Source organism: Aeromonas sp. QDB30, assembly GCF_027707645.1.
Classification (GTDB): domain Bacteria; phylum Pseudomonadota; class Gammaproteobacteria; order Enterobacterales; family Aeromonadaceae; genus Aeromonas; species Aeromonas caviae.
On the sequence record NZ_JAPCIY010000006.1, the window covers coordinates 57,672 to 98,477 of the forward strand.

General features: G+C 64.1%; 33 protein-coding genes, 3 tRNA genes and 1 other RNA gene (1 of these 37 cut by a window edge). 22 read left to right on the forward strand and 15 right to left on the reverse strand.

All coding sequences use genetic code 11. The annotated features are described in order from the left end of the window. The 8 genes from PG896_RS03120 to PG896_RS03155 form a co-directional block, all read left to right on the forward strand. Positions 1–277, forward strand: partial view of an enoyl-CoA hydratase gene (locus PG896_RS03120; protein ID WP_010674596.1) — the 3' portion only. The gene continues 515 nt to the left of window position 1, outside the view; the window shows 277 of its 792 coding nt (coding positions 516–792); its start codon lies beyond the left edge, outside the window; the stop codon is at positions 275–277. A 78-nt stretch (positions 278–355) separates the two neighbouring features. Continuing rightward, positions 356–1,456, forward strand: coding sequence for an enoyl-CoA hydratase/isomerase family protein (locus PG896_RS03125; protein ID WP_270835367.1), 1,101 nt, complete (start codon positions 356–358; stop codon positions 1,454–1,456). Positions 1,457–1,483: 27 nt separating this feature from the next. Continuing rightward, positions 1,484–2,404 (forward strand): 3-hydroxyisobutyrate dehydrogenase, encoded by a 921-nt coding sequence (gene mmsB, locus PG896_RS03130; protein WP_201871953.1) that lies wholly within the window; start codon positions 1,484–1,486, stop codon positions 2,402–2,404. A gap of 71 nt (positions 2,405–2,475) precedes the next feature. After that, positions 2,476–3,237 carry an SDR family oxidoreductase gene (locus tag PG896_RS03135; protein ID WP_113725435.1) on the forward strand — a complete coding sequence of 254 codons (762 nt, stop codon included), beginning with the start codon at positions 2,476–2,478 and terminating at the stop codon, positions 3,235–3,237. A 365-nt stretch (positions 3,238–3,602) separates the two neighbouring features. Further along, a complete protein-coding gene (arcD, locus tag PG896_RS03140) occupies positions 3,603–5,039 on the forward strand; it encodes an arginine-ornithine antiporter (protein ID WP_010674600.1) in 1,437 nt (478 codons plus the stop codon). Between the two features lie 91 nt (positions 5,040–5,130). Then, a complete protein-coding gene (locus PG896_RS03145; RefSeq protein ID WP_042014760.1) occupies positions 5,131–5,919 on the forward strand; it encodes a sulfite exporter TauE/SafE family protein in 789 nt (262 codons plus the stop codon). Positions 5,920–6,021: 102 nt separating this feature from the next. Then, positions 6,022–6,118: signal recognition particle sRNA small type (gene ffs, locus PG896_RS03150), an RNA gene on the forward strand. Positions 6,119–6,756: 638 nt separating this feature from the next. After that, positions 6,757–7,785 carry an MBL fold metallo-hydrolase gene (locus PG896_RS03155; protein ID WP_104452898.1) on the forward strand — a complete coding sequence of 343 codons (1,029 nt, stop codon included), beginning with the start codon at positions 6,757–6,759 and terminating at the stop codon, positions 7,783–7,785. A gap of 182 nt (positions 7,786–7,967) precedes the next feature. On the opposite strand, the gene yjfF is transcribed toward PG896_RS03155, so the two are convergent. The 5 genes from yjfF to PG896_RS03180 form a co-directional block, all read right to left on the reverse strand. After that, on the reverse strand, positions 7,968–8,975 hold the full coding sequence (gene yjfF / locus PG896_RS03160; protein WP_010674604.1) for a galactofuranose ABC transporter, permease protein YjfF: 1,008 nt from the start codon (positions 8,973–8,975) through the stop codon (positions 7,968–7,970). Then, the gene (locus PG896_RS03165; protein ID WP_270835368.1) at positions 8,951–9,988 is read right to left on the reverse strand and encodes an ABC transporter permease; all 1,038 of its coding nucleotides are present in this window, start codon (positions 9,986–9,988) and stop codon (positions 8,951–8,953) included. The genes yjfF and PG896_RS03165 overlap by 25 nt, the downstream gene beginning before the upstream one ends. 1 nt (position 9,989) lies before the next feature. Beyond that, complete coding sequence (gene ytfR, locus PG896_RS03170; RefSeq protein WP_010674606.1) at positions 9,990–11,498, reverse strand: galactofuranose ABC transporter, ATP-binding protein YtfR; 1,509 nt, start codon at positions 11,496–11,498, stop codon at positions 9,990–9,992. 85 nt (positions 11,499–11,583) lie between these two features. Continuing rightward, positions 11,584–12,543: a galactofuranose ABC transporter, galactofuranose-binding protein YtfQ gene (gene ytfQ, locus PG896_RS03175; RefSeq protein ID WP_010674607.1), complete on the reverse strand. Its 960-nt coding sequence runs from the start codon at positions 12,541–12,543 to the stop codon at positions 11,584–11,586. Positions 12,544–12,826: 283 nt separating this feature from the next. Then, positions 12,827–13,792 carry a LysR family transcriptional regulator gene (locus tag PG896_RS03180; RefSeq protein ID WP_270835369.1) on the reverse strand — a complete coding sequence of 322 codons (966 nt, stop codon included), beginning with the start codon at positions 13,790–13,792 and terminating at the stop codon, positions 12,827–12,829. A 117-nt stretch (positions 13,793–13,909) separates the two neighbouring features. Here PG896_RS03180 and PG896_RS03185 point away from each other — a divergent pair, with 117 nt between their 5' ends. Next, a complete protein-coding gene (locus tag PG896_RS03185) occupies positions 13,910–14,761 on the forward strand; it encodes a type 1 glutamine amidotransferase domain-containing protein (RefSeq protein ID WP_270835370.1) in 852 nt (283 codons plus the stop codon). A gap of 62 nt (positions 14,762–14,823) precedes the next feature. Here the strand turns inward: PG896_RS03185 and PG896_RS03190 are convergent, their stop codons facing one another. Beyond that, the gene (locus PG896_RS03190; RefSeq protein WP_270835376.1) at positions 14,824–15,702 is read right to left on the reverse strand and encodes a LysR family transcriptional regulator; all 879 of its coding nucleotides are present in this window, start codon (positions 15,700–15,702) and stop codon (positions 14,824–14,826) included. Between the two features lie 160 nt (positions 15,703–15,862). Between PG896_RS03190 and fdhD the strand changes: the two genes are divergently transcribed. Beyond that, on the forward strand, positions 15,863–16,648 hold the full coding sequence (gene fdhD / locus PG896_RS03195; RefSeq protein ID WP_045524794.1) for a formate dehydrogenase accessory sulfurtransferase FdhD: 786 nt from the start codon (positions 15,863–15,865) through the stop codon (positions 16,646–16,648). Next, the gene (locus PG896_RS03200) at positions 16,632–18,929 is read left to right on the forward strand and encodes an FdhF/YdeP family oxidoreductase (protein ID WP_270835371.1); all 2,298 of its coding nucleotides are present in this window, start codon (positions 16,632–16,634) and stop codon (positions 18,927–18,929) included. Before fdhD ends, PG896_RS03200 begins: the two co-directional genes overlap by 17 nt. Before the next feature lie 81 nt (positions 18,930–19,010). Here the strand turns inward: PG896_RS03200 and PG896_RS03205 are convergent, their stop codons facing one another. Continuing rightward, positions 19,011–20,585, reverse strand: a complete 1,575-nt coding sequence (locus PG896_RS03205) for a sensor domain-containing diguanylate cyclase (protein ID WP_270835372.1) — start codon at positions 20,583–20,585, stop codon at positions 19,011–19,013. A 101-nt stretch (positions 20,586–20,686) separates the two neighbouring features. Continuing rightward, positions 20,687–21,604: a LysR family transcriptional regulator gene (locus PG896_RS03210; protein ID WP_043156115.1), complete on the reverse strand. Its 918-nt coding sequence runs from the start codon at positions 21,602–21,604 to the stop codon at positions 20,687–20,689. A 163-nt stretch (positions 21,605–21,767) separates the two neighbouring features. On the opposite strand from PG896_RS03210, the gene PG896_RS03215 reads away from it, so the two are divergent. Beyond that, positions 21,768–23,201: a glycoside hydrolase family 1 protein gene (locus PG896_RS03215; protein ID WP_221366498.1), complete on the forward strand. Its 1,434-nt coding sequence runs from the start codon at positions 21,768–21,770 to the stop codon at positions 23,199–23,201. Between the two features lie 95 nt (positions 23,202–23,296). On the opposite strand, the gene PG896_RS03220 is transcribed toward PG896_RS03215, so the two are convergent. Beyond that, on the reverse strand, positions 23,297–24,055 hold the full coding sequence (locus PG896_RS03220) for an SDR family NAD(P)-dependent oxidoreductase (RefSeq protein WP_010674615.1): 759 nt from the start codon (positions 24,053–24,055) through the stop codon (positions 23,297–23,299). 130 nt (positions 24,056–24,185) lie between these two features. On the opposite strand from PG896_RS03220, the gene PG896_RS03225 reads away from it, so the two are divergent. Beyond that, complete coding sequence (locus tag PG896_RS03225; protein ID WP_010674616.1) at positions 24,186–25,121, forward strand: LysR family transcriptional regulator; 936 nt, start codon at positions 24,186–24,188, stop codon at positions 25,119–25,121. On the opposite strand, the gene PG896_RS03230 is transcribed toward PG896_RS03225, so the two are convergent. Continuing rightward, the gene (locus PG896_RS03230; protein WP_010674617.1) at positions 25,101–26,111 is read right to left on the reverse strand and encodes a helix-turn-helix transcriptional regulator; all 1,011 of its coding nucleotides are present in this window, start codon (positions 26,109–26,111) and stop codon (positions 25,101–25,103) included. The genes PG896_RS03225 and PG896_RS03230 overlap by 21 nt on opposite strands. A gap of 231 nt (positions 26,112–26,342) precedes the next feature. Here PG896_RS03230 and PG896_RS03235 point away from each other — a divergent pair, with 231 nt between their 5' ends. The 3 genes from PG896_RS03235 to PG896_RS03245 all read left to right on the forward strand — a co-directional run bounded on the left by PG896_RS03235 (position 26,343) and on the right by PG896_RS03245 (position 30,419). Beyond that, positions 26,343–28,379 carry a glycoside hydrolase family 3 protein gene (locus tag PG896_RS03235; RefSeq protein ID WP_010674618.1) on the forward strand — a complete coding sequence of 679 codons (2,037 nt, stop codon included), beginning with the start codon at positions 26,343–26,345 and terminating at the stop codon, positions 28,377–28,379. 169 nt (positions 28,380–28,548) lie between these two features. After that, entirely contained in the window at positions 28,549–29,406 is an 858-nt protein-coding gene (nfo, locus tag PG896_RS03240; RefSeq protein ID WP_010674619.1) for a deoxyribonuclease IV, read from the forward strand. A 35-nt stretch (positions 29,407–29,441) separates the two neighbouring features. Next, a complete protein-coding gene (locus PG896_RS03245; RefSeq protein WP_010674620.1) occupies positions 29,442–30,419 on the forward strand; it encodes a Gfo/Idh/MocA family protein in 978 nt (325 codons plus the stop codon). Between the two features lie 85 nt (positions 30,420–30,504). Here the strand turns inward: PG896_RS03245 and PG896_RS03250 are convergent, their stop codons facing one another. Further along, positions 30,505–31,389 (reverse strand): LysR substrate-binding domain-containing protein, encoded by an 885-nt coding sequence (locus PG896_RS03250; protein ID WP_201872781.1) that lies wholly within the window; start codon positions 31,387–31,389, stop codon positions 30,505–30,507. Positions 31,390–31,492: 103 nt separating this feature from the next. Between PG896_RS03250 and PG896_RS03255 the strand changes: the two genes are divergently transcribed. The 4 genes from PG896_RS03255 to PG896_RS03270 all read left to right on the forward strand — a co-directional run bounded on the left by PG896_RS03255 (position 31,493) and on the right by PG896_RS03270 (position 35,790). Next, positions 31,493–32,473 (forward strand): TDT family transporter, encoded by a 981-nt coding sequence (locus PG896_RS03255; RefSeq protein WP_049636403.1) that lies wholly within the window; start codon positions 31,493–31,495, stop codon positions 32,471–32,473. Positions 32,474–32,693: 220 nt separating this feature from the next. Continuing rightward, positions 32,694–33,683: a lipid A biosynthesis (KDO)2-(lauroyl)-lipid IVA acyltransferase gene (locus PG896_RS03260; protein WP_045524804.1), complete on the forward strand. Its 990-nt coding sequence runs from the start codon at positions 32,694–32,696 to the stop codon at positions 33,681–33,683. A gap of 154 nt (positions 33,684–33,837) precedes the next feature. Then, on the forward strand, positions 33,838–34,833 hold the full coding sequence (locus PG896_RS03265) for an LpxL/LpxP family acyltransferase (protein ID WP_049636402.1): 996 nt from the start codon (positions 33,838–33,840) through the stop codon (positions 34,831–34,833). A gap of 96 nt (positions 34,834–34,929) precedes the next feature. Next, on the forward strand, positions 34,930–35,790 hold the full coding sequence (locus PG896_RS03270; RefSeq protein ID WP_029314478.1) for a PA4780 family RIO1-like protein kinase: 861 nt from the start codon (positions 34,930–34,932) through the stop codon (positions 35,788–35,790). Positions 35,791–35,850: 60 nt separating this feature from the next. Here PG896_RS03270 and PG896_RS03275 read toward each other — a convergent pair whose 3' ends face one another. Beyond that, a complete protein-coding gene (locus PG896_RS03275; RefSeq protein WP_201872779.1) occupies positions 35,851–36,729 on the reverse strand; it encodes a pirin family protein in 879 nt (292 codons plus the stop codon). A 239-nt stretch (positions 36,730–36,968) separates the two neighbouring features. On the opposite strand from PG896_RS03275, the gene PG896_RS03280 reads away from it, so the two are divergent. Next, complete coding sequence (locus tag PG896_RS03280) at positions 36,969–39,371, forward strand: DNA polymerase II (RefSeq protein ID WP_270835374.1); 2,403 nt, start codon at positions 36,969–36,971, stop codon at positions 39,369–39,371. A 140-nt stretch (positions 39,372–39,511) separates the two neighbouring features. On the opposite strand, the gene PG896_RS03285 is transcribed toward PG896_RS03280, so the two are convergent. The 3 genes from PG896_RS03285 to PG896_RS03295 form a co-directional block, all read right to left on the reverse strand. Continuing rightward, positions 39,512–39,588: transfer RNA gene (locus tag PG896_RS03285), tRNA-Val, on the reverse strand. 39 nt (positions 39,589–39,627) lie between these two features. Then, a tRNA-Val gene (locus PG896_RS03290) sits at positions 39,628–39,704 on the reverse strand. Positions 39,705–39,825: 121 nt separating this feature from the next. Continuing rightward, positions 39,826–39,902, reverse strand: a tRNA-Val gene (locus PG896_RS03295). Between the two features lie 446 nt (positions 39,903–40,348). Between PG896_RS03295 and PG896_RS03300 the strand changes: the two genes are divergently transcribed. Further along, a complete protein-coding gene (locus PG896_RS03300) occupies positions 40,349–40,762 on the forward strand; it encodes a hypothetical protein (protein WP_270835375.1) in 414 nt (137 codons plus the stop codon). Positions 40,763–40,806: the final 44 nt, after the last annotated feature.

Below are 40,806 nucleotides of genomic sequence, written 5' to 3' on the forward strand. Positions count from 1 at the left end.
GATGGGGCTGGTGGAGGAGGTGGTGACCGAGGGGCACGCCTGGGAGGCGGCGCAGCAGATGGCCCAGCTGGTGGAGCGCCAGAGCCCGAGCGCCCTGCGTGCCTGCAAACAGCTCATCAATCAGGGGCGAAGCACCCACAGGGACGCGGCGCTGCCACTCGAGCGCAGCCTCTTTCTCGCCCTGTTTGACGATGCCAACCAGCGCGAAGGGGTGGCGGCCTTCCTGGAGAAGCGGGCCCCGCGCTGGCGTTACGACCAATCCAAACCGAAAGAGTGAGGGAGTGAAGGATGAATGAGGTAATGATGGCGACCCGCCATGTCGCAGGGGCAGATACCCGGTCTGCGGGGGCTGCCCATGAGTGAGCCCGTGCGCATCGAGACCCGCCCCACGGCGGATGGCCGCCACATCGGCATGCTGACTCTGGACAGCCCCGCCTCCCTCAATGCCCTGAGCCTTGAGATGATCCAGTTGTTGCAGGGGGCGTTGACCCGCTGGGAGCAGGATCCGGCCATCGTCTGCGTGCTGTTGCAGGGGGCCGGCGAGAAGGCATTCTGCGCCGGTGGCGACATCCGCTCCTTTTATTACCGCAAGCAGGAGGGGAGCGAGTCGGCACTGTTTGGCTATGCCCGCGACTTCTTCGAACAGGAGTACCGGCTCGATCACCACATCCACTGCTACGGCAAGCCCCTTGTCTGCGTGGCGGACGGCATCTGCATGGGGGGCGGCATCGGTCTCTTTGCCGGGGCCGGGTTCCGGGTGGTGACCGAAAAGAGTCTGTTCGCCATGCCGGAGGTGACCATAGGCCTCTATCCGGACGTGGGGGCCAGCTGGTTTTTGAGCCGGATGCCGGGGCGGCTCGGACTCTGGCTTGGCCTCACCGGTGCCCGCTTCAACGGGGCGGATGCCATCGGCCTGGGGCTCGCGGATCATGCCATGGGGAGCCGCGAGCGGGTGGAACTGCCGGTGCGCCTCGCCGCCCTCGACTGGTCTGCAGGCGACCCCTGCGAGCAGATCGAGGTGCTGCTCACCGATTTGCAGGAAGCCCCTGGTCAGGCATTGCCGCCTCCCGTACTGCTGCCCCACCAGGCCCGCATCGATGCGCTGTTGGCTGGCCGCTCTCTGCAAGGGGTGCTGGCACGCCTCGAGGGCGCCGAGCTGGACGAACCGGCGCTGACTCAGGGGCGGGAGACCTGCCTTCGCGGCAGCCCCATCAGCCGCGCCATTCTCTGGCGCCAGTTCTGGCAGGCACGGCGCCAGTCCCTGGCCGAGGTGTTTGCCGACGAGTTGGCCCTCTCGGTCAACTGCGTACTCAAAGGGGATTTTGTGGAAGGGGTACGGGCCCTGCTCATCGACAAGGACAAGTCCCCTCGCTGGCAGGCCCCGCAGGCAGGGGAGGCCTGGCTGGATGCCTTCTATCGCTGGCCCGAGGGTGACAACCCCTTGCGCCCCCGCTGACATGCGATCACACACAAGGAGCACACCATGACAAGGATTGGGTTTATCGGGCTTGGCAACATGGGGGGCCCCATGGCCGCCAACCTGGCCAGGGCGGGGCACAGGGTGCAGGTGTTTGATCTGGTGCCCGAGAGCCTGACCCGCGCCATCGAGGCCGGCTGCCTCGCCACCGGCAATGCCCGGGAAGCGGTGAGCGGCTGCGAGCTGGTCATCAGCATGCTGCCAGCGGGCGAGCACGTGCGCAGCCTCTGGCTGGGGGAGAGTGCCGGTGAGCGGGGCGGCCAGGATCTGCTGACGGCCCTGTCGCCCGGCGCCCTGGTCATCGACTGCTCCACCATAGACGTGGCCTCGGCCCGTCAGGTGGGGGCGGCGGCGAAGGCGCGCGGCATCCGTTTTCTCGATGCACCCGTCTCGGGAGGCGTGGCCGGTGCGGCGGCGGGCACCCTCACCTTCATCGTCGGCGGCGAACAAGCGGATTTTGAAGCGGCCAGACCCGTGCTCGCCTGCATGGGGCAGAACCTGTTTCACGCCGGGGCCCTTGGCGCCGGCCAGATCGCCAAGATGTGCAACAACATGCTGCTCGCCATCCACATGGCGGGCACCGCCGAGGCGCTGGCGCTCGGGGTCAAGGAGGGGCTGGATCCCGCCGTGCTCTCCACCATCATGGGCAAGAGTTCGGGCAACAACTGGAGCCTGGAGCGCTACAACCCCTGGCCCGGGGTGATGGAGAACGTGCCGGCGTCGCGTGGCTATCAGGGGGGCTTCATGACCCGGCTGATGGTCAAAGATTTGGGGCTCGCCATGGCGTTGGCGGAACATGCCCACAGCGCCGTGCCCATGGGGGCCCTGGCCCGCAACCTCTTCAACCTGCACGGGAGCCAGGGCCAGGAGAACAAGGATTTCTCCAGTATCCTCGAGCTCTATCGGGATAAAACTGCGCCGGGTTAAGGGCCGTTATCTACCTATTTACCCGATAGTCTTTGACTCGACAGTCACCGGCCATCTCACCAGGAGCATTTATGGATATCACACGGAAAGTCATCGCCATCACGGGGGCGGGCAGGGGGCTAGGCCGCGCCATCGCCCTGAGTCTGGCGGAGCAGGGGGCCGTGCTGGCCCTCATCGACGTCAACCGCACCGATCTGGAGGTGACCGAGGCGGAGGTGCGCAGCCGTGACGGCCGCTGCGCCCTGTTCGTCTGCAACGTGGCAAGCGAGCCGGAGGTCGAGGCGACCTTCGCCGCCATCAAGGATCAGTTCGGGGCCTTGCACGGCCTCGTCAACTGTGCCGGCATCCTGCGCGACGGCATGCTGATCAAGGTGAAGGAGGGGGCACTGACGGAGAAGATGAGCCTGGCCCAGTGGCAGAGCGTCATCGACGTCAATCTCACCGGCACTTTCCTGTGCGGGCGCGAGGGGGCGGCGCTGATGGCCATCGGCGGGGAGGGGGGCGTCATCATCAACATCTCCTCCATCGCCCGGGCTGGCAACATGGGCCAGAGCAACTATGCCGCCAGCAAGGCGGGAGTGGCCTCTCTGGTGGTCACCTGGGGGAAGGAGCTGGCCCGTCACGGCATCCGGGTGATGGGCATCGCCCCCGGCGTCTTTGCCACCGACATGACGGCGGCGATGAAACCCGAAGCCATGGCCCGCATGCAGCAGGCCATCCCGGTGGGCACCCTGGGGCAGGCGGCGCAGCTGGCCCAGACGGTGCAGTTCATCCTTGCCAACGACTATCTGTCGGGGCGGATGATCGAGCTGGACGGCGGCTTGAGGCTCTAGCCCCCCCTGTATATACCCTCTCTGACGCCCCTCCTGCAGGGGCGTTTTTGCAGGGGGAAGGCCCCAGTGCAAGGGTGCATAGCCATGCAGGTCCGGCTTTTGAAAAGCGGGGCGGCATCATGAAAAGTCGTGAAATATCAACGGGTCTTTCTTAATTTGAACCAGCTCACAGGCACCCCGGGTCAGTGCTGTAAAATTGCGCGCGGTCAAGGCGGCTCATGATTGACGGCAAGAGGGATTGCGGCCGGAATAGTCATGCAATATAGTTGCCGCCTTTTTCACGGGGTACGGATTTCTAGCCCCTCCCATGTCGCGCGCTGTATGAATACGGATGCTCAGCCGCCGCCTAATAAAACAGGTTTGAGATGGACAAGAAACTGGGGCTGGGTGCCCTCATTTCGCTGGTGATCGGCTCCATGGTCGGTGCCGGGGTTTTCAGTCTGCCGCAAAACATCGCAGCGCACGCCAGTGCCGGGGCCGTCGCCCTGGGATGGGCCATCACGGGGATCGGCATGATCTGCCTCGCCCTGGTCTACCAGAATCTCTCCATGCGTAGACCGGATCTCGATGGCGGCATCTTCAGCTACGCCAAGGCCGGGTTCGGGGATTTCGTCGGCTTCAACGCCGCCTGGGGTTACTGGCTGTGCCAGCTGCTGGCCAACGTCTCCTACGCCATCGTGGTGTTCAGTGCGCTGAGCTACTTCTTCGACACGCCGGACAATGTCATCTTCGGTGACGGCAACACTCCGGTCGCCATCACGCTCGCTTCCCTGCTCATCTGGTCGGTGCATGCCCTGGTGCTGCGCGGCATCCAGGTGGCGGCGCTGGTGAACATCGTCACCACCATCGCCAAGATGGTGCCCCTCATCGTCTTCTGCGTAGCCATCCTGCTCGCTTTCAACATGGAGACCTTCACCCTGGATCTCTGGGGGCAGGGGAGTCCCGAGCTCGGCTCCGTGATGGATCAGGTGAAGTCCACCATGAAGGTGACCCTCTGGGTCTTCATCGGCATCGAGGGGGCCGTGGTGGTCTCCGCCCGTGCCCGCCATCGCAAGGACGTGGGCCGCGCCACCGTGCTGGCGCTGCTCGGCGCCCTGGCGCTCTACGTCATGGTGACCCTGTTCTCCCTGGGGGTCATGAACCAGCCGCAACTGGCGGCCCTCAAGAACCCCTCCACCGCCATGATCCTGGAAGCCGTGGTCGGCCCCTGGGGCGCCTGGCTCATCAACATCGGCCTGGTGATCTCGGTGATGGGGGCCCTGCTGAGCTGGACCGTGCTGGCGGCGGAAGTGCCCTACATCGCGGGCAAGACCGGGGTCTTCCCGGCCTGGTTCGCCAAGGAGAACAAGAACGGCTCCCCCAAGGTGTCGCTCTGGTGCTCCACCTGCCTGGTGCAGATCTTCCTCATCATCATCTACTTCCAGAACAGCACCTATCTGGCGTTGGTGAACATCGCCACCTCGGCGGCCCTGGTGCCCTATGTCTTCTCTGGTGCTTACGGCCTCAAGCTGGCGTTGAAAGGGGAGACCTACGCGGGCCAGCCCCATCAGCGCAAGCGCGACCTGCTGCTGGCCCTGGTGGCCACCGTCTATGGCTGCTGGCTGGTCTATGCCGCCGGGGTGGAGTACCTCTTGCTGGTGGCGCTGCTCTACAGCCCGGGGATCTTCATCTACTGGAAGGCGCGTCAGCACCACGGCCTGCGCAGCCTCAACCGGCTGGAGCAGGGGATGACGGCAGCCCTGCTCGGTTGCGCCGTGCTGGCGTTCTACAAGGTGATGGACGGTACCATTCCCCTGCATTAATCGGCACAATAAAGAGATGGCAAGATGCCATCTCTTTTTTATGGATAATGGCGGTCAAGTTGACCGCTGTTTCGTTATTGAAGGAATGTTTATGCTGTTTGTGGGCTATCTGGTGTTGGGCGCCTTCGCGGGCATGCTGGCCGGGCTGTTCGGTATCGGCGGCGGCCTCATCATCGTCCCCGTGCTGGTCCTGAGTTTTCACGCACAGGGCGTGGCGCCGGAGATCATCACCCATCTGGCCCTCGGCACCTCGCTGCCCACCATGATCTTCACCGGTTTCAGCTCCCTGCGTGCACACCAGGAGGCCGGGGCGGTGGACTGGGGAATGATTCGGCGCCTGGGCGCCGGCATGCTGGTCGGTGCCTGGCTCGGCGGCATGACCGCCAACCTGCTCAGCGCCAGCACCCTCAACATCATCATCGGCTGCTTCGCCTGGACCATGGCCCTGCAGATGGGGCTCAATTTGAGGCCAAAAGCGGAGCGACACATGCCGGGCCCCCTTGGTACCGGGATCGCGGGCACCGTCATCGGCTGGATGTCGGCCTTGTTCGGCATCGGTGGCGGCTCGCTGACCGTGCCTTACCTCACCTGGAATTCGGTGCCCATGCGCAACGCCGTGGCCGCCTCCGCCGCCTGCAGCATGCCCATCGCCCTGGCAGGCAGCCTCAGCTACCTCTATGCCGGTTGGGGAGACGCCGATCTGCCCGAGTGGAGCGTCGGATTCATCTATCTGCCAGCCCTGCTTGGCATCGTGCTCACCAGCACCCAGTTTGCCCGTCTGGGCGCCAGACTGGCACACCGAATGTCACCCCGGCGGCTCAAGCAGGCCTTTGCCCTGCTCATGTTGCTGGTGGGTGCCAAATTCATGCTCTTTAGCTGAACCCTTGGCCAGATTGTTGAAAAATAAGGCGAACGGCTCGTGATGCGGTAGAAAGCCATTGCATTGAGGGGCCAGTTTGCCTATTCTCCTCGCCGGTGGTCCTATTGGTCCTCTCGCATTGATAACCCGTCGACCTGGTCAGGACCGGAAGGTAGCAGCCAAGGCGGGGGACTCGAGTGCCGGGATGTGGCTGGTAGGGCCACCACCTGTTTCTGCCATTCAACAAGTTACAGCTAATACCCCCTTCAGACCTCTTGGTAATCCACTTCATGTGGATGAATCAGGAGTCTTCAAAGTGCATTTTCAGCTCTCTTCACATGCTATTTGCTCTACCGCAAGGTGAGCCTGTGCCCTATGGGCGTTCATCAGGCTTCAGACCGCGCCTGGCTCAAACTTCCTCTTGATCTTCAGCACTGTCCTCTTGAGATCATGCTTTCCCTCAGTCACCTCCCGTGGCCTCTATGGCCCAGCCATCTTCTGACTTTCAGCACTGCAAGCTCTTGCAGTACGCCATCTGACGCCTCCTTTTGTTGGCGCCGGCAGAGCAGGTGAGGCCATGCGCTTGATGCGACACCATGCCGGGGCCACGCGGCAACGCGAACCCCTCTGGTGGCGGGAGCCCGGGCAGGCTATCTTGCCGTTACTGGAGACGCCGGGAACCGGTTTCATACCGTGCGACTCTCCCGTTCTGTTTTATGGATGGTGAGGCCCCGTGCAGGGGCTGCTCTCGACTCACCAGAGACCAGGCTGACAGGCGTGGCATGAATGCAGACCCCGTCAGCCTCTTTTCGCGCCCCTGAGGGGCGCCGTTTTCTGTGGTTGCTCAAAGGAGCCCTGATGATTGGCATGATCGCATCTCTACTCAAACCGGGCCTGCCCGAACACCCGGACTCCTCGCAATATCATGGGGGCCGGTTCAACAATGCCGTGACACCCCAGGCGCGAAGTCTGTGGGAAGGGGCCAGGCTCTGGTGGGACTTTCTGTTCGCCAAGCCTGAGGGCACGGTGCCGGATCGCGCCATTCCGGTACAGGTCATGACCCGGGAGGGGCTCATCGCGGCGCCGGACAACAGCGTGTGGCGCCTCGGCCACTCCACTCTGCTGCTGAAGTTGCAGGGCACGTTCTGGCTGACGGATCCCGTGTTCAGCGAGCGGGCCTCGCCGGTGCAGTGGTTCGGCCCCAAGCGCTGGCATCAACCGCCCATCACCCTGGAGGCGCTGCCCCCCATCGAGGGGGTGATCCTCTCCCACGATCACTACGACCATCTCGATCACGGGGCCATACTGGCGCTGCAGGAGAAGGTCGACCACTTCATCACGCCCCTCGGGGTGGGGGCGCGCCTCATGGCCTGGGGGATTGCGAAGGAGAAGATCCGCGAACTGGACTGGTGGCAGCAGACCCGGGTGGGCGGTGTCACCCTGGTAGCGACCCCGGCCCAGCATTTCTCCGGCCGTGGCCTCGGGGACGGCAACCAGACCCTCTGGGCCTCCTGGGTCATTCGCGGCGAGGGGGTCAACCTCTTCTTCAGCGGTGACAGCGGCTACTTCGACGGTTTCAAGGAGATTGGCAGGCGCTACGGTCCGTTCGACGTGACCTTCCTCGAGACCGGGGCCTACGACAAGCGCTGGGAGCTGGTGCACATGCTCCCGGCGCAGACGGCGCAGGCGTTTCACGATCTCGGGGGGAAATGGCTCTATCCGGTGCACAACGGCACCTTCGATCTGGCCATGCACCGCTGGAACGACCCGCTTGAGCAGATTGCCCGACTGGCTGCCGAGCAACAGATCCCCCTGACCACGCCTGTCATGGGGGAGCCTCTGGAGGTGCTGAGCCCCCATGAGGGTAGCCCCTGGTGGCGCGATTGACCTGAGTGCCTTCCAAAGACGGTGTCACCCCTCAAAGGGGCGTGCGGGAGGTTGGGGCCGGGCCCTGTGAGCGCCCCCGCTGCCTCCCCATCCTCTGCGCCGGACCCGCGACGGCCAGGCGGGGAGGGCGCACGGGAGCGCCTTGCCGCGTTATCTTCTGCCACCAGAGTCTTGCTGATACCTCACTCGGGCTGGGCGGCAACCTGGCGCTTGAAGGGACCTGGCTTGTTGGCCTTGCGGTGTTCCGAAACCAGGATCAGCAGGCGCTGCAGGGCGATGAAGCTGAACAGCAGCAGGCCGATGATGATCTTGGTCCACCAGGAGCTGAGGGTGCCGTCGAAGTTGATGTAGGTCTGGATCAACCCCTGGATCAGCACCCCGAACAGGGAGCCGAAGACGGTGCCCACCCCGCCGCTCAGCAGGGTGCCGCCGATGACAACGGCGGCGATGGCATCGAGCTCGACCCCGACGGCGGCGAGCGGGTAGCCCGCCGAGGTATAGAGCGCGAACACGATGCCTGCCAGGGTCGCCAGGGTGGTGGAGAGCAGGTAGATGCGAATGGTGGTGTGGCGCACCGAGATCCCCATCAGGGCTGCCGAGGTGGCGTTGCCGCCGATGGCGTAAACGTTGTTGCCAAAGCGGGTGCGGTTGGCGAGCAGGATGCCGAAGACCACCACCGCCAGCATGATGAGGGCCAGCAGGCTCAGGCGACCGCCCCCCGGTATCTTCCACGACAGGCTCGACAGGTAGGTGAAGGTGGGGTGATCGATGGGCAGGGACTGCTCGGAGATGAGAAAACTGGCCCCCCGCAGGAAGAACATGCCCGCCAGGGTGATGATGAAGGCGGGGATCTTCAGGGTGTCGATCAGCCAGCCCATGAGGGCGCCAAAGCCTGCCCCGAGCACCAGCACCAGAGGGATGGCCAGCACGGGGCTGACGCCCAGCTTCCCGATGAGGGTTGCCAGCAGCACGCCGGTGAAGGCGATGACGGCCCCCACCGACAGATCGATGCCCCCCGAGAGGATGACGAAGGTCATGCCCACCGCCACTATTCCCAGAAACGCGTTGTCCGTCAGGATGTTGCAGATGATGCGGGTGGACATGAAGGCTGGGAAGGAGGCCAGGCAGAGCAGATAGCCCAGCACGAAGACCATGATGGTCACCATCAGGGGGAGGTTGCGTTTAAACATGGCGAGTCCCTCGCTGGAAGAGGTGGTTGAGGGCCGGTGACTGCATGACCAGCACCGCCAGCACCACCAGGGCCTTGACGATCTGGTTCCACTGGGGCTGGTAGCCGGAGAGCAGGATCCCGGTGTTCACCCCCTGGATGATCAGTATGCCGATCAGGGAGATGGCGAGGTTGAAGCGCCCCCCCCATCAGGGAGGTGCCCCCTATCACCACCGCCAGAATGGCGTCCATCTCGAGCCAGAGTCCGGCGTTGTTGGCATCGGCACCCCGGATGTCGGCGGCGACTATCATGCCGGCGACGGCGGCCATCATGCCGCTCAGCAGGTAGGTGGCGATCACCACCATGGGGGTGTTGAGCCCGGCGTTCTTGGCGGCCTTGATGTTGATCCCCACCGCTTCGATGAAGAGGCCGAGGGCGGTGCGCTTGGTCAGCAGCCAGAGCAGCAGCGCCATGCCCAGGGTGATGATGACCGGGGTGGGCAGATAGAAGAGGGAGCCGCTGCCGATCCAGGCGAGTGCGTCGTTGTTGAAGGTGATGATCTGCCCCTCGGTGATGAGCTGGGCGATGCCCCGGCCCGCCACCATGAGGATCAGGGTGGCGACGATGGGCTGGATCTTGAACACCGCCACCAGCAGGCCGTTCCACAGGCCGCACAGAAGGCCCACCCCGATGACAGCGGCGAAGATGACCGGCAGGCTGTGACCGCCGGTGGCCAGGCTGGCCATGGTGGCCCCGCTGATGGCCATGACGGCTCCCACCGACAGGTCGATGCCGCCGGTGGCGATCACCAGCGTCATGCCGAGGGAGAGCAGGGCCACCGGGGCACAGCGGTTGAGGATGTCGATGAGGCTGCCAAACAGCCGCCCATCCTGGATGTGGATGGCGAAGAAGTTGTCGGCGACCAGGGCATTGATGAGCAGCACGCACACCAGGGCGGCGCACTGGGCCGAGCCCGTGGGCCACTCCCTGCGGGCGCGCGACCCCTTGGCGAGGGGGAGAATGGATGACGTCATATCAGGCCTCACATGCAATGGCGTTCATGATGGCAGGGACGCTCAGGGCGTCCGTCGCAAGCTCTGCCACCTGTTTTCTGTCACGAAGGACGATCACCCGATCGGCATAGCCCACCAGCTCCTCGAGCTCGGAGGAGATGACCAGCAGGGCCAGCCCGTTGGCGCAGAGGGATTCGATGAGGCGGATGATCTCGGCGTGGGCCCCCACGTCGATGCCCCGGGTAGGCTCGTCCAGGATCAGGAACTGGGGTTTGGTGAGCAGCCAGCGGGCGAGCAGCACCTTTTGCTGGTTGCCCCCGGAGAGAAACTGGATGGGCTGCTCTGGTCCCGGGGTCTTGATGGCCAACTGCTCGATGAGGCGGGCGGTGATCTCGTCCTGCTCCTTGCGAGACAGGGGATGCAACCAGCCCCGCTGGGCTTGCAGGGCCAGCACCATGTTCTCCCGCACCGAGGCCGAGGCGATGATGCCGGCGCTCTTGCGATCCTCCGGGCAGAAACCAAAGCCGTTGGCGGCCGCCTGGCGTGCAGAGCGGATGGTCACCGGCTTGTCCCGCACCCGGCACTCGCCGCTATCGCTCGGGACTATGCCGAACATCAGCTCGGCGGTCTCGGTACGACCGGACCCGAGCAGGCCGGCGAGGCCCACTATCTCCCCGGGCATGACGTCGAGACTGAAAGGGGTGATGACTCCCCGCTTGCCATAGTCCCTGAACGACACCATGGGCTGGTTGCTGCGCAGTGTTTTGCCCGCCCGCTTGAGGGCATTGTCGTCCAGCTCGCGTCCCAGCATCATCTTGACCAGCTCCAGTTGTGGCAGTGCCTGGGTGTCGCGGGTGCCGACCAGCTCGCCGTTGCGCAGCACTGTGATGCGATCGCTGATGGCGTAGACCTGATCGAGAAAATGGGTGATGAAGATGAGGCTCACCCCCTGATCCCGCAGGCGCGTCATCAGGGAGAAGAGCATCTGGACTTCGCTGGCATCCAGGCTCGCGGTGGGCTCGTCCAGGATCAGGATCCTGGCGGAGAGTGACACCGCCCGGGCGATGGCCACGATCTGCTGCATGGCGACCGAGTAGTGGTCGAGGGGCAGGGTGACATCCATCTCGAAGCCGTGGCTGGCCATGATGGCGCTGGCCTGCCGGGTCATGGCGCCCCGGTCGATGAAGCCGAAACGGCGTGGCTCGTGGCCGATGAAGAGGTTGTCCGCCACCGACATGTTCGGCAGCAGGTTGACCTCCTGATAGACGGTGCCTATCCCCAGACGCTGGGCATGGGCGGTGTCCGTCGGGGAGATGGGGACGCCATCGAGTTCGATACGGCCGGCGTCTCGCTGATAGACACCGGTGAGGGTCTTGATCAACGTGGACTTGCCGGCCCCGTTCTCGCCGAGCAGCGCCATGATCTCTCCCCGGCGCAGGGAGAAGTCCACCTGATGCAGGGCTCGTACTCCGGGAAACGCCTTGCATATTCCGCGTGCATTCAATACGACATCGTGAGTGTTCTCTGACATGAACATTGGCTCTCCGATATAGCGCGCCATACAAGTTCAATCACTTATATGGCGCGCTATGTGACAGTCTGGCGGGGGAGCGGGATTAATAACCCATGTCTTTTTTCAGCTCGAGCTGCGCCTCGGCACTCCCGGGCTCAAACAGTTTGGACTCCGTCTTGATATGTTTGGGGGGCAGGGTGCCATCTTTCTTATAGGCCAGCAGGGCATCGAAGGCCGGTCCCGCCATATTCGGCGTGAGCTCCACCGAGGCATTGGCTTCGCCTGCGATCATCGCCTTGAAAATATCCGGCACGCCATCGATGGAGATGATCTTGATATCCTTGCCCGGTTTCAGCCCGGCCTCTTTAATGGCCTGGATGGCGCCGATGGCCATGTCATCGTTATGGGCGTAGACGGCGCAAATATTCTTGCCGCTATTTTCCGCCTTGATGAAGCTCTCCATCACCTCCTTGCCCTTGCTGCGGGTGAAGTCGCCGGACTGGGTGCGGATGATCTTGATGGTGGGCACGGCCGAGACGGTGTCGAGGAAGCCCTTCTTGCGATCCAGCGCCACGCTGGCACCCACTGTGCCCTGCAATTCCACCACGTTGCACGGTTTGCCATCCTGCTGCTTGATAAGCCACTGGGCTGCCACTTCCCCTTCGTGGACGCTGTCGGCGGCGACCCCGGTCATGAAGAGACCGTCATCTTTTACCGTGATATTGCGATCCAGCAGGAAGACCGGGATCTCGGCCTCTTTCGCCTCCTGCAATACTGGCTCCCAACCAGTCTGTACCACGGGGGCAATAAAGATGGCATCCACCCCCTGGGCAATAAAGGAGCGAATGGCCTTGATCTGGTTCTCCTGTTTCTGCTGGGCATCGGCAATTTTCAGGATGATGCCGCGTTTTTGGGCTTCGCTCTTGGCGACCGATGTTTCTGCAGCTCGCCACCCGGATTCAGAACCAATTTGCGAGAAGCCCACGGTCATCTCTGCAGAATATGCAGTGGCCGAGAGAATAAGGGTGCTGATAATGCTCGCCAGTTTCACTTTTTTATACATATGACACTCCTTTGTGATGCATGGTGAAATAAACCGGAACACGTCAGGTTTTTATTGTACGGGTCAAGGTTATAGGCTCTTGAATTAAACGGCGGGAGGTGGCTCACAGAAAATTTTTAGCAGCACGATGCTTCATACAAACAGCAGAAGAGTTCATATATCGAGCCCTGCCTGTATTGATTTTTATGCATATTTATTTAATTAGGCAACCATTGTGTCCAGAGTGCCACCTGCTTTTTGCCCCCGGTATCGGGGGCGCAGGCACGCAGATGAGGGGCCCTCGTCAACGAAGAGGGGGATATTCCCCTGGCACAGGCGACCCCTCTGGGTGCACCGCTGCCAGCAGATAATCCACGAAGGCCCGGACCCGGGCCGAGAGGTGACGGTGCTGTGGATAGAGGGCGTAGAAGGGGCGGGATCGCCCCGCAAAGGGGGTCATCACCTCGATCAGCTTGCCTTGCAACAGCGCCTCGGCTGCCACGAAATGGTAGATCTGGAACAGACCGCCCCCAGCCACCGCCCAGCCCAGGCCCGCCAGCACATCGTCAAGCACCCGCTGTCTGCTCTGAACATGAAGGTCGACAGGGTCCCCCTGCTCGTTCACGAACTGCCAGGGGAAGGGGCGACCCGTGCTCGGGGTGATGAACTGGATCAGCTCGTGTTGCGACAGCATCTCCAGGGAGGTTGGCGCGGGGCGGCGGGCGGCATAATCGGGGGCGCAGAAGACCCCGAGGCTGGCATCCTCCAGCTTGCGGGCGATGATCCGCCCATCGCGCGGCTCTCCCAGCCGGATGGCCAGATCGTAACCATCCTCCACGAAGTCGATGTTCCTGTTGGAGACATTGAGCTCCAGTTCGACCTCGGGATAGGCCGCCATGAAGCCCGGCAGCAGGGGCACCAGACGGTGGTGGGCATAGACGGTGCCCACGCTGATGCGCAGCACTCCTCTGGGGTGGCGCTGGCGACCGGTGATGGCCCGCTCGGCCTCGGCGATCTGCTCGAGCGCTTGCTGGCACTGTTCCCGATAGAGCTCCCCGTCATGGGTGAGGCGCACGCTGCGGGTGGTGCGATGGAAGAGTTTGACGCCGAGCCTGGCCTCGAGACGCTGGATGGAGCGGCTCACTGAGGCGGGCGTTACCCCCAGTACCTGAGCCGTGGCGGTAAAGCTGCCAAGTTCGGCTGCCTTGCAAAAGAGCTCTATGGTGCCGAGCTGGACGGGGTCGAAGGCACGGGACATATGTTCATCCATGTAAATAATCAAGTTCAATGGTGTGAGTTTATTCATCCTTGGGTAATCAGTAAATTGCTCATCGAGGGCGGCCCGGTGGCCGCCCGATCGATCACTGCCATCAAAAGGAAGATCACGATGAAGAACACCCTCAAGGCCGTGTTGGCCTCACTGCTGCTGGCGACCTCCGCTGCGGCCAGCGCCGCCCCGAAAGGCGAGATCCTGGTGCTGCTCTCGAGCGAGACCGAACTGCCGCTGCAAGGGGGCAAGAGCCTGACCACCGGCTTCTACCAAAATGAACTGGGGGTGCCTGCCGCCGCCCTGCTGGAGGCCGGTTATACCCTGACCCCGGTGACCCCGAGAGGGAACCGGCCCGTTGTCGACAAACACTCCGTCGATCCCCAGTACTTTGGTGGCAACCCGCAGGAGATGGTGCGCATCGGCGCCGTCGTGGAGGGGCTGCTTGGCGCCGGCAAGGTGCTCTCCCTGAGGGAGGTGCTGGCATCCGGTCCCGAGCGCTATGCCGGCCTCTTCATTCCCGGCGGCCACGCGCCCCTCATCGATCTTGCCAAGGATCCCGAGGTGGGGACCCTGCTTCGCCACTTCCATGACAACCACAAACCCACGGCCGCCATCTGCCACGGCCCCATCGCGCTGCTGGCGGCACAGGCGGATCCGGCCGGGTTCGAGCCGTCGGTCATTGCAGGCAAGGCGGACGGCGCCAGAGAGTGGATCTACGACGGTTACAGGATGACCATCTTCTCCGACAAGGAAGAGGCGGTGTTTGAAGGCTCCCTTGGGGGTGACAAGCTGCGCTACTACCCGGCGAAGGCCATGGCCCAGGCCGGTGGCAGCATGCAGTTCGTGGCACCCTGGCAGCCTGGCGTTGTGATCGATCGCGAGCTCATCACAGGCCAGAATCCCTTCTCCGATCACGCCCTGGCGAGCGCCTTCATCGCGGCGCTGGACAAACAGCAAGGGGCAGGCTGACGCCAGGAGAGGCGCAAGTTCCCCCCTTGATCAGTGCAGGCAGCCCCCATGGGCTGCCTTTTTCATGCCCCAGCCTTGGCGAGAAACGCCTTCATGGCGGGGGTGACACTGTGTTTTCGGGTGATGAAGGCGATGGTGCCTGCGCTCGCATCGCTCAAGGGATGGCAGGGCAGTTTGAAGAGCTGCTGGGCGGTGGCGGCGATGCCGGCGCTGACCACGGCGCAGCCGAGGCCGTGGCTCACCCCGTTGACCAGGTGGAACAGGGAGTCGGTCTCCAGCACCACCCGCAGGCTGATCTGCTGGCGGGCGGCGGCCTCGTCCAGGTAGCGGCGAAACTGCATGGTGGTGCTTGGCAGGATCAGGGGGAGATCTTGCAGGTCCGCCAGGGTCAGCGGCCCGGTCGGGGCGCAGTGGGCAGGCAGGGGGCCCAGCAGGGCCATGGGGTTGGGGTGGCGAAGCTGGACGTCGAGGGAGCGGCGCTGATGCTCGGTGAGCAACTCGTCAAAGCCGAGCCCGATGTCGATGCGATGCAGATCCAGCTGCTCCATCAGGGTGGCATGGGTCATCACGCAGAGGTGCAGGCCCACCTTGGGGTAGGCGTCATTGAACCCCTTGAGCAGCGGCATGATGTCGATGCTCGACTGGGGCACGACGCCGATGCGCAGCGCACCCGACAGCCCGCCCCGAAAGAGGCTGAGCTCCTGGCGCATGGCATCCTGCTCCTGAAGCATCCGCTCGGCGTGGTGCAGCACCACTTCCCCCGCCTGGGTCAGGGCTACGAACTGGCTGTTGCGCACCACCAGTTCGGTGCCAAGTGACTTCTCCAGAGCGGTGATGCTGGCCGACAGGGTCGGCTGGGTGATGAAGCAAGCCTTGGCCGCCTTGGCGAAGTGACGGTGCTGGGCCAGCTCGTAGAAATAGTGCAACTGCTTGATATTCATCGAAGAGGGGCGTTTGACGTGGAGGATGGCTGACAAAGTTAATCAATCGACATCCCGATGGCAATAGAAGTTATCTATTGGTGAATAGATTTGTTTCATTGGTTTTGGCGCGGCGGCTTATCTAAACTTGAGGCCCGAATACAGCTTATAAGCGTCTCGCATGATCCCTTTCAATTCACGGTTGCCCAGTCTGGATGAGCTGGTGGAGGAGGTGGCCGTGTCCGTCAACATCAACGGCATCAACCATGCCGTCATGATGGCCACCCCGGACGATCTCGACGATTTCGCCATCGGTTTTCTGTTTGGCGAGGGGATCATCGGGGGCAACCACGATGTGCACGATATCCAGAGCACCCCGTCCGAGCACGGCATCGTGCTCGATGTCACCATCGCCAACCGCTGTCTGGCAGTGCTTGGCCAGCGCAAGCGCCGCCTGGCCGGTGCCAGCGGCTGTGGCATCTGCGGGGTGGAGGCCATCGAACATGCGTTGCCCGTGCTCACCCCGCTGACCCCGGGCGCCCCCTTCGACACCGCCTCTTTGCAGGATCTGCGGGAGCGCATCGTCCCCTGGCAGAGCAAGGCCCGCCAGAGCGGTGCCCTTCATGCCGCCCTGGCGCTGGATGATCGCGGCGAGATCCTGGCCTGCCGGGAGGACATAGGGCGGCACAACGCCCTGGACAAGCTCATCGGCATGCAGCTGCGCCAGCCGGTGCAGGCTGCCACCCTGGTCATCACCAGTCGCTGCGGCAGCGAACTCATTCACAAGGCGGTACAATTTGGCGCCGCTCACCTCATCAGCCTTGCTTCCCCCAGTCAGCTCGCGGTGCGACTGGCCCTGAAGTACAACCTGACCCTGATCCATGTGCCCCGATCCGATGCCCCGGTCTGCTATGCCAGCCCCCGCGCCCAGGATCACGTTGGAGACTCCCATGTCCAGTCATATTGAGAAACCGGCCAAGGCCGGCGGCTTTTCCTCCCTGCAGTCCACCTTCAAGCAGGTGCTGCGCAGCCAGAAGACCCGCCAGAACATCAAGAACCTGCTGCGGGTCAACCAGACCGACGGCTTTGACTGCCCCGGCTGCGCCTGGGGTGACAACAAGCAGGGGGCCTTCCAGTTTTGCGAGAACGGCGCCAAGGCGGTGGCCTGGGAATCCACCGGCAAGACGGTGGGGGCCGATTTCTTCGCCGAGCATTCGGTGCGTCGCCTCGCCACCCAGAGCGACTACTGGCTCGAATACCAGGGGCGACTGACCGAGCCCCTGCGCTACAACCCGGCCACCGATCACTACGAGCCGGTTAGCTGGGATCAGGCGTTTGCCCTCATCGCCGACAAACTCAAGAGCCTGGCCAGCCCCGACGAGGTGGAGTTCTACACCTCGGGACGCGCCAGCAACGAAGCCTCCTACCTCTATCAGCTGTTTGGCCGCCTCTATGGCACCAACAACTTCCCCGACTGCTCCAACATGTGCCACGAGGCGAGCGGGGTGGGGCTTATCCAGTCCGTCGGGGTGGGCAAAGGCACCGTGGTGCTCGATGATTTCGACGCCGCCAAAGCCATCTTCGTCTTTGGCCAGAACCCGGGCACCAACCACCCGCGCATGATGAACGCCCTGCGCAAGGCGGCGCGCCAGGGGTGCCAGATCGTCACCTTCAACAACCTCAAAGAGGTGGCCCTCGAGCGCTTCGCGAGCCCCCAGAGCCCGGCGGAGCTACTGACCCCGGCGGCCACCACCATCAGCCACCAGTACCTCACGCCAAAACTTGGCGGTGACATGGCGGCCATTCGCGGCATGGCGAAATACATCCTGGAAGAGGAGGGGGGGCGCATCGATCTCGCCTTTATCGAGCAGCATACGACGCAGTTTGATCAGTATGTGGCCCAGGTGAAGGCCACGGAGTGGACGCAGATCGAGGCGCAATCCGGTCTCGGTCGGGAGGCGATCACCCGGGCGGCGCAGATCTTCGCAAGCAGCGAGAGCGTGATCAGCTGCTGGGCCATGGGGATCACCCAGCACAAGCATTCGGTCGACACCATTCGCGAAATCGTCAACCTGCACCTGATGTGCGGCCAGATTGGCAAGCCGGGGGCCGGACTCTGTCCGGTGCGCGGTCACAGCAACGTGCAGGGCAACCGCACCATGGGGATCAACGAGAAACCCAATGCCGCCTTCCTCGATCGCCTGGAGCGCCGCTTCCCGGTGGGCTTCAAGCGCACGCCGGGGCACAACGTCTACGAGGCCCTTAAAGCCCTTCATGGCGGCAAGAGCAAGGTGCTCATCTGCCTTGGGGGCAACCTGGCAGCCGCCGCGCCGGATACCGAGTTCACCTATGAAGCGATGCGAAGGAGCGAGCTCAACGTGCAGATCAGCACCAAGCTCAACCGCAGCCACCTCATGGTGTCAAAAGATGCCCTGATCCTGCCCTGCCTGGGCCGTACCGAGCTCGATCAGCAGCGCACCGGGGTGCAGAAGATCACCGTGGAGGACACGTTCAGCATGGTGCACGCCTCCACCGGGATGAACGAGCCGGTCTCGCCGCTCTGTCTCTCCGAGATAGACATCGTGGCCCGCATGGCCGAGGCAACGCTTGGCAGCGATCGGGTGGACTGGCTGGCGCTGCGGGATGACTACGGGCTGCTGAGGGATCTCATCGAGGAGACCATCGCGGGCTTTGGCGACTTCAACCGCCGCATCGAGGAGCCCAGCGGCTTCCATCTGGAGAACAGCGCTGCCCTGCTGCGCTGGAACACCGCGAGCGGGCGCGCCGAATTCAGGGCGAGCCGTTTGCCGGACTCCATCCTGCCCGAGTGCACCAGCCACGCGGAGCAGATGGTGGACCAGCCCGTGCTGCTGCTTCAGAGCCTGCGCTCCCACGATCAGTACAACACCACCATCTATGGCATGGATGACCGCTATCGCGGCATCAAGGGGCGACGCAACGTGGTCTTCATGAACGAGGAGGATGCCAGGAGGCTGGGGCTCGCCGAGGAGCAGCGGGTGGACATGAGTGCGGTGTGCAACGACGGGCGCGAGCGGGTGGTGCGGGGCTTTAGCGTCATCTTCTACGAGATCCCGAAAGGCAACATCGCCGCCTACTACCCGGAGACCAACCCCCTGGTGGCCATCGAGAGCATAGGGGAGGGCTCTTTCACCCCCACCTCCAAATCGGTGCCCGTACTGGTGACCCCGAGCGCCGCCTCGGTCGAGAGCCTGGCCGTCACGCTCTGATTCCTCATATGGATACCGTCCGACCCCTGCCATGGCAGGGGTTTTTTATGGCCGGGCGGTGCCCGGCAAAGCCTGGGCCGATCAGCCCAGGGCCACCACCACGCAGTTTCGGCCCTGGTTCTTGGCATCATAGAGCGCCTTGTCCGCCTCCTTGAGCACGGCGGCGATGCTGGTGGCATCCGCTCCCCAGTGGGCGACGCCGAGGGAGATGGTGATGTGGCCAGCTACCTCCATGTCGTGGCTCGCCACCCGGGTACGCAGGCGCTCGGCGATCTTCTGCGCCTGTGCAAGGGAGACCCCGGGCAGCAGCAGCAGGAACTCTTCGCCGCCGCTTCGACACAAGGCGGCATCGGAACGCAGATCCTGCTGCATCAGGGTGGCGAGGGAGACGATGACGGCATCCCCCACGTCGTGACCGAAGCGGTCGTTGATGGCCTTGAAGTGATCGATGTCCAGGGCAATCACCGTCAGGGGCTGACGCTCGACCTCGTACTCGTCCAACATCTGCTGCATGGCCCGGCGGTTGAACAGGCCCGTCATGGGGTCGGTGTGGCTGTCGGTGTGCAGCTTGTTGATCTTGGTGTTGAGCAGCCCCAGCCCCTTGAGGATGGCCTGCTTCAACTGGGCTGCTTCGAAATACCAGGCGCGGATCCCCGAGATGCTGGTGGCGGCCCCTTGCTGATCCATGAGTCCGGCCCGGTTGGCCAGTTGTCGCAGGGGTCTGGCGATGATGGTGGCCGAGAGCCAGATGACGAAAAGAATGAAGAGGGTGACCGGGATCATCCCCTTGAGGATCTCCAGCATCTGTTCATCCAGGCCGGCCAGGGTGGCGCTGCGGGGGCGCTGGGCCACTATCCCCCAGCCTGCGTCCGCCACCGGGGCAAAGCCTGCCAGCATCTCGCTGCCCCGGGAGTTGAGCACGCTTTGCGCGCCATCCTGCCCCTTGAGTACCGCATCCACCACCCGGTTCTTGCCAATCTTCTGGCCGAGGCGCTCCGGGTTCGGGTGGTAGATGAGGGTGCGCTGGCGGTCCACCACATAAAGATAAGAACCATCCTGGTAGTAGTGCTGCCCCAGCAGGCTGGAGAGCACGCTGGCGGACTCCAGATAGATGGTGCCGGCTACATAGCCGAGGTAGCGCTTGTCTGCCGAGAAGATGGGGTGGGAGAGGCTGATGAGGTAGTTGCCAGTGAGGGAAACCAGGGGATCCGCGATGAGGGGCTGCTGGCTTGCCAGGGTCCGGCTCGCATTGGCCGAGGTGAGCTTGACCCCTTTCACATGCAATGCCTCGGGAGAGACGGCGACGATGACGGAGTCGGTGTTCACGATGGCCACCGAGTTGAAGGTGTTGGTCTGCTGGCGCAACTGGCCTGCCACCTCCTCGAGTCCATGGAGGTCGTTGCCCTGCAGCAAGGGGGCGAGCCGGGCCGCGCCATAGGCCAGCTGTCCCTGGGCCGAGCGCAGCATGGTCTCGGTGGAGGCGGCGAGCTTGGTGGCATAGACCCGGTTTGCCTCCAGGGTGCTGTCGATGAGCAGTTGTCTTTGTGCCTGATAGATGGCGTAAAAGCTGTTGCCAAAGGTAGCCAGCACGCCGATGACGGCCAGCGCAAGGATGAGGCGATGCAAATCAAACCTCAGCAGCCAGTGAGAGTGCATGAACGAAACGGATCCTTGTCGTGGCGTCGGGGCAGTGCGGCAATTTTAAGGGGGGTGACCGCCCAATGCCATCGTTAATGTGATTCTCGAATGGTTCCCTTTCATGGCGTGTCCCGGGCGGCAGCCCCGTCCCCTGTCGTCATGAGGCCGGTGAGGGCGGGATCCGCCAGCTCCGCCACCGTCTGCCAGAAGGGGGCGACGAGGGGATTGTCGTTGCCCGGCGGGCGAATGAGCCCGATGATCCAGCTCGCGTCGGCCTCCTCGAGGGGCAGGGTCAGCACATCGGGATGCTCAATGGTGGTGGAGGAGGGGACCAGGGTCCAGGCGATGCCGGCCGCCGCGGTGGCGATGCCGGCGGCGAAGTCGTTGACGTACTGGATGTCCTGGAAGCGCAGCCCGCTCTGGGCCAGATAGTGCACGAACTGATCGTGAAACGAGGGGGCCTTGTCCCGGCGCAGGATGGCGAGCGGCTTCTCCTGAAGATCGGCGAGCCCTGCCACCCCCTGATAGCCTGCGGGCAGCACGGCGACGAAATGGGCGCGCACCACGGGCAGCACCGGCCAGCCCTTGGGGGCGGGCAGGCGGCAGAAGCCGAGATCCAGCCGCCCCTCCGCCAGCGCCAGCAACTGGTGATGGGTGGAGAGATCGTTGAGCTCGATGGCGACCCCGGGGCGGCTGGCCCGAAAGCGGGCGATGGCGGCGGGCACCAGCAGCTTGGTGGCGACCCCGAAGCCGATGCGCAGAGTACCCGCGTGGCCCGCCAGCACGTCGCGGGCGCTGCGGGCGAGCTGTTCGCTCTGGGCCACCAGGGTGCAGGCGTCGGCGTAGAGGGCGCGCCCGAGCACCGTCAGCCGGGTGCTGCCGGCGTTGCGCTCGAACAGCTCGCCGCCAAGGTCCGCCTCCAGCCGGCGGATCTGCTTGCTCAGGGCCGACTGGGTGACGTGCTGGCGCGCCGCCGCCTGACCAAAGTGCAATACCTCCCCCAGGGTGACGAAGGCTTTCAGGTCTCTTAACTCCATGGTGTCTCGCTTGATTCCAGATAGGAATGATAGGTGGCCATATTTGTCATTGGACGGAATTCTAGAAGTGTTGGATGCTGGTGCCAACTCATTTCGGGCCCCTGTACGGGGTCGACGTATCACGGGATGGCCCCCGCCATCCGCGCAGAAGGAGCAACACCAGATGCATCATCACAAGTTCAACGACTTCCCGAACGGTTTCCTCTGGGGCGCCGCCTCCGCCGCCTATCAGGTGGAAGGGGCCTGGAACGAGGAGGGCAAGGGCCCCTCGGTATGGGACAGCTTTACCAAATTGCCGGGCAAGACCTTTGACGGGAGCAACGGAGACGTGGCGGTGGATCACTACCACAGGGTGGAAGAGGACGTGGCGCTGATGGCCGAGATGGGGCTCAAGGCCTATCGCTTCTCGGTGAGCTGGCCGCGCATCTACCCGACGGGGCGTGGCGAGGTGAACGAGGCGGGGCTCGCCTTCTACGACAGGCTCATCGACGCCCTGCTGGCCCACGGCATCGAGCCGGTGCTGACCCTCTATCACTGGGATCTCCCCCAGGCCCTGCAGGATGAGTACGGCGGCTGGGAAGACAGGCGCATCATCGACGACTTCGAGCGCTATTGCGTGACTCTCTATCAGCGCTTCGCCGGCAAGGTGAAGTACTGGGTGTCCCTCAACGAGCAGAACTACAACCTGACCAACGCCTACCAGCTTGGCACCCATCCTCCCGCGGTGCAGGACAGGAAGCGTTTCTTCGCCGCCAACCACATCGCGTTTCTCGCCAATGCCCGGGTCATCAAGGCGTTTCGCCAGCACGTGCCAAACGGCCTGATCGGGCCGAGCTTTGCATACTCCCCCGCCTATCCGGCCTCCTGCGCCCCGAGCGACATGCTGGCGTTCGAGAATGCCGAGGAGTTCACCAACCTCTGGTGGCTGGATGCCTACTGCTTCGGCCGTTACCCCCAGGCGGCGCTCGCCTATCTGCGGGAGACCGGCGAGGCGCCGGAGATCCTGCCGGGCGATCTCGAGCTCTTGCGCGAAGGCACCCCCGACTACATCGGGGTCAACTACTACTACACCCTGACCTTCACCGACAACCCCCTCGGCGGCCAGACGATGCAGCGCATCAACACCACGGGCAAGAAGGGCACTACGCCCTCCAGCGGCATTCCCGGCCTCTACAAGACGGCCCCCAATCCGCACCTTGAGACCAGCAACTGGGACTGGGCCATCGATCCCACCGGGATGCGCATCGCCCTGCGTCGGCTCTCCTCCCGCTACGCCCTGCCGCTGATGATCACCGAGAACGGCCTGGGGGAGTTCGACAAGCTGGAAGCCGGGGACAGGGTGAACGACGACTACCGTATCGCCTATCTGCACAGCCACCTCAAGGCGTGCCAGGAGGCGATGCAGGACGGGGTCGAGCTGATTGGATATTGCGCCTGGTCCTTCACCGACATCCTGAGCTGGCTCAACGGCTACCAGAAGCGCTACGGCTTTGTCTACGTGGACAGGGACGAGCAGGGAGGGTCTCTTCGTCGCATCAAGAAAGAGAGCTTCCACTGGTACAGCCAGGTCATTGCAAGCGGTGGCAAGACCCTGTAACGGGCCCGGTGCGCCGCACCTCGTCTGCCCAATGCCGGAAGGCCCCCTCATCGGAGGGGGCCTTCCTTGTTTGTGCAGCAGGCAATCATGACCGCCTAGATAAACATGCCGCCCGAGGCTTCGATGCGCTGGGCTGTGATCCAGCGGCAGTCATCGGAGAGCAGGGCGGCGATGGCGCCACCGATGTCGTCGGGCTGACCCACCCGGCCAAGGGCGGTCTGGCTCGCGAGAAAGTCGTTGACTCCCTTGTTGTCGCGCACCACGCCGCCGCCAAAATCGGTCTCGATGGCGCCGGGGGCCAGCACGTTGACCGCGATGCCCCTGGGGCCCAGCTCCTTGGCCAGATACTGGGTGAGCACCTCGACGCCCCCCTTCATGGCGGCGTAGGCGGCATAACCCGGCATGGCGAAGCGGGTGAGGCCGGTGGAGAGGTTGAGGATGCGACCGCCGTCTGCCAGGAGGGGCAGGAGCGCCTGGGTCAGGAAGAAGGTCCCCTTGAGGTGGATGTTTAGCAGGGTGTCGAACTGCTGCTCCGTGGTCTGCTCGAAGCTGGCATGAATGCCGATCCCGGCGTTGTTGACCAGGAAGTTGAAATGGGTGCGCTGCCACTCCCGGGCGAGCAGTTGCGTCACCTCCTCTGCAAAGGCCGCGAAGGTGGCGCTCTCGCCCACGTCCAGAGCCAGGGCATGGGCCCGAACGCCGAGGGCGCGGGCCTGGGTCACCACCGCCTCCGCCTCTGCGGCCTGGCTGCGATAGGTGATGATGAGGTCGACGCCTTTGGCGGCGAGGGCCAGGGCCCCGTGCTTGCCAAGGCCGCGGCTGGCCCCGGTGATGAGGGCGATGGGTCTGGTCATGGTATGACTCCTGTCAGGGTGGCGGACACAGGCTCGATACGAGCCGACCGGATCACTGTATTGTTCCTTTTAAACTGGATAAATAGCGTGATAATAGAATCACTGTTCCGTTAATCGAGACAATCAGGCCATGGATCAACTGGATGCGATGAGAGCCTTCGTGCGGGTTGCCGAGCTGGAGAGTTTTACCCGCTGCGCCGAGCAGACGGGCATCCCCAAGGCGACCCTCTCTGCCGCCATCCGTCGGCTGGAGGAGCGCATGGGGACCCGGCTCCTGCTGCGTACCACGCGGCGGGTGCAGCTCACCACGGACGGCCAGCTCTGCTATGCCAGATGCCGGGAGCTTTTGGCGGACATGGAGGAGTTTGACGGCCTGTTTCGCCAGGGGGGGCAGATCTCGGGACAACTGCGGGTCGACATGCCAAGCCGGATGGCCCGTCACCTGGTGATCCCGGCCCTGCCGGACTTTCTGGCGCAGCATCCCGCCCTGCAACTGATGCTGAGCAGCACGGACAGGCGGGTGGATCTGGTGCGCGAGGGGTTTGACTGCGTGGTGCGGGTCGGGGCGCTTGAGCCCTCCAGCCTGGTGGCCAGGCCCCTTGGTCACTATCGCCAGATCAACTGTGCCAGCGCAGGCTACCTGGCTCGCCACGGGGTGCCCCGCACCCTTGGGGATCTGGCGGGCCACCGGCTGGTGCACTATGGTTCCGGGTTTGGTGCCGGGCAGGGGCGCAGCGAGCCCGGCTTTGAATACCTGGCGGAAGATGGCCACCGCGCCCTGCTGCCCATGGCGGGGGCCCTCATGGTCAATGACAGCGAGACCTACCTGGCGGCGGCGCTGGCGGGGCTTGGCATCATCCAGATGCCGCGGGTGGGGGTCGAATCCCTGCTCGCGGGGGGCGAGCTGGTGAGCATCCTGCCCCAGTGGCAGCCGCCGCCGCTCCCCATCCACGCCCTCTATGCCCATCGCCGCCAACTGGCCCCCAGGGTCCAGCTCTTCATCCACTGGCTGGCGGGGTTGCTCGCCGCCCATCTCGGGGGCGCCTCAGAGGCGGCTGCGCCTTGAGCGAAACTCCCTCGGCGAGAGGGCAAACTCCTCGCGAAAGAAGCGGGTAAAGCTGCTCTGGCGGGCAAAACCCAGGCGCTCCCCCACTGTCTGCAGGGGGAGGGCGGGATCCTGCAACAGGCGGCAGGCCTCCTCCCGGCGCACCCGCTCCAGCAGGCCCGAGAAGTGGCACCCTTCCTCCCGCAGATGGCGGTTGAGGGTCCAGCGGGTCAGTTTGAGGTGCTCGCACACCCCATCGAGCAGAGAGGAGGCCTCGGCGCTCTCTTGCCACAGCTGCTGGCGGATGAGTGTCATCACCCTGTCCCGGTAGCGGCTGCTTGGGCGAAGCTGGGCCATCTGCCGGTCGAGCTCCCCGAGCAGCAGGGGTTGCAGGGGCAGGTTGCACTGCCCGTGGGCGAGATCGAGCAAGGCGGCGGGAAAGCGCAGCTCGAAGTCCGCCCCCTGTTGCAACCGCCCTTCCAGCCAGCCTGCCAGCTCACGCCACAGCCTGGGGCGTACCGGGGTGGGCAGCACCAGCAGCCCCTGGCCCGGGTGGTAGAACTGGAGCAGGGCATAGAGGTGGCAGAGGTTGGCCAGGCTGCTCAGGGCGATGACGTCCGGGTGATCGGACTCCGAGTGGTAGCTGATCCTGGCCTGCCCCTCTTCTTCTTGCAGGCGGATCTCGTCGCTCTCGCCGATGAGGGGGCGGTAGGCGAGGAAGAAGTGCAGGGCCTGGCGAAGGGTGGCGGCGTTGCAGCACAGGCTCGCCAGCGACATGAAGTCGGCAAAGAGGCCAGGGAGGGCGGGGGGCGTCCAGTCGAGGGCCAGATCCACGTGGGGGGCTGCCCCGGCCAGCAGCCGGAAGTGGCGCCCGGTGTCGAGCCGCCCCTGGGGGATCAGCAGCTCTTCGTGAGCGATGCCGCAGGGGTGCAGGAGGGCAGCAGGATCCCGCCCGCGGGCCTGCCAGTGGTTGAGGCAGTGCAGGGCAATCCGGTTGGAGACGGTCTTCACGGCAAAAATCCTTGTCAGCGGTGGCCCACCATCATCGGCCAACGGCGGCGGATTGCCGTGAGCCAGCGCCGCTTTCATGTTTCAGATTTGTAACCAAGGGTAACCCTGCAACCCTTTTCACACTTTTCAATCCTGCTCCCAACCGGCAACTTCCTGCACCCGACGGGCAAGTGAGAGGGGCCGCTTTTGCATAGAGTGGCGACTCCTACACACACAAGGAAGATAACAACAATGAAACACCACTCGCTCTCCCGAACCCGTGTCGCCCTCGCCATCGGGGCCCTGCTGCTGGCAGGGTGCAACGACAACGATTCCACCCCCAAGCCCGAGCAGCCCGTTCTGGGCCACCGCACCGTCACCCTCATCGAGCAGGACGGCCTGCAATTCAAGGATCTCGATGGCAGCGGCACCCTGACCCCCTACGAGGACTGGCGCCTCGGCGCCGCCGAGCGGGCCCGGGATCTGGTGGGCAGGCTCACCCTGGCCCAGAAGGCAGGGCTGATGATGCACGGCACCCTGGTGCTGGACGGGGCGGGGCGGGTGAACCTCGCGGCCATGGACAAGATGCTGCGCGAGGACGGGGTCAACACCTTCATCACCCGCATGGCCGGTGATCCGGCGGCCATCGCCGCAGACAACAACACCCTGCAGGCCCTGCTGGAAGGGGTGGGATTCGGCATCCCCATGACGGTGAGCACGGATCCCCGCAACCACTTCACCCATGATCCGAACGCCACCAGCATCGGTGCCGGGGCCTTCTCCCAGTGGCCCGAGACCCTGGGGCTGGCCGCCATCGGCGATGCTGCCCTGGTGCAGCGCTTTGGCGACATCGCCCGTCAGGAGTACCGTGCCGTCGGCATCCACGAGGCCCTCTCGCCCCAGGCGGATCTCGCGACCGAGCCGCGCTGGGGCCGCATCAACGGCACCTTCGGGGAAGACAACCTGCTCGCCAAGTCCCTGGTCAAGGCCTACATCGAGGGCTTCCAGCAGGGGAGCGAGGGGATAGGCAAGGAGAGCGTGGTCACCGTGGTCAAGCACTTCGCCGGGGCCGGTCCCCAGAAGGACGGGCTGGATGCCCACAACCCCTGGGGCAAGGAGCAGGTCTACCCCGGCGGCCAGTTTGCTTACCACCTGGTGCCCTTCGAGGGTGCCTTCGAGGCCAGGGTGGCCGCCGTGATGCCCTATTACGCCATGCCCCTGGGCCTGACCCAGGATGGGCAGCCCGTCGAGGAGGTGGGGTTTGGTTTCAACCGCCAGATCATCACGGATCTGTTGCGGGGCCACTTCAAGTTTGACGGCGTGGTGCTGAGCGACTGGGGCATCGTCAATGACTGTGACAGCCGCTGCGAGCAGGGGCTGACCCAGGATGAAGTCAATGCCGGGGTGAGCCCCTGGACCGTGCCCTTTGGCATGTCCTGGGGCGTGGAGAAGCTCACCAAGGCCGAGCGTTATGCCAAGGCCATCGACGCCGGGGTGGATCAGTTCGGTGGCGTGGAAGATCCGGCTCCCCTGCTGGCGGCGGTGCAGAGCGGTCTGGTGACCGAGGCGGCCATCACCACTTCGGCCGAGCGGATCCTGGCCCAGAAGTTTGCCCTCGGGCTCTTCGAGAATCCCTATGTGGATGCCGAGGCCGCGGTGGCCCTGGTGGGCAAGGCCGAGTTCCAGCAGGAGGCCCAGGCCGCCCAGGCGGCGTCTCACGTGCTGCTGAAGAACGAGGGGGCCCTGCTGCCGCTGAAGGCGGACGGCAAGCGGGTCTATCTGCACAATGTCAACGCCGAGGTGGCCAGGGCCAACGGCTATACGGTGGTGACGAACCTGGCCGACGCGGAGCTTGCCATCGTGCGGGTCAACGCCCCGGGCGAGCAGGACCCCCGCTTCCCGTTTGGCAGCATCCACTTCGGCCAGCTCGGCTTTGCCAGCAATGCTCAGGTGGTGCAGGAGACGGCCCACGAAGGGGTCTACCGCGGCGCGGATGACTATGCCGCCATCCAGGCCATCGAGCAGGCCGGGGTGCCCCTGGTGCTCTCCGTCTATCTGGACAGGCCCGCCATCCTGACCGAGGTGGCCCCGGCGGCCCGGGTGCTGCTCGCCAACTTCGGCGCCCTGGATCAGGCCCTGTTCGATGTCATGAGCGGCACCCAGAAGGCACGTGGCAAGCTCCCCTTCGAGCTGCCCTCGAGCTGGCAGGCGGTGCTGGCCCAGTCCCCGGACGTGGCCAAGGACTCACAAAGCCCGCTCTATCCCTACGGGGCCGGTCTGGCCTATTGACGGACAGGGATGTTCTGTCTCTCATCAAGGCGCCTTCGGGCGCCTTTTCCATTGCCCCCATCGACAATCCCGGTTTGGCGCAAGGGGTTGGCTTGGGCATAATGGCGCCCCGGCAACGGGTGCGGTGGCCAGTGTGGCAGGCACCCGGTCACAGTGCACAGGAGATGAGATGAAATTTATCGGAGCCCACGTCAGTGCGGCGGGCGGGGTGGAAAACACCATCGCCCGGGCCAAAGCCATCGGGGCCAACGCCTTCGCCCTGTTTACCAAGAATCAGCGCCAGTGGCAGGCGGCGCCCCTCTCCGAGGCCAGTATTCGCGCCTTCAAGGCCGCCTGCGAGAAGGAGGGCTTTCGTCCCGAGCAGATCCTGCCCCACGACAGCTACCTCATCAACCTGGGTCATCCCGACCCCGACGCCCTCGCCAAGTCCCGGGATGCGTTTCTGGACGAGATGAAGCGCTGCGAGCAACTGGGGCTGTGCTACCTGAACTTCCACCCGGGCAGCCATCTCAAGCAGATCCCCGAGGCGGTGAGCCTCAAGCTCGTGAGCGAGTCCATCAACTGGGCGCTGGAGCGCAGCGAAGGGGTGACGGCGGTGATCGAGAATACCGCCGGCCAGGGCACCAACCTCGGCTGGTCGTTCGAGCACCTGGCCACCCTCATCGACGGGGTAGAGGACAAGAGTCGGGTCGGCGTCTGCTTTGACACCTGCCACGCCTTCGCCGCCGGTTACGATCTGCGTACCCCCGAGGGGTGCGAGGCGGTGTTTGCCGACTTCGACCGCATCGTGGGGTTCGAGTACCTCAAGGGGATGCATATCAACGGCGCCAAGTGTACCTTCGGTAGTCGGGTCGACCGTCACCACAGCCTGCGGGAGGGCAACCTCGGCGAGGCGGTGTTCCACCACATCATGAACGACGACCGTTTCGACGGCATCCCGCTTATCCTCGAGACCATCGACGAGTCCATCTGGGGCGAGGAGTTAAGCTGGCTGCGCAGCCTGGCCGGGAGCCCGCGCCCGGCGTGATGCCGGGGTCCACCATTGGGTAGCAAGGAGAGACGATGCACGACGAGACAAGGGCGCCCCTGCGCTTTGGCATTGCCGGGGCGGGGGCCATCGCCCGGCGTTTTTGCCGCGATGTGAACGGGCACGCCAGGGGAGCCGAGGTGGTGGCCATCGCCGCCCGGGACCAGGGACGGGCGGACGAGTTCGCCCGGGATCTGGGGCTGCCCCACGCCTATGGCAGCTATGAGGCCCTGGCCGCCAGCCCCGAGGTGGAGGCCGTCTATGTGGCGGTCATCCACCCGGAGCACGCGGGCCTGGTGAGGCAGATGCTGCTGGCGGGCAAGCACGTACTGGTGGAAAAACCGGCGGTGACCCGGGTGGCGGATTGGGACGCCCTGGTGGCGCTCGCCCACGCACGGGGCCTGCTGCTGCTCGAGGCCATGAAGGTGATGTGCTTCCCCGCCATGCGCGCCCTGTTGCAGCGCCTGCCCCTGCTGCCGCCGCCGCGCGAGCTGCGGGCGGCGTTCGGTTCGACCCAGCCCAGGGTGGGCAAGCTGTTCGATCCTGCCCTCGACGGCGGCGCCGCCTGGGACGTGGGGGTCTATCCCCTCTGGCTCCATGCCGCCCTCTGCCATCGGCTGGGGCTGGGCTGCCCCGCCCCCGAGGTGACGCTGACGCGGGCTCCGGGGGAGGTGGATCTCACCGCCAGCTTCACGTTCGATGAGCCGTTTCGGGCCGAGCTCGGGGCCTCCATCATCGAGGATCTCGAGCGGGAAGCGTCCTTGTCCGGGGAGGGGTGGCGCCTGGTCATCGAGGGCAAGTGGTGGAATCCCCAGCACATTCGCTGGCAAGGGGGGCCTGCCCCCGTCATCTGGCCGGCGGACATCTATCTGCCGGTGGAGGGGGGCGGCATGCAGCACGAGGCGGATCACTTCGCCGATTGCCTGCGCCACCGGCTGCTGGACTCCCCCTGGGTGCCCCAGGCCGTGACCCGGCAGGTGCTCGGCTGGATTGAAGGGGGACTCGCCGGCTGAGGCCGGGGAAGGGCTGAGGGTCGAGGGGAGCATCGGCTGAACGACAAGGGCGCCAATGGCGCCCTTGTCGTATCCGAAGGGGTTCTCACGCCAGGGTCTGGGCGCGGCAGAAGGCCAGGAAGCGGCGCAGGGCGGCGGAGTGGAACTTCTGCTTGTGCCAGACGAGGGAGAGCTGGCGGGGGAAGCGGCGACTCGGGGTGAGGGCAACCAGGCGCCCCTGTGCCAGCCGATCCGCCACCGCGAGGCGGGAGATGAAGGAGATGCCGAGCCCCTTCTCCACCGCCAGCATCACCGCCTCCAGGGTATTGAGCTCTATCCCCGCCTGCCAGCGGGGCAGGTGGGGCTGGAGCTGCTGCTCGAACTGCTCGCGGCTGCCGGATTGCGCCTCGCGCAGCACCCAGGTTTCCCCGGCAAGCCGGCGCAGGGGCAGCTCGAGCTGATCCGCCAGGGGGTGACCGGGGGCGGCGATGATGAGCATCTCGTCCTCCAGCCAGGGTTCGCTCACCAGGTCCGGGTGGTGGTTCTCCCCCTCGATGAGGGCGAGATCCAGTTCGAAGTGGGCGAGGGCATGGCACAGGAGGTGGGTGTTGGCGATGGTGACCCTGGGGGCGACCCCCAGCTCCTGGGCCCCCTCCGCCAGCAGGGCGGGCAGCAGGTAGTTGCCGATGGTCTGGCTGGCCCCGAGGTGCAGCTGGCCGCTCGGCTCGGCATCGGGGCTGAAGAGCTGCTCTATCTCCTGCATCCGGGTCAGCAGCTCCTCGGCGGCCGGTTGCAGCAGGCGCCCCTCGCTGTTGAGCTGAAGCCTCGGGTGCACCCGATCGAACAGGGGCGTGGCGAGCTGGCGCTCCAGCTCCTGCAGCGACTGGGAGACGGCCCCCTTGCTCAGGCAGAGTTCATTGGCGGCGCCCCCCAGGTTGCCGTGGCGGGCGATGGTGGCAAACACCTTGAGTTGTTGCAGGGTGAGCTTCATATCGTTTGATTTTCCTAAACGCTAAGTTCAATTCATTTAGATATCGTAAACGATAGACCCCCTTTATCCTATGCCCATCGTCATCATCAAGAGGGTATCCGCCATGATCGCAAGAACCCGCCGCTCCCTGGCCGCCGCCCCGACCCCCATGGCCGGTCTGGCACTCGGGATCGCCAGCCTCGGCTGGTGCTGGGAAAATGCCGGTCAGTTCGATGGCCGTCTGCAACTGCTGGGGGCCGCCATCGCCGCCGTGCTGCTCCTCGTCCTGACCTTCAAGTTCCTGATCCACCCGCGCCTGCTGTGGCAGGATCTCGCCCATCCCGTGGTGGGCAGCGTGGTGCCCACCTACGCCATGGGGACCATGGTGGTCTCCAAGGCGGTCGGCCTGCTCGCCCCGACCCTGGGGCAGGGGCTCTGGCTGTTTGCGGTCATCATCCACCTCGTCTTCCTCACCACCTTCGTCTGGCACAGGGCCAGAGCGTTTGAAATCCATCACATGGTGCCGAGCTGGTTCGTGCCGCCGGTGGGGATCATCGTGGCTGACGTGGCCTACCCGGGCGGTCCCTTCGCATCCCTGGCCACCGGCCTGCTCTGGTTCGGCATGGCCTGTTACGGCCTGATGCTGCCGCTGATGCTCTATCGCCTCATCTTCAGCCACGAGGTGCCGGATGCCGCCAAGCCAACCATCGCCATCCTGGCCGCCCCGGCGAGCCTGTCGCTGGCCGGCTACCTCACCGTGAGCCAGGACCCCTCCCTGCTGCTGGTGGCGGTGCTGCTCGGGATCGCCGTGCTGATGACCGGCATCATCTACCTGGCCTTCATCAAGCTGCTGCGCCTGCCGTTCTCGCCGGGTTACGCCGCTTTCACCTTCCCCCTGGTGATCGGGGCCACCGCCCTGTTCAAGGTGAGTCACCTGCTGTCGCAGTGGCCACAGGCGGCCCGTTATGCCGAGCAGCTCCATCAGCTGGCCTATCTGGAGCTGGGGGTGGCCACCCTGGTGGTGGGTTACGTGGCCCTGCGTTACCTGATGTTCTTCCTGCCGGTCGTGCAGGATGACCTGCCGGGGCAGCCTGCACGCCGCTAGGCACAAGGTTTTCATCCCCCCTCGTCATCGACCCCGCCCGTGCGGGGTCTGCCGTTCGTGATGCAGTGACGCAGAGGGGAATCAAATGAAGCAGATTAATTTTGTCAATCCGTGAAGTGGCTTAAATAGTTGCCCATACAGGCGACATTCAGTTGGCGTTAACTGGTAATACCTGTCACGATACGCGCCACTTTATCTTCCCATTGTTTTGTCGTGCCCCATGTCCTCATCTGATCCCGTGTTTGACGCCCGATTCCAGCCTCGTCTGCTGCACCCCCGTTACTGGTTGAGCTGGCTCGCCCTCGGCGCCATCGGTGTGCTCGCCTTCGTGCCCCCGCGCTGGCGGGATCGCCTGGCCGATGCTCTGACGCCCCTGGTATGCGCCATCTCGAAGAAGCAGATCTACATCGCCAGGACCAACCTCGCCATCTGCTTCAAGGAGAAGAGCGAGGCCGAGCGGGAGGCCATCCTGATGACCTCCATCCGGGTCGGCCTCAAGAGCCTGCTGGGCTTTGGCGAGTTCACCTGGCGCAGCCCCGCCCACGTGATGGGGCGGATCCAGGTCAGCGGCTGGGAACATATCGAGGCGGAGCAGGCCGCTGGCCGACCGGTGATCCTGGTGGTGCCCCACAGCTGGCCCATCGATGCGGCGGGCTACTACTTCGCCCAGCGGGGCCTGCCCATGTGCACCATGATGAAGAGCGCCCGCAACCCGGTGTTCGACTGGCACATCAACGGCGCGCGGGCCCGGCACGGCTGCCGCGTCTATGAGCGCAGCGCCGGCATCAAGCCGGTGATCAAGGCGGTGAAATCCGGTCTGAGCTTCTTCTATCTGCCGGATCAGGATCACGGCCGGGAGGCGAGCCTGTTTGCCCCCTTCTTCAACCACCCCAAGGCGACGTTGCCGGCCCTGCCACGGCTGGTGAAGCTGACCGGTGCCCGGGCCCTGCCGGTGCTGGCCTGCTATGACGAGCAGGCGCACGGCTACCGGCTGGAGGTCGAGGCTCCCTACGCCGACTACCCGAGCGCGGATCTGATGGCGGATACCTGCCGCATGAACGACAGCGTGGAGCGCCAGCTCTGCCGCCACCCGGGCCAGTACATGTGGTTCCTCAAGATCTTCGACACCCGTGAGGATCAGGTGGGGCCGGATGGCCTCTACGAAGAGGGGATCCGGCGCATCCGCCGGGGCCTTGCTCCTCATCCCTGAGCCTTGCGCTCACCCGGTGCAAAAATGTGGCCCCAAGCGGGCCACTTTTTATTTCTAACTTGTCTGATCAGTGACTTGGCGCGGTGGCGCTGTGCAGGGCAGGGTAGAAAAAGTTGTCAGGATCACTAAAATGACGGTCTGTTTTGATGATTCGATGGCGACCATGTCCGCACAAGATCCGGTGTTTGATACCTCTTTTCATCCGCGCCTGCTGCACCCCCGTCTATGGGGCAGCTGGCTGGCCGTCGCCCTGCTCTCCCTGCTGGCCTGGGTGCCGGCAAGGGCACGGGACAAGCTGGCCGACTACCTGGCCCCCCTGCTGCTGCGCGTCTCCACGAAGCAGGCCTACATCGCCGACACCAACCTCAAGATCTGCTTCCCCCATCTCGACGAGGCGGGCCGTCAGGCCCTGCTGCTGAAATCCATCCGGGTGGGGCTCAAGACCTTCCTGGGCTTTGGCGAGCTGACCTGGCGCAGCCCCGACTTCCTCAAGGGGCGCGTCAAGGTGAGCGGCTGGGAGCACGTGGAAGCGGAGCGGGCAGCCGGTCGCCCCATGATCTTCGTGGTGCCCCACACCTGGGCGGTGGACATGATTGGCCGCTACTTCCCCCTCCAGGGGATCAAGATGTGCACCATGATGAAAAGCCCCAAGGATGCGGTGTTCGACTGGTATATCAACCGCGAGCGCAGCAAGGGCGGGCGTATCTACGAGCGCAGCGTCGGCATCAAGCCCGCCATCAAGGCCCTGCGCAGCGGCGACAGCTTCTTCTATCTGCCGGATCAGGATCACGGCCGGGAGGCGAGCCTCTTCGTGCCCTTCTTCAACCACCCCAAGGCGACCCTGCCGGCCCTGCCCAAGCTGGTGAAGCTGACCGGTGCCCGCGCCGTGCCCATTCTGGCCTGCTACGACGAGGATCAGGGGGGCTACCGGCTGGAGATCGAGGCGCCGTTCGACCCTTATCCCACCGCGGATCTGGTGGCGGACGTCAACCAGATGAACCGCATGGTGGAGCAGCAGCTTGGCCGCTTCCCCGAGCAGTACATGTGGTTTCTCAAGATCTTCGAAACCCAGGAGCACGATCAGGGCGAGGACGGTCTCTACGAGGCGGGGATCCGCCGCATCCGCCAGGGGCTGCCACCGGAACCTTGATCGACACGGCCCCCTTGCGGGCCGTTTCTGACAGGGGTGGCAGGCCACCAGCAAACAGGTGCAAACAAGGTGCAAAAATAGGGTAAAAGGGCGGTCATGAAAATTCCAAATCGAATCCAACCTCTGGTTGATGACGGCCTGGTGGACGATGTCATCAGCCGGCTGATGAGCGGCAAAGAGGCCGACGTCTATGTGGTGCGCTGCGGCGACGAGATCCGCTGCGCCAAGGTCTACAAAGAGGCGTCAAAGCGCAGCTTCAAGCAGGCCGTGGTCTATCAGGAAGGGCGGCGGGTACGCAGCAGCCGCGATGCCCGCGCCATGGAGAAGGGCTCCAAGTACGGTCGCAAGCAGCACGAAGAGGTGTGGCAGAACACCGAGGTGGATGCCCTGTTCAAGCTGGCGGCGGCCGGGGTGCGGGTGCCCAGGCCCTATGTCTGCCTCGATGGCGTGCTGCTGATGGAGCTCATCACCGACGCCGACGGCAACGTCGCTCCCCGTCTCAACGACGTGGCCCTGACCCGTGAGCAGGCTCTGGTGGATCATGGCAAGGTGATCCGCTACGTGGTGCGCATGCTCTGCGCCGGGCTCATTCACGGGGATCTCTCGGAGTTCAACGTGCTGGTGGACGAAGAGGGGCCCGTCATCATCGACCTGCCCCAGGTGGTGGATGCCGCCGCCAACAACCAGGCCAGGGCCATGCTGGAGCGGGATGTCGACAACATGCGCAACTACTACGGCATGTATGCCCCCGAGCTGCTCAAGACCCGGTATGCCCGGGAGATGTGGTCCTTGTTCGAGGATGGCAAGCTGGGCCCCGAGACCGAGCTCACCGGCCTGTTCGAAGAGAGCCGGGAGGCCATCGATCTGGATGGCGTGCTGCACGAGATAGAGAGTGCCCAGGAGGAGGCCATGGCCCGCCGGGCCAGGTTGCAGGCGGAGCAGGAAGAGGAGTCCTGACGGGCCTTCATTCCAATCAACAAGAGCGCCATGGGCGCTCTTTTGTTTTGGAACTCTGGCTCAGAGTCCGGTCAGGGGCGGTGCCTTGAGACGGGGCCCCTGGTAACCCGTCACCTCGCCAAAGCGCGGATGACCGCTCTCCCAGTCGGCGGCGGCGGTGCGAATGGCCTCCTTGTCGACGCTCACGAAGTTCCACCAGATCTGCAGCGGTCTGGGCAGGGGCTCGCCGCCGATGAGCAGCAGCCGGGCGCCCGGGCGCAGGGTCAGCGCCACCTCCCGGTTGCCGGGGGGCAGGTAGAGCAGCTGCTCCGGGGCCAGGGCCTCCCCTGCGACGATGGTCTCCCCCGCGAGGGGAAAGAGGCCGTGCTCGAAGGCGAGGTCCAGGGGGAGGGTGATCTCGCCTCCCTCGGGGGCGTGCAGATCCAGCCCCAGAATGGGGGAGAAGTGCAGGGTGGGGGCGCGCTGGCTGCCGTGCTCGCCGATGAGCAGGGTGAGGGTGATCTCCCCTTGCTGCCAGCGGGGGAGCGTCGGGTAGTGATCGAAGCGGGGCGGGGTATGCTGATCCGCCTCGGGCAGGGCTATCCAGAGCTGGGCGGCGTGCAGATCGGGCTGGTTCGGGACCGACTCCTCGGTGTGGGCGATGCCCCGTCCTGCGGTCATCAGGTTCACCTGGCCCGGACGGATCACCTGCTTGCTGCCCAGGCTGTCCCGGTGGAGGATCTCCCCCTCCAGCATCCAGGTGAAGGTCTGCAGGGCGATGTGGGGGTGGGGCCCCACATCCATGCCGGGGGCGCCGGGGGCAAAGCGGGTCGGGCCGATATGATCGAGAAAACACCAGGGCCCGATGGTGCGCCGCTCCTTGACCGGGATGGCGCGAGCCACCGGGATGCCGCCCACATCGGTGAGGCGGGAGGCAATGCGTTGCCACTGTTGTGTCATGGGGTGCTCCTTGTCGAGGAAAAGGTTGGCGCGCGCGCAGGCCGCAGCGTCTGCCGGGAGTTGGACATGCCGTCTCGCCCGGTGCCGGTGAGTGATGTCGAGGTTACTATGCCCCAATCCGGCGCCGGATGGCAAAGACGGGGCACAGCGCCTGCCCTGAGGGCCCAGCCCGGCAATTGCAGCCGGGTACTGTATGAACGTACAATACTCCCATCCCACTCTTGAGCCCGACCACCTGCATGACCGACATCCAGCCCCTCCCTCCCGTGACCCCGCCGCTCGACGGCTTCATCCTGACCCGCCATGGTCGGGATGTGCAGGGGCGTACCGAGATCGTGATGTGGCTCTGGAGCGCACAGGGACCGGTACGGGTGGTGGTGCCGGGGCAGGAGCCGGTCTTCTTCCTGCCGGAACGCCACCTGGAGGAGGCGGCAGAGCTCTTCAAGGGGGCCGGGGTGAGGGGGCGTTTTCGCCGCCTCCCCATGCACACCTTCGAGGGGAGCCGGGTGGTGGGCTGCTACTTTGCCACCCTGAGCGCCTTTCACCGCGCCATCGAGCTGCTGCTCATCCGCGGATTGGAGCACTTCGAGGCGGATATCCGCCTGCCCGAGCGCTTTCTCATGGAGCGCTTCATCACCGCCGGGATGCGCTTTGACGGCAAGGCGAGGCGAAAGGGGGGCAGGCAGGGTTACTGGGAGGTAAACGAGGCGCGCTGTGCGCCGCAGGCGGTGACGCCGACCCTCTCCTGGGTCTCCCTGGACGTGGAGTGCGCCATGGATGGCACCCTCTTCTCGGTGGGGCTCCATAGCGAAGAGGACGCGCGGGTCATCATGATTGGTGCCCCGGAGCCGGGCTCGCAGGACTGGGAGACCCACGTCGAGTGGGTGGCGGACGAGCCCGCCCTGCTCGCTGCCCTGGAGGGCTGGTTCAGCCTGCACGATCCCGATCTCGTCATCGGCTGGAACGTGGTGAATTTCGACTTTCGCCTGCTGCTGCGCCGCGCCGAACTCCACAAGCGGTGGTTGCGGCTCGGGCGCGGGCGGGAGCTCTGCTTCTGGCGCTCGTCCCGAAACGACCCCCAGAGCGGCAACGTCATCATCCCGGGGCGCATGGTGCTGGACGGCATCGATACCCTCAAGAGCGCCACCTGGCAGTTCCCGAGCTACAGCCTGGATGCGGTGGCGAGCGAGCTGCTCGGGCGGGGCAAGGACATCGAGGACGTGGCCAACCGGGGGGAGAAGATCACCGAGCTGTTCCACTCCGACAAGGAGGCGCTGGCCCGCTACAACCTGGAAGATTGCAGGCTGGTGTGGGAGATCTTCGATTTCTGCCACCTCATCCCCTTCGCCATCGAGCGCGCCTCCCTCACCGGTCTTGAGCTCGACCGGGTGGGCGGGTCGGTGGCGGCGTTCACCAACCTCTATCTGCCACGGCTGCACCGCGGTGGCTATGTGGCGCCCAACCTGCCGGCAGACGGCGGGCTCGCAAGCCCCGGCGGCTATGTGATGGACTCCAAGCCGGGGCTCTATCGCCACGTGCTGGTGCTCGACTTCAAGAGCCTCTATCCCAGCATCATCCGCACCTTCTGCATCGACCCCATGGGGCTGGTGGAGGGGCTCAAACACCCGGATAACGCCATTCCAGGCTTTCGCGGCGCCCTGTTCTCCCGAACCCGCCACTTCCTGCCGGATCTCATCGCCACCCTCTGGGCGGCGCGGGATCGGGCCAAGGCCGCCAGTAACAAGGCCCTCTCCCAGGCCATCAAGATCATCATGAACTCCTTCTACGGGGTGCTGGGGTCGGGGGGCTGCCGCTTCTATGACCCGAGGCTCGCCTCCTCCATCACCTTGCGGGGCCACGGCATCATGCAGCAGACCCGGGAGTGGATAGAGGCAGAAGGGTTCGAGGTGATCTATGGGGATACCGACTCCACCTTCGTGCACCTGGGGAGCGATATCCGTCTCGAACAGGCGGACGAGATTGGCCAGCGACTGGCGAAGATGATCAACGACAACTGGGCCGCGCTGATCAGGCGGGAGTTCGACCTGCCGAGCCATCTGGAGATCCAGTACGAGACCCACTACCGCCGTTTCCTGATGCCCACCATTCGCGGGCTGGAGAAGGGGAGCAAGAAACGCTATGCGGGACTGGTGGGCGAAGGGGAAGGGGAGCACCTGGTGTTCAAGGGGCTGGAGACGGTGCGCACCGACTGGACACCCCTTGCCAAGGCATTCCAGACCCGGCTCTACGAAATGGTGTTCCACGACCAGGATCCCAGCAGTTATGTGCGCACCATGGTGGACGAGACCCGGGCCGGCCGTCACGACGATCTGCTCATCTACCGCAAGCGGCTGCGCCAGAAACTCGAGGAGTATCAGAAGAACGTGCCGCCCCATGTGCGGGCGGCGCGCCTGGCGGATGAGGAGAATCTGCGCCGCGGCCTGCCCCAGCGTTATCAGCACAGGGGCACCATCGCCTACCTGATGACCCTGAACGGCCCCGAGCCTTTGGAGTACCGGCGCAGCGCCGTCGACTACGAGCACTACATCGACAAGCAGCTCAGGCCCATCGCCGACGCCATCCTTCCCTTTGTGGGGGAGTCGTTCGAGCGGATCTGCGGCCAGCAGCTCGATCTCTTCTGACGAAGCGAGGTAAACGCGGCGGCCATGGCACGACAATGGCTGCCCGTGGGCCAGAGGGGACAGGAGGCAGATGACGGGGGAGAGCGGATGTCAGAGCCGACCAATGCAAAAAGCCCGCTATCAAGCGGGCTTTTCAAATCTGGTGCGTCCTAGTGGATTCGAACCACCGACCCCCACCATGTCAAGGTGATGCTCTAACCAGCTGAGCTAAGGACGCAGGGTGCGCAAGGCGACTTTGTGTGTCATTGCAGGGGAGTGGTGGGTTTAATTGGATTCGAACCAACGACCCCTACCATGTCAAGGTAGTGCTCTAACCAACTGAGCTATAAACCCACATCTGTGTTCAACCGAATTCGAACCAACGACATTGCCTACGCCATGTCAAAGTACTGTTCTAACCGACTGAGCTATAAACCCACATCAAATTCATATCTGCAATTTATTCAAACCGTTATGGTGCGTCCTAGTGGATTCGAACCACCGACCCCCACCATGTCAAGGTGATGCTCTAACCAGCTGAGCTAAGGACGCATAACAGGGTTTCGTGATGGTGCGTCCTAGTGGATTCGAACCACCGACCCCCACCATGTCAAGACGATTCACCTAAGTGTACCAATAACATCAAAATCATAGTAAATCAATATAAAACCCAATAAATCAATAGGATGAGCTCGGGCTTCGGCTCGGGCTATGCGAGTTTATGTGGCCTTTTTATTGGATTCATGAACAATATTGGCACAAGATAGGCACAAATACGATGTTTCCAAAGTGACCACCACCTCGGCTGAGGAGAGCTTCATATGGGGCGTTCTGAGTTTGCACAGTACTGCGAGCGATTGCGGGAGAGAGGGCAGTTCGAGTTAGTACCGTTATCAACATTAATACTGGATCGTGTATGCGAGAAGGTGCTCGCTCGTGGAGCTATTGTCGCGGCGTTAAGGGGGCGGTCTTTACCCTGCACTGCAGAGGATCATGGCATGGCTGTTCTCGATAGCATACAGAGTCCAATTATGGGATACCGTCCAAAAGGGAGTGAAAAGGTTGCTGTGGTCGCCGGCATTTTCACGTATCACCGGCTGCTACAGCAACAAGCAACCAGTAAACCAATAGCAGCGGTGCAGATATTTTTGTTGGATAAAGCACCCAAACCGGATTTGCGTGAATTGCTTCTGCTGCATGAACTCAGTAGGTCTCTGCTGCGGGAATGCTTTACTCACTCCACCGCGACAATTGCAGATTATCTCCACGCCTGGTTTGACTGCAGAGCTGAGTCCAGCCTGTTTGGATCGGATAAGTGGCAGCAACTGTTTCCGCAATTGCGTACTAAGGCCGATCTGTGCGGATGGTTAGAGATCAGTCATGTACAGAACCTTAAGCGGCAAGCGAATTAATAATACCGTCTAACGTGTTGTTTTGCTTGGATTTTCTCTGCCTA

Bases quoted from the DNA above. Each gene is read 5' to 3' on its own strand.
- PG896_RS03125 (WP_270835367.1), top strand. From the start codon at position 356: ATGAGTGAGCCCGTGCGCATCGAGACCCGCCCCACGGCGGATGGCCGC.
- mmsB (WP_201871953.1), top strand. From the start codon at position 1,484: ATGACAAGGATTGGGTTTATCGGGCTTGGCAACATGGGGGGCCCCATG.
- PG896_RS03135 (WP_113725435.1), top strand. From the start codon at position 2,476: ATGGATATCACACGGAAAGTCATCGCCATCACGGGGGCGGGCAGGGGG.
- arcD (WP_010674600.1), top strand. From the start codon at position 3,603: ATGGACAAGAAACTGGGGCTGGGTGCCCTCATTTCGCTGGTGATCGGC.
- PG896_RS03145 (WP_042014760.1), top strand. From the start codon at position 5,131: ATGCTGTTTGTGGGCTATCTGGTGTTGGGCGCCTTCGCGGGCATGCTG.
- PG896_RS03155 (WP_104452898.1), top strand. From the start codon at position 6,757: ATGATTGGCATGATCGCATCTCTACTCAAACCGGGCCTGCCCGAACAC.
- yjfF (WP_010674604.1), bottom strand. From the start codon at position 8,975: ATGTTTAAACGCAACCTCCCCCTGATGGTGACCATCATGGTCTTCGTG.
- PG896_RS03165 (WP_270835368.1), bottom strand. From the start codon at position 9,988: ATGACGTCATCCATTCTCCCCCTCGCCAAGGGGTCGCGCGCCCGCAGG.
- ytfR (WP_010674606.1), bottom strand. From the start codon at position 11,498: ATGTCAGAGAACACTCACGATGTCGTATTGAATGCACGCGGAATATGC.
- ytfQ (WP_010674607.1), bottom strand. From the start codon at position 12,543: ATGTATAAAAAAGTGAAACTGGCGAGCATTATCAGCACCCTTATTCTC.
- PG896_RS03180 (WP_270835369.1), bottom strand. From the start codon at position 13,792: ATGGATGAACATATGTCCCGTGCCTTCGACCCCGTCCAGCTCGGCACC.
- PG896_RS03185 (WP_270835370.1), top strand. From the start codon at position 13,910: ATGAAGAACACCCTCAAGGCCGTGTTGGCCTCACTGCTGCTGGCGACC.
- PG896_RS03190 (WP_270835376.1), bottom strand. From the start codon at position 15,702: ATGAATATCAAGCAGTTGCACTATTTCTACGAGCTGGCCCAGCACCGT.
- fdhD (WP_045524794.1), top strand. From the start codon at position 15,863: ATGATCCCTTTCAATTCACGGTTGCCCAGTCTGGATGAGCTGGTGGAG.
- PG896_RS03200 (WP_270835371.1), top strand. From the start codon at position 16,632: ATGTCCAGTCATATTGAGAAACCGGCCAAGGCCGGCGGCTTTTCCTCC.
- PG896_RS03205 (WP_270835372.1), bottom strand. From the start codon at position 20,585: ATGCACTCTCACTGGCTGCTGAGGTTTGATTTGCATCGCCTCATCCTT.
- PG896_RS03210 (WP_043156115.1), bottom strand. From the start codon at position 21,604: ATGGAGTTAAGAGACCTGAAAGCCTTCGTCACCCTGGGGGAGGTATTG.
- PG896_RS03215 (WP_221366498.1), top strand. From the start codon at position 21,768: ATGCATCATCACAAGTTCAACGACTTCCCGAACGGTTTCCTCTGGGGC.
- PG896_RS03220 (WP_010674615.1), bottom strand. From the start codon at position 24,055: ATGACCAGACCCATCGCCCTCATCACCGGGGCCAGCCGCGGCCTTGGC.
- PG896_RS03225 (WP_010674616.1), top strand. From the start codon at position 24,186: ATGGATCAACTGGATGCGATGAGAGCCTTCGTGCGGGTTGCCGAGCTG.
- PG896_RS03235 (WP_010674618.1), top strand. From the start codon at position 26,343: ATGAAACACCACTCGCTCTCCCGAACCCGTGTCGCCCTCGCCATCGGG.
- nfo (WP_010674619.1), top strand. From the start codon at position 28,549: ATGAAATTTATCGGAGCCCACGTCAGTGCGGCGGGCGGGGTGGAAAAC.
- PG896_RS03245 (WP_010674620.1), top strand. From the start codon at position 29,442: ATGCACGACGAGACAAGGGCGCCCCTGCGCTTTGGCATTGCCGGGGCG.
- PG896_RS03250 (WP_201872781.1), bottom strand. From the start codon at position 31,389: ATGAAGCTCACCCTGCAACAACTCAAGGTGTTTGCCACCATCGCCCGC.
- PG896_RS03255 (WP_049636403.1), top strand. From the start codon at position 31,493: ATGATCGCAAGAACCCGCCGCTCCCTGGCCGCCGCCCCGACCCCCATG.
- PG896_RS03260 (WP_045524804.1), top strand. From the start codon at position 32,694: ATGTCCTCATCTGATCCCGTGTTTGACGCCCGATTCCAGCCTCGTCTG.
- PG896_RS03265 (WP_049636402.1), top strand. From the start codon at position 33,838: ATGGCGACCATGTCCGCACAAGATCCGGTGTTTGATACCTCTTTTCAT.
- PG896_RS03270 (WP_029314478.1), top strand. From the start codon at position 34,930: ATGAAAATTCCAAATCGAATCCAACCTCTGGTTGATGACGGCCTGGTG.
- PG896_RS03275 (WP_201872779.1), bottom strand. From the start codon at position 36,729: ATGACACAACAGTGGCAACGCATTGCCTCCCGCCTCACCGATGTGGGC.
- PG896_RS03280 (WP_270835374.1), top strand. From the start codon at position 36,969: ATGACCGACATCCAGCCCCTCCCTCCCGTGACCCCGCCGCTCGACGGC.
- PG896_RS03300 (WP_270835375.1), top strand. From the start codon at position 40,349: ATGGCTGTTCTCGATAGCATACAGAGTCCAATTATGGGATACCGTCCA.